Here is a 57,344-nt window from a genome sequence, read left to right as displayed (position 1 = left end):
CGCAGCCAGCAGCCCCTACCTGATCCAGACCGACCCGGCTTTCACCCAGTACTGGCAATGGCTGGGAAGCGACTACATGCTGCAAGGCATGGCTATCGACCCCGCTACCGCCCAGCAACGCCTGGGGGACGGCTACTACGAACAAAAGCTCATCCGCGACCAAGTGGCCCAGCTTACCGGCCGCCGCTTTTTGAATGGTTACGCCAGCGACGAGGCACAATACCGCGCGCTGATGGATAACGGCCTCACCTTTGCCCGTCAGTACGGCCTGCGCCCTGGCGTAGCGCTCTGCCCCGAGCAAATGGCGCGCTTGAGCAGCGACATCGTGTGGCTGGTGGCACAAACCGTCACCTTGCCCGATGGCAGCCAGAAAACCGCACTGGTGCCGCAGGTATACGTCAAGCTCAAGCCGGGCGACATCAGCGCCGATGGCGCGCTGTTGGCCGCAGACCGCCTGCAGCTCAAGCTGGCTGGCGACCTGACCAACCAGGGCCAGATTGCCGGGCGCCAATTACTCACCATCAGCGCCGACAACCTGCACAACCTGGGTGGCAAGCTGCAAGGGCAAGACATCGCGCTGCAAGCGCGTACCGACATCCACAACCTGGGCGGTGAGATGCGTGCCGGCAGCAGCCTGCAGCTGGCCGCCGGGCGCGATATTACCGTGAGCAGCACCACGCACAGCCAGCAGTACGGTAGCGGCGACAACCGCCTGCAGCAAACCACCGTCGAGCGCGTGGCGGGCCTGTATGTGGATGGTGGCGCCGGTGTGTTGCTGGCCAGCGCCGGGCGCGACCTTACCTTGGCCGGTGCCCAGCTGGCCAACAATGGCAGCGGCGCTACCGTGTTGCAGGCCGGGCGCGATGTCAATCTGGCCACCGTCAGCAGCGGCGAAAGCCGCGACGTACGCTGGAACGCTACCGACCGCTTGCACAGCAGCCAGCAGCAGGAAACCGGTAGCAGCATCCATACCGCTGGTGACCTTGCCATCGTAGCCCGGCAAGACCTGAACGCCCGTGCGGCCAACCTGGCCAGCGACAAGGGCGCCGTTGCCCTGCAAGCCGGGCGTGACCTTAAGCTGGTGAATGGCGAAAACACCCGCAATGAAGACTGGCAAACGCAGAGCAGCAAAAAAGGCCTGCTCAGCAGTAAAACCACCAATGAAAGCTACCAGCGGCAGCAAACCGACATCGTCAGCAGTAGCGTGTCCGGCCACAGCGTCAGCCTGCAGGCCGGCGGCAATATGGCCATCCAGGCCAGCCAGGTGGTGAGCGATCAGGCTACCCGCCTGCAAGCCGGCGGTAATATCGCCATTACCAGCGCCACCGCCAGCGATAGCTATAGCAGCCAGCGCGACGAGAAAAAATCCGGCCTGATGGGCAGTGGCGGGCTGGGCTTTACCATCGGCAAAGCCGCGCAAGGCAACGTCAATGGTGTCAGCACCACCCTGGCAGTGGGTAGCACCGTGGGCAGCGTGCAGGGCGATGTGGTGATACTGGCCGGCAAAGACCTGCAGCTCAAAGGCAGCGACGTCATCGCCGGGCAGGACATCACGATGGCCGCACAAAACGTGCGCATCGAGCACGCCGAGCATACGCAAACCCAGCAGACCTCCAGCTACAGCAAGCAAAGCGGCCTCACTGTAGCGCTCAGCGGTGGCGTGGTGGACGCCGCGCAAACCGCCGTCAGCGCCGCCCAGGCCGCAGGTAACAGCAACAACAGCCGCTTGGCCGCACTGCAAAGCGTCAAGGCCGGGCTGGCGGGCTACCAGGCGGTACAAACCGCGCAGCAGGGCGGTGGTAGCGGCGAGGTGGCCGACCCGTCTTTTGCGGGTGTGTCGGTATCGCTGGGCAGCCAGCGCAGCCAGAGCCAAAGCCAGACCAGCAGCAGCAACGCCAGCAGCAGCGAGCTTAACGCGGGGCGCAACGTACACATCATTGCCACCGGCGACGGCAGCAAAGGCGCCGACGGCGTTGCCCAGAGCGGCGACATATCGGTGACCGGCAGCAGCATCAAGGCGCAGAACGTCACGCTCGACGCCGCCCGCGACATCACCCTGCAGTCTGCGCACAACCGCAGCGACACCACCGGCAGCAACAGCAGTAGCGGCGCTGCCATTGGCGTTAGCGTTGGCGTGGGTAGCGGCAAAGCCGGTATCAGCGTATTTGCCAACGCCAACCGCGCCAGCGGCAAAGAAAACGGCGACACCGACAGCTACACCGAGACCAACATCACCGCCGGGCAAACCCTCACCCTGCGCAGCGGGCGCGACACCACCCTCACCGGCGCGCTGGCCAGCGGCGACACCATGGCGGCCAAGGTTGGCCGCAACCTTACCCTCACCAGCCAGCAAGACCAGGACCACTACGCCAGCCAGCAGCGCAGCATCAGCGCCGGCGGCAGCGTGGCCATCATCGGTACCGGTGGCGGCGTCAACGCCAGCCTCAGCCGCCAGCGCATCGACAGCCAGTACCAGAGCGTGGCCGAGCAAACCGGGCTGTACGCCGGGCAGGGCGGCTTTAATGTGCAAGTGGGCAGCCACACCCAGCTAGACGGCGCCGTCATCGCCAGCAGCGCCAGCCCCGAGCAAAACCGGCTCAGCACCGCCACCCTCGGCTGGCAAGACCTGCAAAACCGCGCCGAATACCGCGTAGAAAGCCAGAGCATCGGTGCCAGCAGCAGTGCCAGTGCCAGCGGCAACCTCGCCGCCAACGCGCTGGGCAACGCCAGCACCGTGCTGAACGGCGGCCACACCCAGGGCAGCGCCAGCAGCACCACCCTGGCCGCCATCAGCGCCGGCAGCCTCACCGTGCGCGACAGCGCCGCGCAGCAGCAAGACACCGCTACCCTGCGCCGCGACGCCAGCGGCACCGCCAACGGCCTCAGCCCCCTCTTCAACAAACAAGCCGAGCTCGACCGCCTGCAAGCCATCCAGCTCATCGGCGACATCGGCCAGCAAACCCTGCAGATCGCCAACACCCACAAACGTGCCGAGCTGAACGCCGCCACCGAGCGCGCCAAAGCCGACCCCGCCTACGCCAATAGTGCCGACTACCAGCAACTGCAAGCCACCTGGGGCAAAGGCGGCAGCGTGCAGCAAGCCGTCACCGCCGTCACCGCCGCGCTGCAAGGCCTGGCCGGGGGCGATGCCAGCGCTGCCATTGCCGGCGCCGCCGCCCCCTACCTGGCCACGCAGATCAAGCAGCTCACCACCGACCCCGCCACCGGCCAGGTCAACACTGCCGCCAATGCCATGGCCCACGCCCTGCTGGGTGCTACCCTGGCCGCCGCCAAGGGCGACAACGCCGTCGCCGGTGCCGCCGGCGCCGGCAGCGCCTCGCTGATCGCCGCCACGCTGGCGCAAAACCTGTACGGCAGCGACGCGGCCAACCTCACCGAAAGCCAGAAAGACACCGTCGCCGCCCTCACCACGCTGGCCGGCAGCCTGGCAGGCGGTATCGCCGGCGGCAACACCGCCTCGGCACTGTCGGGCGGGCAGGGAGCGAAGAATGAGGTGGAGAACAACTCGCTGAGCAAGCAACAGGCGGCCAACTGGGTAGAGCAGTTCCGTCGCCAGGCGGCCAGCTGGACACCGGCACAGCTGGAACAGACCATGAGCCAGTATCGCCAGGAGTCGGCAGAGCTCACCCGTGCTGCGGCCACCTGCCAAAGCAGCAGCGCCTGCCAGCAGCTAGCCGGGCAATTGAAAGCCAATAGTACCTGGCTGGAGATGATGGCGAACGCCTTCACGGGCAAAGACCCTCAGCGTGCCAGCCTTTACCGTCACGAAGCCAATGCGGCCCAGCAAGACTACCTGCAAGCGATTAACCGGATGGCTGATCATCAGCAAGGGCTGGGTTCAGGCTGGAATAGCGGGCAGAGTGCAGCCATGACGGTGCAGGGTATCGCGTCAGGCAAACCCTATGCCGATTATGAAATACAAAACCAGCAGCGCTTTGGTGTGATGGCTTCGTCGGTATTGCTGCCTGCTGCGGGTGGCTTGGTCGCTGGTAGTGCAGTGTCTCATAGCATGCTGACAGCCGGCGCGATCGGTGCGGGTTTTGATGCGGCGGGTCAGTACACCCTTAACTGTATGGCGGGTAACTGTAACCCTGGCGATGTTCGGCTGGCGCAGTCGCTGTTTGCCGGCAATACAGCGATGATAGCCGGGCCTTTGGTTGGGCCGGTGGCAGGGAAATTGCAAGCGATAGGAGTGGGGGCACTGCCCAGCACCATCGGTGTTGCGGGAACATTAGGTTTTGCAACGGCATTCACGAATACCAGTTTTAATAATATACATTTGGGGGAAGATAAGAATGCATTTATTGCAGGTTCATTGGGCGCGGTAGCCGGGGCCGCCGGTTCTGGTGCAAGTAGTCTTTTGCTCAAGCCCTCTACCGATGCGTGGCAGGCATGGCAGCAAAGCCTGTCGCCGTCATTGTCACGTTTGGTGCAAGCACCGCCGCCATCCGTTCCCCCTAAAACAGCTGCACAGGTCTTGGATGCAGTCATTTCCAACTCTCCTTCATTTGTCGATGTGCCTAATAATGATGCTAAGAAAGTGCCGTAGTGATGAAGAATAGAATAATTTATCTCCTTGATAAGGCTTTTACGATTTTTTTGATAGTTTTTTTTAAGTGGCTGTTATTTCCTTTTATGTGGATTTTTAGTAACTGTGTACAGCCGCTCAGGTTTCATAAGCTGTTAATTTGGCTTGCATTTCTTTGGGTTGGTAGTTTGCTTCCTGCTCACGGTCATGAGTGGTACGAGTATGTTGCTTGCAATTGGGGAGTGGGTAATTGCGGTCGCTACGCCCCACCCACTGCTGCTGAGATATGGTGGCGTCAGACGTATATGCGACCATTGCTAATCCTGGCGGCATTGGCATCGGCGAATTTTTATATTCAGCATATCAAACGAGAAATTCGCCTGCGTCGGCAGTTGGCTAATGATCCTGATATGGTTATTCCGTTGCCGTGGTGGAAACCCAAGTGGCTGGATAAGTACTTTTGGTGGTTGTGATCATGCTCGTGTTAGGTGAGGTAAGTGTCGAAGGTATGGCAGCAAAGTCTGTTACCGTCATTAATGGAGTCTATTTATGAGGCATCTGCAGCAGTTGCTGATGCGGATGGGTTATTTGAAAAAGTCATGCAAGTGCTTGCATAGACCGCTACGGTTTGTCTGCCACGGCGAATGCGTTGGCAGAGGGAGTGGCAGGCTTGCCTGCCAGGCTGATTGGCGGTCTGCAAAGTGACAACCCGGAAGTACAAGGCCGGGCGCTGACCGAGCTGTTGGCTGGCGGTGTGGGCGGGGCAAAAGTCATCGGCGAAGTCCGTGATGCCGCAGTTGCATTGAGGCTTTCACGTGCCGCCATAGAAGCCGATGCCATCAAAATTAAAGCCAGATTGGTTGAAGTTGCCATCCATAGGGACGACCATCGCTTTGACGCAGTGGCAGAGAAAATGGCCGAAGCCAAGGCGGCTGGCTGGAAAGATAAAAATGGCCACCCAATTTGGCCACCTGAAAATGGTAAGGTGCTAGGGACGGAAGAGCAGATAAAGTTGCCAATTGGTACAGAGCTTGACCGTTATGGCTTAATTGGGAGTAATACGGATTTCATTGCGCCGAAAGGTGTCCCCTATGCAAATCGCGCATTGCCATTAGGTAGTAACTCTAGACCTTTGGTGAAGCTGGTGGTGTTAAAGCCACTCCCCGTCGAGAAAAGTCTGGTCATGTCATGGTTTGGTGAGCCAGGCATGGGTGTTCAATATCAGACTACTGCAGGCGCATTGCGGATGACGGTAGGTGAGTTGATTGAGCATGGATATTTGAGGAGGGTTGATTGAAATGATTATGGATAAAATTAATGCTATTGGTGGCTATGATGTGAATAATTTTCGAAGAGGTTTCGATGGTGTGTCGGTTGAAAGGTATCTCGCTGTAGCTGCACAGTCGCTATTGCAAGCAGGGGTTGATTGCGAATTCAGAATTGGCAATCAAGTGTTTAATATGGGTGGTGGTGATTATGAAATTGGAACTTACTATGGGATTGATGTTCATTTCTCGGAGGGTATCGTGGTAATTTATGGTGCTCAGCGCGGGGGGAAATATGTGCTGTTGATTATGCCGTGCTGTGAAATTTCTAGAGCGGTTAAAATTTTTGTCAATTATGTCTCTGTGGGTGCGGTTGTTTTGGATTTGTCTGTCGCTACTTCCTGACTTGGGTGGGCTGTATTTTTCTCGGGTGTGCTTCTTGTGAGTCGTTCTGTGTTTTTTGATATTGAGAGGGTGCCTTGTGAAGACTATTGTTGTTCCAGGCTATGTTGCGGATGAATTCAATGCGCCAGTGAGGCATCCGAATTCACATGCCGATGCAGTCAGGAAGAGTATTGATCGTGTCTATAGATTAATAGATACGGCTTTTTGTTATGGATCCAAGGTCAATATTGAGCCGTATGGATTTGAATGGGTGGATGATAAATTTTACATTTATGCGTCAGAAAGAGGAAGTAAATCTGCGATGGCTATTTTCAAAAGTAGTCACTCTGCTGCGAAATACTTTGTATGGCTCGTTTCTGGTGGAAGTCGTTCCATTGACTGGTCTCTTTTCCCTGAGATGGAGCTGTAACTTCACGGCGCCGGCAGCGCCCCGCTCATCGCCGCCACCTTGGCGCAAAACCTGTACGGCAGCGACGCGGCCAACCTTACCGAAAGCCAGAAAGACACCGTGGCCGCACTCACCGCACTGGCCGGTAGCCTGACGGGTGGCTTGGCCGGCGGCAACGCCGCGTCGGCGCTGGCGGGCGGGCAGGGGGCGAAGAATGAGGTGGAGAACAACTCGCTCAACACCCGTGCCGCCGCCACCCTGATGCAAACGCTGCGCGCCTGCGCGGGCCGGTGTGATGTGGCGCAGCTTAGCCAGGACATCCAGCAACAAGAACAATACTGGGATAAGGTCGTGGCCGAGCGTTGCGGCGGCGCCGGTGCCAGCCTGGCGGTGTGTGCCAGCACGCTGAATGGCTTGCAGGAAAGCCTGTCCTTCATTTCCAGTGCGCTAGGCATGGCCAAGACCCCGCAGGAGCGGGCACTGCTACTGGCTACTTACAACGAGCAGGTACGCGACATCAACACGGCCACGGCACAGTTTGAGAAACTGGGCGCCTCGGCGAGCGTCATCGATGTGTTCATGACGCAAACGGCGCAGGTCCTGCCGGATCTGGCGTTGTCGGTTGGTGGTAACGGCCGCCCCGCGCTGGCGGTGAAACCGGCGGCGGGTGGGCAGAGCGCAGGTGGGTCGCCTGCTGTAGCCACGTCTGGCAAAGTGGACAAGGTAGAAGCGCTGTTTGGTCAGACTTTTGCCAGTATTCCCTTGTCGCACACTGCCGGCAGGCAGGATGGTGATTTGGGTGAAACGTTGGCGTTGCAGCTGCTAAACGAAAAAACCACGCTGAAGTTTCAGCCTTTGCAAAACGCCAGTGGCCACGGTTGTGATGGCTGTGCTGTGGCGATTCACGGCGATACCATCACCGTGGTGGTGATGGATGCCAAGTCGTCCCAGATGGGTGTTGGTGGAGCGAAGAATACGGCGGGGGATCCAGAGGCGAGGTTGTGGGGCTGGATAAATAATCCGTCCATATTTAGTATTCCAGAGAACAAGATTATGGTTCAAAAGATAAAAGATGCACTGAGTTCAGGTGCTTTTAAAGTGCAAGGGGTTACCGTAAAGGTTGGTGTGCCAGCGCCGGGCACCTCGGGTGTGGCAACATTTAAGGTGGAATCATGGCCAAAGTAAATGCTGAATGCGACCGTATGGGTGTTAGTTCTAAGTGGCCGTCAAGAGAGGCGATTGTAAAGAAAATTAGGAAACTGGAGGAGAGTTGGCAGCGCATGCCAAGAAGTTTGATGCAGATTGATATTGATTCAATCAGTGACTACGTTACCCGTACTGATGCACTCCTTGAGCGAGAAATTCCTAATAAAGTAAATGCCACTAAAAATACGGCTGAGAGCCTGGCTGGAGTGCAGCTTAGGACTACTCTAGCAACAGCACATTTGGATGATGCTTGGTTGGGTAAGCTTGCAGGATGGACTCGTTATTATGAAATTGGAGTTCGGCAATCATTTTTTTGGAGTTATTGGTTTGACAATATTTTGACGCCCCCTAGAAGTAACCGTAATTGGAGAAGTTTTGATCTGAAGACTTGTGCCGAGATGTTAGGGGTTCTTTCTATTCTCGGCTGGAAAGATGCAGTCATTTATCAGGGTTACCTCGCCCATGCTGCGCTGAATAACACCTATCAGCTGAAGCTGCAGTACGAAAACGAACACCGTCGGGCTCAGGCTTTCATGTTGCGGCTGTTTGCCAGCTGGGTGGGCGATGCCGACCATGCTTGGCCAGCCTACGCCTACGACGAACCAATCTACGAAGCCCTGCTGCAGTACTGGCGCACACCAGACCCGGCGGCGCTGGTGCCGTGCCTGCTGGCGGCCTGCGACCGCCATACCCACCAGGCCGGACGCGACACGCTGACCAAGTTCTATGACTTCAGCACCGAGTGGGACCTGGGGCGGGTGCCGGTGGAAATCCTGTTGTTGTTCCGGCTGCGCGAATGGGAAGGCCTGGCCAACCCGTTGCTGGACCACCCCTTGATGGCCGCGCCTTATCATCAGTTGCCCCCACCGCAACCCGTGCCACCACTGGACGAGTTGATGCAGGGTGTGGTGAAGCGTGCTAACGAGGATTGGCCAGGGGTTTACGAAGAGGTGTTATCGCTAGCGTCACTAAAAGCCCGTGCTACACAAAAGGGCTAACAATGACCTGAGGCAGGGCATGTACTGTGACGCTACGTGCACCCGGCCAGGGCTCAGCGTGTTTGCCAACGCCAACCGCGCCAGCGGCAAAGAAAACGGCGACACCGACAGCTACACCGAAACCAACATCGCCGCCGGGCAAGCCCTCACCCTGCGCTGCGCCGCTACCGGCACCGCCAACGGCCTGAGCCCCATCTTCAACAAACAAGCCGAGCTCGACCGCCTGCAAGCCATCCAGCTCATCGGCGACATCGGCCAGCAAACGCTGCAGATCGCCAACACCCACAAACGCGCCGAGCTGAACGCCGCCACCGAGCGCGCCAAAGCTGACCCGGCCTACGCCAACAGCGCCGACTACCGGCAGCTGCAAGCCACCTGGGGCAAAGGCGGCAGCGTGCAGCAAGCCGTTATCGTCGTTACCGCCGCGCTGCAAGGCCTGGCCGGGGGCGACGCCAGCGCTGCCGTGGCCGGTGCTGCCGCGCCTTACCTCGCCACCCAGATCAAGCAGCTCACCACCGACCCCGCCACCGGCCAGGTCAACACCGCCGCCAACGCCATGGCCCACGCGCTGCTGGGCGCTACCCTGGCCGCCGCCAAAGGCGACAACGCCGTCGCCGGTGCCGCCGGCGCCGGCAGCGCCCCGCTGATCGCCGCCACCTTGGCGCAAAACCTGTACGGTAGTGACGCGGCCAACCTCACCGAAAGCCAGAAAGACACCGTCGCTGCGCTCACCACACTGGCCGGCAGCCTGGCGGGTGGCATCGCCGGCGGCAACGCCGCGTCGGCGTTGGCGGGCGGGCAAGGGGCGAAGAATGAGGTGGAGAACAACTGGCTTCGGCCACAAGAAATCGAGCTGAAGAAAAAAGCCGAAAGGCAATGTGCGGATGGCAATAACAATGCCTGTACCGTTGTGCAGCTACTGCGCAAACTGGATACGCAGCGTGAGCAAGCAAATGACGGGACCCGTTACAAAGGCATGACTCAGGCGCTGACCGAGTTGCTGATGTCACCCGTTACCGCGCCGGTGGAATTGATTGCCAGCATCGACCGCTACGGTTTGTCTGCCACGGCGAATGCGTTGGCAGAGGGCCTGGCAGGCTTGCCTGCCAGGCTGATTGACGGTTTGCAAAGTGACAACCCGGAAGTACAAGGCCGGGCGCTGACCGAGCTGTTGGCTAGCGGTGTGGGCGGTGCAAAAGTCATCGGCGAAATCAAAAAGGCTACAGTTGCACTGGCAGTATCTCGCCAGTCACCGGCCATGGAGCTGGTGGCAGGGCAGCTGCCTGGTGGTCTTAAAACCGTTGCCAGCATGGGTGAGGCGCTAAGCGGACAGCCAGCCAAGGCGACGGCAGGTGGGTACATTAATGCTGCCAAAGTGTGCGAGGCCGGCTGTGCTATTACAGGCCTGAGCAAAAGCGAACAGGCTTTGGTGGCGAAGATTCAGACAGGGCAAGATTTGGGCGGACAACTGACCGAGCAGTTGCTGGCATCGGTAGCGACACGCACTGGTTCAATAGTGCTGCCTGGTGGAAAATACGGTGCCAACAAAGGCTTTGATCTGGTACTCCAGAACGCAAATGGCACCGTGACCGTGGTGATGGATGGCAAGCAGATGTCGCAGGCTGGGGCGTTCTCGCTTAGTGCCAACGCCGCCGGAGGCAATACGCAGAACTCTATGGCTTGGATAGAGGCTGTGCTTAGAAATCTGGAAAAATCCTCGCCGGCCTACAAGGCAGTTGAAGCAGCTATAGAAAATAACACGCTAGTGACCGCAGTCGGCGGTGTCAACCGAACCTCGGGTGAACTGGTGGTGCTGCCTGTTACCGTACCAGCAAAGTAAAGGAATCATGAACGTGCTATCACACTACACCTCTGAGCAAATCGCCTTTCTTCTAGAACGCAAAGAGCGCATTGATGATTGGGAATATATCGGCCAGGTTCCCCGTCAAGTGATCAAGATAGACAAGGGCGAGGGTAGTTTTAATGGTTGTGTAAGCAATTTGATCAGGCTACACGAAGAAATCGCCGATTATGCCTGGTTCGCCAACAAAGACCTGGCCACCTTCAAGCTGCACAGCTACGTGGTAGCCAAGTTGATGTACATCCGTGCCAAAGCGACCGGCGAAGAAGGTGTGATGCACGAAGCCGAGTATTTTTATGCGCTACTTAGCGACCATGAGCCGGTCATCCGCTGGATGCAGCAGCAGCCGCCTCATTCCAAGCTGTTCAAGCAACGCATGGTCAATCCTAACCAGAACGAGTACCGCTACTACCAGTTGACCCTGGCATTGAATGGACAATGGGATGAGTTGGGGAGCCGGGCCGATGTGTTCTTGCAAGACATCCCGGCCAAAATGAAAAAGTTTGCGCCGGACATGCGCTTTTACCGGGCGCTGGCGCAGCAAGACAAAGCTGGCATGGAGGATGCGCTGGCCGAGCTCACCAGCCCCAAAGTAGCCCGAGTACGCAATGAAGTATTCGAACTGGTGGTGGCCAGCAAATTTGTTTCACCCTTTGCCTGCCTGTATGCCAAGACCGCCGGCCGCCATGGCTTCAACTTGGACGTCGATACCGTTTTCATCCCCCAAGCATGGCTGCCCCATCGCCCGTTGCCGGCCTACCCCGACCCATACGATTTCATGCGCGCATGGGTGATTGCTTGATGTGATGGTCAATATCGGCTGGATTAGGGCCGCACAAAACGTGCGCATCGAGCACGCCGAGCACACGCAAACCCAGCAGACCTCCAGCTACAGCAAGCAAAGCGGCCTCACTGTAGCGCTCAGCGGCGGCGTGGTAGACGCCGCGCAAACCGCCGTCAGCGCCGCCCAGGCCGCGGGCAACAGCAACAACAGCAGGTTGGCCGCCCTGCAAGGCGTCAAGACCCCGCAGGAGCGGGCGCTACTGCTGGCCACTTACAACGAGCAAGTACGTGATATCAACACGGCCACGGCGCAGTTTGAGAAACTGGGCGCCTCGGCGAGCGTCATCGATGTGTTCATGACGCAAACGGCGCAAATTCTGCCGGATCTGGCGTTGTCGGTTGGTGGTAACGGCCGGCCCGCGCTGGCGGTGAAGCCGGTTGCTTCAGGCGGCGTAGTTTGCTGACGCCCAAGCCGCCGTATTTCTTCTTCCAGTCATAGAAAGCCGCTTCGGAGATGCCCATTTTGCGGCAGACCTCCCCAACTGTCGTACCCGACTCCGCTTGGCGCAAGGCGAAAGCGATCTGTTCTTCCGTGAACTTCGATTTTTTCATGACGAATTTCCAGCACGGATAGGGTTAAATTTGCCAGGAATGCCTACTTTTCACCGCTGCCGTTTTTCGGGAGGAGGGCAATCTTACGTGTTCGACCCTTGTCTGCTCGCTGGCCCCAAGCTTTCGCTATGCAGTGGTATGCCGCCAATCGAACCATTGGCTCAATTGGCAAACTGGGCCAAAGACAGTCCGGATTGTGCGATTGCAGCGGTGCCGGAGCGGCCACAGAGTGGGGTGTATTGCGCTGCGCCCGTTTAGGATGGCAGCGCAGCGCGCTGATTTCCGTGCATCCGGTGCAAACCGGCCTGAAAGTTTGCCGGCCGGCTATTTCACCGCGGCATTGCCGCCATCGGCATACAGCGCCGACCCTGCAACGAAGCTAGCCATCGGGCTGGCCAAGAATAGGATGGCTGCCGCAATTTCTGCTGGTTGCGCCAGCCGCTTCATTGCGTGCAGGTCGGCAGCCCATGCCTGTTGTGTCTCGTCGCCTGCCATGGCTGTTTGCGTGCCGCCAGGCAGCACTGCATTGGCGCGTATGCCCTGTGCCGCGTAATCGGCAGTAATGCCTTTGACCAGACCCATCAGCCCGGCCTTGGCTGCACCATAGGCAGCCATGCCGGGCAGACCGGCACTGCTACCGACAAAGCTGCTGGTAAACACCAGCGCGCCGCCGCCGCGCTGCAGCAGGGCTGGAATCTGTGCCCGAGCCGCCAGAAAGGCGGCGCCGAGGTTGCTTTGCAGTGTAATGTCCCATTCTTCGATTTGCAGCTCGGCTAGTGGCCGCATGGTGCCAGTACTGCCTGCGTTATTGACGGCAATGTCCAGGCCGCCAAAGTGTTGCAGAGCGGCGGCTACGCAACGCTGGTGGGTGTCGGCGCGGGTGACGTCGCCGGTTACTACGCAGGCACGACCGCCGTCAGCTTCGATGGCAGCCGCCAGTGCGTGCAGCGGGGCGGGCTGGCGGGCATTCAGCACCACGGCAGCACCGTGGGCGCTGAGTATGCGTGCGGTGGCGGCACCAATGCCGGCGGATGCGCCAGTGACGATGGCAACCTGATTTTGTAGCAGTTTCATGTGAGGCTCCTTGGTGTGGGACAGAGCCACTGTAGCGGCCAGCCAGGAGCCGGACAGCCCGATTCTTGCGCAGCTGCATGCAAACCGGAGGGCGGGTATGTACCAGGCATTTGGGTTGATGTTGGTGCGCAAGGTACCCGTTGGCTGTGGCAGTGTTCATCTGTGAATCCCTGAATGAGGCACTTGAGTGCACGCCTACCCGCCACAGCAGGGCGGGTGTCTGGGGGTATCACCATGCCCGTGGACACGATGGCAGGGTGCGCATTTGTATGGTGAGCTGCTACGTCGGCCGGAAAATAGGAACCTGTCTTGAATAGGCAAAATGCTATCCGGTACCGTAGCCGTATCCCGCATGGCGAGCGCCCGGAAGGGCAGGCCCGGTAAGCTTTCCGGGCCTGTATCTCGGCAAGAAAGCGTGCTGGCAGGCGCTAGGCTGCCTGGGGGCGGCAGGCTAACGTTAGGCCTGCTCCGGTAGCAATGCCCGAGCGGGTAACGCGGACGCCCGCACCTTTTGCCGTGCTTTCAAGCACAGGTGCGGGATGTTGTATGGTGATTATCGTACCGGCAAATCACCTGTGGCCCGGTAGCACGGCGTTGCTGCCTGCCATCCGGTTGCCACGGGGTCAGGGTTGGCCAAGGTAGGGCTGTAGCGCCAGGGTCAGGGCTGCGCTGCAGGACTCCAGCTCGGGCAGGTCTGCCATGGCGTCAGCCAGCCTGCCTTCGTTGGCAGCGGTTTCCATGCGGCGGCAGTGTGCGGCCAACTGCAGGGCGGCAATGGACAGGCAGCTGCCTTTCAGGGTGTGTGCGGCCATGATAATGGCCGGCAGATTGCCTTGTTGCACACCCTGGCGCAGGTCGGCCAGCCGTACCGGCATGTCATCGAGAAAAGCAGCCAGCAGCAGTGGCAGGAAATGCTCGTCGCCATCGCAGTTTTTCAGTGCCTGGGCGTACTGAAATACCGGGGTATTGTCCTGTTCGGGTGCGGGTGGTGGTGGCGTAGTGGCCGGCGTGTCGCCAAGCACGCGATGGATTTCTTCCAGCGTGCGGATGGCGTCTATAGGCTTGCTGATGTAGCCGTCCATGCCGGCTTGCAGGTAGCGCTCGCGGTCCCCGCTCATGGCATTGGCGGTTAGCGCAATGATGGGCAGGGGCGTCAGGCTGCCGGCCGCCTGCATGGCGCGAATGCGCTGGCAGGCTTCCAGGCCATCCATCACCGGCATTTGCATATCCATCAACACCAGGTCGAAGTGTGCAGCAGCCAGGGCATCCAGCGCCTCCTGGCCATTGCCGACTACCGTGACATGGTAGCCGCGGCGGTGCAGGATGGTAACGGCCAGTTTCTGGTTTACCGGGTTGTCCTCTGCCAGCAGAATGTTCAGGCTATGCCCCAGCTCGCGCACGGTATGGCGCGTCACCAGCTCGGGGGGGGCGGTGGCGTCGCTCTGGTTGTGCAGCAGCTTGATGGTGGTGAGCAGCTCTTCCTGGGATACCGGTTTGGTGAGGTAGCCGCGTATGCCCAGTGCCTGGCAGCGTTTTGCGTCGCCACGTTCTCCGGAAGAGGTCAGCATGATGACGGTAGCGCTGCGGCGCTCTTCCTGGATTTGCTGTGCAACCTCAAAGCCTGACATGCCGGGCATATGGCCATCCAGCAAAATAAGCGGGTAGTGCTGGTGCGCGAGTAGCTCAAGCGCCTCGAAGCCATCGGCTGCCAGGGTTGGCCGCATCGACCAGTTTTTCAGCATGGCTTCCAGCCAGCTGCGGTTGGTGGGATTGTCATCTACTACCAGCACAGGCATGTCGGCCAACTCGCTTGGTGCGGTCTGCAAGGGCTGCTCGGCGGCAAGCTGCACGGGTATGCTGAACTGGAAGTCCGATCCGGTGCCCGGGGTGCTGTGTACGCTGATGTGGCCACCCAGCAGACGTACCAGTTTCTGGGTGATGGATAGCCCCAGGCCGGTGCCGCCGTAACGGCGGGTGGTGCTATTGTCGGCCTGGGCGAAGGCGTCAAAGATGAGTTGCTGCTTTTCCTGCGGGATACCGATGCCCGTGTCTCGTACCGAGACGTTCAACAGCAGGCAGCCGTCGGCTTGGATGTCACCGCTTACGGTCAGTACCACTTCGCCGCGGTGGGTAAATTTGATGGCGTTGCCGATGAGATTATTCAGTATCTGCCGCAGCCGGGACGGGTCGGAAATGACCCGGTCCGGCAGCGCCGGGCAAACGCGACAGATCACTTCGAGTTGCTGCTTGCTGGCGCGCAGGGCGAAGGGGTAGACCGTCTGGGTGACCAGGTCGCGCAGCGAGAAAGTGACCGCTTCGAGGGTCATTTTGCCGGCTTCTACTTTGGAAAAGTCCAGAATGTCATTGATGATGGTCAGTAGCGAGTCGGCCGATGACTTGACCAGCTCCAGGTATTCGCGCTGCTCCGTACTGAGCTCGGTATCCAGCGTCAGCTCGGTCATGCCGATGACGCCATTCATCGGGGTGCGGATTTCATGGCTCATATTGGCCAGAAATGCGCTTTTGGCTTCGTTGGCCGCCTCGGCCTGGGCCAAGGCCTGGTCCAGCTCCTTGCTAAGCTGTTCGGCTTCTTCGCGACGCTTTTCGCTGTGTGACAAGTTACGGTAGGCCATGGCAGCCATCAGGCTGGCTACCAGCATCAGGATGGCCGCGGTGGCCGCTACCGTGGTGTTGATGCTTTGCAGGCTGCGGTTACTCTCGTTGGCCTGCTCGGTGAGGCGGCTGTTGGCGCCGATGGTGAGCTCGCGTACATTTTCGACAATAGCGTTCAGGTCTTGCACCAGATCGCTAGCAGTGCGCTGGGTAAAGTAGCCATCACCGGCTGCCAGCTTTTTGTCGGTAGCGGCCACCAGCCGGGTAAGGGCTGCCATGTGGGTGTTGTACCATTGCCCGTTCTTGAATAGCAGGCTGTAGCGGTATTCGCTCAGCAGGGTAATGCGTGACACCAGAATGTCGTAACGCAGCTGCAGCTCGTCCAGGTCCTTCAGCTGGCCAGTAGCAACGGCTACTTTTGCCGCCCCCAGGGTGCGATAGTAATCGATACCCAGCTGCGAGTAGACCCAGACGATGTTGTCTTCGCCCTGCTCGGCGAAGTGCTGCATTTCGGATTGCTGCCGGTGATAAAGCATGCCCACTACCAGCAGGGCTGCGGCCATGAGGATGCCGAGCAGCCATAGCTGGTTGCTGACGCGGCGGTTTGCGTGGCGTAGGGGCACCTGTGTTACTCCGGCAGCCGCGCGGGCTTATTCCACACGGATGCGGTTCACCTGCCACACGCAGCGCGAGTAGATGTCTTTGGTGCGCAGTTCAGGTTTCTTGTCAAAAGGGTACATGATGAATAGCGGGCCTTTGTCGCGTACATTCAATACTTTACCGTCAATTTTGCGCGCCAGGATCACATCGTGTTTTTCCAGGTCGGCCAGCGGGATTTCTGCTGCGTAATCATTCAGTGCCACCACGTACAGCTTTTTGCCCTTTGCGCCGGCAGCTTTCAGTACGTCGCGAAACAGTGGCCCTTCAAAGGTTTGTGCGGTCTTGTACCACGGGGTTTCAACCGTCATCTTCTGTTGGGGCAGCTTGTCCAGCATGGCGGCGTCAAACTGCGCATCGTTACCGGCATTTTTGTCGGCGATCAGGCCTGATACGGTGAGGATGGGGCGGCCGGATGGTTTGTCCAGCGCCAGGGCGCTGGCTGAGGACACAACCAGCACCGCGGCCAGCAAAGTACGTGCAAACTTCAACATGCTTGTGCTCCTTGGTTTTTAATAAGCACTTCATTATGAACTGTTACTACTAAATTTCATCCTTTTAGTGCAAAGACAAGCGCTGTAGGATGGATAAGAATCTATAAATATCATAGCTGGATTGTTGACAATGCACTGTAGCGGCATAGGATGCAACTGTGGCAATTTTCGATAGAACATTTAACGGACAGCAAGGTTTGCCATGAGAATGACTGTGTTGATTGTTGACGACAATCCGGCCAACCTGATGGTGTTGCGCCATTTGGTCAGCCGTATAGAGCACTGTGAGCCACTGACCATGCAGGACGCCAATGCCGCCCTTGCATGGTGCAGAGGCAATACGCCCGACCTTATCCTGACTGATTACATGATGCCCGGCATGGATGGCTTGCAGCTGATTCATGCGCTGCGTGCCATGCCGCATATCCATGACATACCCGTCATCATGGTGACCACCAGTGATATGAAGGACGTGCGGCAGCGCGCACTGGAAGGCGGCTCCACCGATTTTCTGACCAAGCCGCTGGACCCGCCGGAAACCCGTGCCCGCATCCAGAATTTGTTGAAACTGCGCCGTGCCCAGCGTCAGTTGCGGGAGGTAGCCGCACAAGACCTGGTGATCCGCCTGTCGCACATTGCCGAATCACGTGACCCGGAAACCGGTCGCCATATCGAGCGTATGGCCTACTATGCCCGCATTATTGCCACCGGCTTGCAGCTGGGGCCCGAGATAGAAGAGCGCATTTTTCTGGCAGCCCCGATGCACGACATTGGCAAGGTCGCTATCCCGGACCATATTCTGCTCAAGCCAGGCAAGCTTACCCCGGAAGAGTTCGACGTGATGAAAACCCACCCGGCAAGGGGGGCAGAATTTTTACAGGATAGCGAGCTGCCTTTGTTATGCATGGCCCACGATATCGCACTGGGCCACCATGAAAAATTTGATGGCACGGGCTACCCGCAAGGCCTGTGTGGCGAGGCCATACCGTTGGCCGCACGCATTGTGGCGGTGGCCGACGTGTTTGATGCGCTGACCTCGGCGCGCCCATACAAGGCCGCATGGGATGTAGAACGGGCGCTGGCGTTTATGGAAAGCCAGCGCGGCCTGCATTTTGACCCCAAAGTGCTGGATGCTTTTCTGGCCAACTTGGCGCAGGTGCTGGATATCCAGGCGCGCTTGCGTGACGAGCCGGTCTCCTCGGCTTGAGTGGGCCACTGCGGGGCTGCAGCCACCTGTTCCAGGGTGGTTTTTTTTATGGGCGCCAATCGAGCTTGCGCCTGCAATATGCCTGCGAAGCAGTACGCTTGGCTGCTTAATAATCTAAAAGAATAAAGAATTCGTATTATATTATTTTTTGTATCCAATCGATCGCTATAGACTGCGCCCATATTTATCAAAACCTGCTGCTGCAACGCTAGCGGGGCTAGGGCAAGGCATGATCGAAGTACAAAGCATCAGCAAACACTACCAGCACGGCGGCAAGAGCATAGCCGCGCTGGATAACGTCAGCCTGCAGATTGCCAGTGGCGAGATCTACGGCATTATCGGTCGCTCCGGTGCCGGCAAAAGCACGCTGATCCGCTGCCTGAATCTGCTGGAGCGGCCGGACAGCGGCCACGTCAGCCTGCACGGCGAGGACATTACCCGCCTGGACGAGCGTGCGCTGCAGCAGCGTCGCCAGCGCATCGGCATGGTATTCCAGCACTTTAATCTGCTGCGTTCGCGCACCGTCGCGGCCAACGTGCGCTTTCCGCTGGAGCTGGCTGGCGGCCAGAGCCCGGCGCAGATGGACGCCCGCGTTGACGAGCTGCTGGCGCTGGTTGGCCTGCAAGACCACAAACACAAGCGACCGTCGCAGCTGTCTGGCGGCCAGAAACAGCGCGTCGGCATTGCCCGTGCGCTGGCCAATCACCCCGACCTGTTACTGTGCGACGAAGCCACCAGCGCACTGGACCCGGAAACCACCGACGCCATCCTGGCGCTGCTGGCTGACATCAACCGTCAGCTGGGCCTGACCATCGTACTGATCACCCACGACATGCGTGTCATCCGCCAGCTGTGCGACAGCGTGGCAGTGCTGGATCACGGCCGCGTGGTGGAGCAGGGCAAGGTGCTGGACGTATTCCTGGCGCCGCAGCACGCGGTAACGCAAAGCCTGCTGGCAGAGACCGGCATGGGACAGGGCGCCCTGCAAGGCATCTGGCGTCAGCGTGTGGCCACGCCGGTGATCAAGCTCACCTTTGTGGGTGAGCCGACGCTGCAGCCGGTGCTGGACAAGGTTGGCCGCGAGGTCGGCCTGCGCGTCAACCTGCTGTCCGGCACATTGTCGGAAATCAAGGACACCCCGTTTGGCCAGCTGCTGGCCGGCGTGGTGGCATCGGATGTAGACGTGTCGGCGCTGCCGGCCATCTTTGCCCGCGAGGGTGTGCGTTGCGAGGTGCTGTAAATGCTGGATCTTGACTGGAATCTGCTACTGGAAATCGACTGGGTCGAAATCGGTGGGGCCACACTGGATACGCTCACCATGCTGGGTGTGTCGATGCTGTTTACCGTGCTGGCCGGTTTGCCGCTGGGCGTGCTGTTGTTCATTTCGGCACCGGGCCAGCTACGTGCCCGCCCGCGCCTGTACGCCGTGCTGTCGTTCCTGGTAAACGTGCTGCGCTCGCTGCCGTTTGTGATTCTGCTGATCGTGCTGATGCCGTTCACCCTGTTGCTGGTGGGTACCTCCATCGGCGTGGCCGGCGCCATCGTGCCGCTGGTGGTGGGTGCGGTACCGTTCTTTGCCCGCCTGGTGGAAAACGTGCTGCGTGAAGTAGACCGTGGCGTGATCGAAGCCAGCCAGTCCATGGGCGCGCGCCTGTCGCACATCGTATTCAAAGTGCTGCTGCCGGAGTCGCTGCCGGGCCTGATCGGCGCGGCCACCGTTACCGCCGTGGCGCTGGTGGGCTACACCGCCATGTCCGGCGTGATCGGTGGTGGTGGCCTGGGCGACCTGGCCATCCGCTATGGCTACCAGCGTTTCCAGACCGAAATCATGATCGTCACCGTGGTACTGCTGCTGGCGCTGGTGCAAGGCCTGCAGTCGGCCGGTGACAGCCTGGTGCGCCGCTGTCGCTTCGACTAAGACACCTCCCCGTTAATCATGCTGTGCCCCGTATGCCCGCGCCGATCTGGCCGGGCAGGGGGAAGACTTTCTCTCAAAAAGGAAAAACCATGACCCGCATCAGCAAACTGGCCGCCACTGTCAGCCTCGCCGCCATCGCCTTTGCCGCCCAGGCAGAAAACGTAAAACTGACCGTGGCTGCTTCGCCAGTGCCCCACGCCGAGATCCTGGAAGCGCTGAAACCCGCGCTGGCCAAGCAGGGCGTAGACCTGGAAGTGAAAGTGTTCAACGACTACGTGCTGCCCAACACCCAGGTGCAGGAAAAACAGCTGGACGCCAACTTCTTCCAGCACATCCCGTATCTGGACAAGTTCAACAAAGACCGCGGCACCACCCTGGTGGTAGCCAGCAAGCCGGTACACATCGAGCCATTTGCTGCCTACTCGGCCAAATTCAAAAAAGTAGCCGACCTGCCTAAGGGCGCTACCGTGGCGATTCCGAACGACCCGACCAACGCAGGCCGCGCGTTGCTGCTGCTGGATCAGGGCGGCGTGATCAAGCTGAAAGACCGCAAGAACCTGTACCCCACCAAGAAAGACATTGCGGCCAACCCGAAAGACCTGAAGCTGAAAGAACTGGAAGCCGCTACCCTGCCGCGCGTGCTGAACCAGGTAGACCTGGCGCTGATCAACGCCAACTACGCACTGGAAGCCAAGCTGAACCCGAAAAAAGACGGTCTGTTTGCTGAAACTACCTCGCCATACGCCAACCTGCTGGTGGCGCGCAAGGACAACGTGAACAGCCCGGCCATCAAGAAACTGGCCGCCGCGCTGAACAGCCCGGAAACCAAGAAGTTCATCGAAAGCAAGTACCAGGGTGCTGTGGTACCGGCATTCTGATATGAGCACTGACCGATGGCCTGTCTGCTGTCGGTCGTGGGCGTAACAAGCAGCAAGGGTCTGTCGAGTGCGGCAGACCCTTGTGCTATGTCAGGCCTCGTCTTGCATCAGGAAGTAGCAGCCCTTGCCACGCCGTTTGGCCTCGTACATGGCCTGATCGGCGCTTGCGATGATCGCTTCGGCCGATTGTCTGGCGGCATCGCTTACAAGATGGATGCCGATGCTGGCTCCGACGCGAGCGTGGTGGCCAGCCAGATGGTAGGGCTGTGACAGTTTGCGCAGCAGCTTGGCGGCGATGTCACCAGCCTGTTGGCTTGCCATGATGCCGGGTAGTAGCAGTACGAACTCATCACCGGCCAGCCTGGCGACGCCATCACTGCTGCGCACGCACTGGCGTAGCCGTTCTGCAATTTGCCGCAGCAGCATATCGCCAGCGTCGTGGCCCAGGTTGTCATTGATGGCTTTGAAACCATCGATGTCGATGAAGAGGACAGCAATGCTGCCCCCTTGTTGCTGCAGGGCCTCGTATAAACCCTTGCGGTTTAGCAGGCCGGTTAGCAGGTCGCGCCGTGTTTCCTGTTCCAGCGCCTGCTCGGTCAGTTTGCGGCGCGTAATGTCGTGCAAGAAAATACTAAGGTAGTACTGGCCATCCACCGAGTGGGGGTAGGTACAGACCTCGACCGTCAGCTCGTGACCAAAGCGGTTTTGCAGTGTCCACTCCTGGCTGTGCACAATGCGCCCTGGCTGTATGGTCAGCGAGTTGTGCAGGTGCAGCAGGCTGAAGTTCTGCGGATGCTGGTACAGGAAGCGTGCCAGCGGCTTGCCCAGCACTTCTTCGCTATGCCAGCCCAGCATGCTGGCTGCGGCGTGGTTCCAGCTGACTACTGCGGTTTGCTCGTCCAGGCAGATGTAGGCGGCGCTGGCGTTTTCCAGTACAGCCACTTGCTGCAGGTGGCGCTCCCACAGTGATTTTTCTACTTGCGACTGCAGCGAAATGATAGTTTGCAGGCCATTATTCAGGGCCTGCAGCTCCTGCACCTGTTGTTGTAGCAAGTCCAGCGGTGCGTATAGCGGCTCAGGCAGGGTAAAGCCGTGCAGCGTCAGGCAGACCACTTCCAGCCCGTCGCTACAGCGGTGATGGCGTGCCTGTACGGCGTCGGTTGACAGGCTCATGCCCAGCGCTGAAAAGAGCTGATGCAATGCTGGCGAGGCCGAAGCGGGCAGGGCCAGCGGGGTGCTGTGGCAATCGCCTGGTAGTGGTCCGTGACTAAAGTGGACCGGCAAGTGCTGTCCGGCAAACAGCACGCCATGGGTATCAAATACCGCGACAGGCATATCGGCCTTGCCGATGGCAGCGCTGATGCTGCCTATCAGTTCCTTGATGCCATTCATATCAACATCCGGTTTGCGTGTTTGGTAAGAGAACCCGGGCGCGCTTCTGGCGGCGTGCAGTCCTGGGGTTCGGCTGACAAATTTCTCTCTTGCCGAGCACAGCGGGCCGAACATAGCGGATACATTGTCGGACAGTCAAACCGCGCGGCCAGGGGTATGCCAATGTCGCGCTGCATTGCAGCATGTCAAGCCGGTACAATGCCAATTGAATGCAATAAAATGTCTTGTTTGCTTGTTTTTTTCTGGCTGAATGCTGCCGCTTGCAGAAATGGCGCCATTTTGTTTGTTGGTGGCTATTTATCTTTAAAATAAGAGCTTGATTTTTTGCATGAGCAATCAAATTGAATTGAATGTTTGAAATCGATACCAATTGATCTGGTGCGGTCATTTTGTAGGTAGGTAACGCCGCCGGCGCCCGCGCTGTTGTCTTGGCATGGTCGCTAGGCCCGGCCTGCGGGTACGGCCTGGCAGCAATGAAAATACGGCCCGGCTGGCATGGTTAAACGGGCTGGGTTTCATGAAAGGCACCTAGTTTGTGGTATGGTGGGAATGCACAAATTTTCAGGACGGCGCAATGGCGGCTGGTACTCGATGGCACGGTAGTAAAGGCTGTCAGCTATCAATGCGGATATCAGCGAGCCGGCCGCCAAAGGTGGCGGTATTGCGAGGTCTTTCAAAATAAGGGTTTAAAGCCAACATGCTATTAATGATTGATAACTACGATTCCTTTACCTACAACCTGGTGCAGTACTTTGGCGAGCTGGGGCAAGAGGTAAGGGTTTTCCGTAATGATGAAATCACGCTGCAGGAAATCGAAACGCTGAATCCGCAGTACCTGGTGCTGTCGCCGGGGCCTTGCACGCCGAACGAGGCGGGTATTTCGGTGCCGGCCATCCACCACTTTGCCGGCAAGCTGCCCATCATGGGCGTGTGTCTGGGGCACCAGAGTATCGGCCAGGCGTTTGGCGGCAAGATCATTCACGCCAAGCAATTGATGCATGGCAAGGTGTCGCCTGTATCGCACCATAATGTGGGCATGTTCCGGGATCTGCCGAACCCGGTAACGTGTACCCGCTACCATTCGCTGGTGATCGAGCGCGAAACGCTGCCGGACTGTCTGGAAATCACCGCCTGGACCGAAGACGGCGAGATCATGGGTGTGCGTCACAAAACGCTGCCGATCGAGGGCGTGCAGTTCCACCCCGAGTCCATCCTGACCGAGCACGGCCACCAGATGCTGCAGAATTTCCTTACCGAATTCGCCTGAGCCGTTTACGACCTATTGCCGGAGAGAATGCATGATCACACCGCAGGCCGCGCTGAACCGCCTGATCGACCAGAACGAACTGTTTCACGACGAAATGCTGGACCTGATGCGCCAGATCATGCGTGGCGAAGTCCCGCCATCACTGATTGCCGCCATCCTGATCGGCTTGCGCGTCAAGACCGAGAGTGTGCTGGAAATTGCGGCTGCAGCGCAGGTGATGCGCGAGTTCGCCACGCCGGTGCCGGTAAGCCAGCGTGACCACCTGGTGGATACCTGTGGCACCGGTGGCGACAAGAGCCATACTTTCAATATTTCCACCACCGCCGCTTTTGTCAGCGCGGCCGCCGGCGCCCGTGTGGCCAAGCATGGCGGGCGCTCGGTATCGTCCAGCTCCGGCAGTGCCGACGTGCTGGAAGCGCTAGGCGTCAATCTGGCGCTGGACGCGGCCGGTGTGGCGCGCTGTATCGACCAGATCGGTGTGGGTTTCATGTTTGCGCCCAACCACCATACGGCGATGAAGTACGTGGCACCGGTGCGCAAGGAGCTGGGCGTACGCACCATCTTCAATATCCTGGGCCCGCTGACCAACCCGGCCGGCGCACCCAACCAGGTGATGGGGGTGTTCCACCCCGACCTGGTAGGTATCCAGGCGCGGGTACTGCGCCAGCTGGGCAGCGAGCACGTGATGATCGTGCACGGCAGTGATGGCCTGGATGAAATTACCTTGTCCGGCGATACCTATGTGGCGGAGCTGAAAGACGGCGTGATTCTGGACTACACGCTGAACCCGGCCGACTTTGGTCTGGCGCCGGCGCCGCTAGCGGCTATCCGTGCCGAGAGTGCCGAGGCATCCCGGCAGTTTCTGCTGGGCGTGCTGGCCGGCGAGCACGGCCCGGCGCGCGATATCGTGCTGCTGAATGCCGGCGCAGCCATCTATACCGCGGGTGTGGCGGCTACCCTGGCCGATGGCGTGCTGGCTGCCGCTGCTGTCATCGATAGCGGCGCAGCGCGTGCCAAGCTCGACGCGCTGGTGACGCTCAGCCAGAATATCGGCTAATGCCATCCGCAAGCGGCGGTCCGGTGCTTGCGGCCAACCCTCTTCCTTGATGCCATTACTTTCATGACAATCGCTCAATCCATTTTCAAAGCTTACGATATCCGTGGCGTAGTCGGTGACACACTCACGGCCGACGCTGCCTTCCTGATTGGTCGCGCCATTGGCAGTGAAGCACGCCTGCGCAATGTATCCGCTATCTGTATCGGCCGCGATGGCCGCCTGTCCGGCCCGGAGCTGTCCGGCCGCCTGTCTGATGGTATCCGCGCTGCCGGTGTGGACGTAATCGACGTTGGCCGCGTGGCCACGCCGATGCTGTACTTTGCCGCTTACCAGCTGGAGACCTTCTCTGGCGTGATGGTAACCGGTAGCCACAACCCGCCGGACTACAACGGCTTCAAGATGATGCTGGACGGCGACACGCTGGCCGGCGACTGGATCCAGACCCTGTACCAGCGTATCGTGAATAACGATTTCGCCGAAGGCGAGGGCACTTACCGTACGCACGATATTGCCGAGGCCTACCACCAGCGCATCATCGGCGACATCAAGCTGGCGCGCCCGATGAAGGTGATTGTGGACTGCGGCAACGGTGTGCCGGGCGACTTTGCCCCGCGCCTGTTCAAAGACCTGGGTTGCGAGGTTCACGAGCTGTTCTGCGAAGTAGACGGCCACTTCCCCAATCATCACCCGGACCCGGCCAAGCCGGAGAATCTGCAAGACGTGATCCGCGCCCTGCAGCAAACCGACGCGGAAATCGGCCTGGCATTTGATGGCGATGGTGACCGCCTGGGCGTGGTGACCAAAGACGGCAACATCATCTGGCCAGACCGCCAGCTGATGCTGTTTGCCCAGGACGTACTCAGCCGCCAGCCCGGCGCCAAGATCATCTACGACGTGAAGTGCACCCGTTTGCTGGCCCCGGCCATCCAGGCTGCCGGTGGCGTGCCGATGATCAACCGCACCGGCCACAGCTTCATGAAAGCCGCCCTCAAGGCCAACCCCGATGCCGGCATGGCGGGTGAAATGTCCGGCCACGTGTTCTTCAAGGAGCGTTGGTACGGTTTTGACGATGGCCTGTATACCGGCGCGCGCCTGCTGGAGATTCTGTCCAAGGTGGCCGACCCGTCCGCGGTGCTGAATGCGCTGCCTAACGCGCTGTCCACCCCCGAGCTGAACCTGAAGACCGCCGAGGGCGAAAACCATAGCCTGATCGCCAAGCTGCAGGAAACGGCCCGGTTTGACGGCGCGCAGGACATCATCACCATCGATGGCCTGCGGGTAGAGTACGCCGACGGCTTTGGCCTGATGCGTGCTTCCAATACCACGCCGGTGATCGTGTTGCGCTTCGAAGCCGACAACGAAGCGGCGCTGACGCGCATCCAGAACGATTTCCGTCGTGTTCTGGCGCAGGAAACCAGCGCAACACTGCCGTTCTAGGCGATAATCGCGGCCTAGCCGCGATTGCCCCCGGGCATGCATGAACAAGACCAAAGGTTGGCTGCGGCCAACCTTTTATCATGGGTGGTGCCAGCTAGGCACTGCCGAACAGAAAGGACACCCGATGTACGCTGAAGCCGCCAGTACTTTCCACACCGTACGCGACCTGCTGCGCTTTGCCGTGTCGCGTTTTAATGAAGCCGAGCTGACTTATGGCCATGGCACCAGCAACGCCTACGACGAAGCGGCCTACCTGATTCTGTCTACGTTGCAGCTGCCTATCCAGCAGCTGGAGCCGTATCTGGATGCCCGCTTGCTGCCGTCGGAAGTGCAAGACGTAGTTGGCCGCATCCAGCGCCGCGCCGAAGAGCGCGTGCCGGTGGCCTACCTGACCAACGAAGCCTGGCAGGGCGAATTCAATTTCTACGTGGATGAGCGCGTGATCGTGCCGCGCAGCTTCATCTACGAGCTGATGGGCGAGCCGCTGGCACCGTGGATCGAGCACCCGGAGCTGGTTCACCGTGCACTGGACCTGTGTACCGGTTCCGGCTGCCTGGCTATCCAGCTGGCGCACCACTACCCGGATGCCGAGATCGATGCGGTGGATATTTCGCTGGACGCACTGGAAGTGGCCAGCATCAATATCCAGAATTACGGCCTGGAAGAGCGTATCCAGCTGATCCACAGCGACCTGGTGGAAGGTCTGGAAGAGCCGTACGACCTGATCATCTCCAACCCGCCTTATGTGGATGCGCCGTCGGTAGAAGCGCTGCCGCAGGAATACCTGCACGAGCCGGAGCTGGCGCTGGGTTCGGGTGAGGATGGTCTGGATGCTACCCACGTGATTCTGCAAAACGCGGCGCGACTGCTGACCCCGGGCGGCGTGCTGCTGGTCGAGATCGGCCATAACCGCGACGTGCTGGAGGCCTCCTACCCGAGCCTGCCGTTCATGTGGATGGAAACGCAAAGCGGTGATGGCTTTGTGTTCTTGCTGACACGTGAAGACCTGGTGGCTGCCGGCATGGGCGACCCGATGAACGACGACGACTTTGCTGACGACGACTTCTAAGCTGCCCGCAAGGTTGGCCGCAAAACAAAAACCCCGCTACGCGTAGCGGGGTTTTGCATGGTGCCGTGGCGGCTTATTGCTTCCACACCGGTTTGGGTGGCGTGCCGTCCGAGGTGGTCAGGATCTCATAGCCGGTAGCGGTCACCAGAATGGTGTGCTCCCACTGCGCGGACAGGCTACGGTCTTTGGTGACCACGGTCCAGCCGTCGGCCAGCAGGCGCAGGTGGCGTTTGCCCTGGTTGATCATCGGCTCGATGGTGAAAATCATGCCTTCCTTGATTTCCAGGCCGGTGCCAGGCTGGCCGTAGTGCAGTACCTGCGGCTCTTCGTGGAATTTGGTGCCAATGCCGTGGCCACAGAACTCGTGTACCACGCTATAGCCGGCCGCTTCGGCGTGGCGCTGGATGGCGTAGCCGATATCGCCCAGGTGGGCGCCCGGTTTTACCTTCTCGATGCCTTTCCACATGCACTCGTAGGTGACCTTGCACAGGCGGCGGGCAAATTCACTGACTTCGCCCACGTAGTACATGCGGCTGTTGTCGCCGTGGTAGCCATCCTTGATCACAGTGATGTCCAGGTTCACGATGTCGCCTTTTTTCAGCGGCTTGTTATCGGGAATGCCATGGCAAATCACGTGGTTGATCGAGGTGCAGATGGATTTCGGATAAGGGTTGGTGCCATCCGGTGCGTAGTTCAGCGGTGCCGGAATCGTATCCTGTACATTCACCATGTAGTCATGGCAGAGCTTGTCCAGCTCTTCGGTGGTCACGCCCGGTTTAACAAACGGGGTAATGTAGTCCAGCACTTCGGCAGCCAGGCGGCCGGCGATGCGCATTTTTTCGATGTCTTGCTGGTTTTTGATAACAATGGACATTGCTGGGGTGGGGTCATTTGATGTGTCAACGCAGTATGTTAGCAAATCCTGCCGCTAAACGGGTGCTGCTGTGCGCGCGGTAATAAAAAGCGGGCACCGAAGTGCCCGCTGGTGATATGGATCGAAACAAGCTGGATTAGAAGGTGTAACGAATGCCGGCGCCGAAGGCTTGCGGGTCGTTGCCCTTGGTCAGGCTGGCAGCGCTGGTGCCCAGGCCGGTGTCGTATACCGGGTTGCCCAGGTTGGCGTTCTGCGATTTTTCGTTCTTGATCTTGGTAGCGTAGGCGTACAGCTGGGTTTGCTTGTAGATGTCGTACGTTGCGCCGATCACCCACTGCTTGGCTTTGTAGTCGCTGTCATTGCCGCTACGGGTGTTTTTCAGGGCGCCCAGGGTGCTGTACGACGCGCGCAGGGTAGTTTTGCCGATAGTCTGGCCCAGTGTCAGCGTGGTAGCGGTCTGTTTCGGGTCTTTGCCAGTGGCGTAGTCCATCTTGGCCTGTTCGATGCCAGCGCCAATGAAGGTGCCGCCTGGCAGGGTGTAGCTGGCGACCAGTTTGGTGTAAACGGTGCTGTTCAGCTCTTTTGCAGTGTTGCCGCTGTCGTTCTTGCTGCCTTGGCGGTCATAGCCGGCGGCCACTTGCAGGGCTTCTGCCTTGTATTTGCCAGCCAGCGAGAAGCGGTCGTTTTTCTGGCGGGTGCCGTTGGCAGCCAGGGTGCGGGCTTCGTCAAAGCCATAAGATGCGCCCAGGTCAAAGCCGGACAGGTTTGGCGACAGGTAGTGCACGCTGTTTTTCAGACGTGCTTCGCCGCGCGAGAAGGTGTTGCTGCTGCCGTGGCTGCTGGCAGTGGTGTTGGACATGGCGTCCAGGCCGATGTCGGTCAGCGCTTTGTAAGCCGAGTCTTTCTGGCCCAGTTCGAATTTACCGAAGTTGCCACCGATGCCTACGAAGGAGTTGCGGCTGGCCAGCGTGGCGGTCTCGCCCTTGTCATTGGTGCCGGTCTGGTCGAAGCCACGCAGGCTGGTCTCGATCTGGCCGTATACGGTAACGTCGTCTTCTACTTTGGTCGAACCTTTTACGCCCAAGCGGGAGCTTTGGTCGGTCACGCGGCCGGTGGACGGTACGTCTTTCTTGAAGTCGCCATTGCCCGATGCTTTAACCGATTCAACACCTGCGCTCAGGAAGCCGTACCAGGTGATTTCGGCGTGGGCGGCGAAAGAGGTAAGGGAGAGAGTAACCAGGCTGGCAAGCAGTTTCTTTTGCATTTGATGCTCCGTTTTCCCGTGTGTCGGGTGTTTTTTGAAAACGGGGCAATTGTGCTGGTCAAATGTTGCACTGCAATGAGTGTGCTGTGACAGCCTGATTAATGTTCAGTTAATCTGAATCAATCAGGCCAGAAACTGGTTGGGGTAGACTTCGTCGATCAAGGTGCGGCAGTCCACAATACGCAGATCGTTGTCTTTGGCGAAGTCCATCAGGAAGCGATAAACCGCGGGCTGGATTTTTTCCAGCTTTTTGTCCACCGCTACGCAGCGGACATTGTCCAGCATCATGGGGCGCACGAACTGGTGGTAGGCCAGTTTCTGATCGTCGCCGAACGACGCCAGAATACCGGCCAGGCGCTCGGCCCAGTCACTGGGGCGGAAGGTACGGCCTTCAGATGTGAGGCCTTGTATTACGATTTCATACGGGTTGCAGATCATGGCTTAACCGGGGCGCTTGTTCTTGTGGGTGTGGTCTCAGCCCGCCGCCTGTTTTATCGAATAAGGCATGTATTGCCTGGCAGGTCATTCGGGTTGACCCTAATTCTAGCCTAAAAACGATTTCACATCACGTTTTAGCCATATTGTTGCGGCGGCGGTTTTCCCCAATGTCAAAGCCGGCGGAAAGCTGGCAGTGATGCCAGCAGGCGTTTGCCGTATTGCTGGCGCACAATGCGGTTGTCCAGGATGGTCACGCGGCCATAGTCGCTTTCGGTGCGGATCAGGCGGCCTACGGCCTGTACCAGCTTGATCGACGCCTCCGGCACGGTTAGCTCGATAAACGGGTTGCCACCGCGCTTTTCGATCCAGCGCGACAGGGTGCGGCCAACCGGGTCGTCCGGCATGGCAAACGGCAGCTTGGCAATAATCACGTGCACGCAAGCTTCGCCCGGCAGGTCCAGCCCTTCCGAGAACGAATCCAGGCCGAACAGCACGCTGGGGCGCTGTTCTTTCAGTGCGGCGTAGTGGTTGGCCAGCAGCACCGCCTTGGGCAGCTCGCCCTGCATTTGCACGCACTGGCGCAGCTCGGCGGGGATGCCTTCGGCCACTTCCTGCATCTGGCGGCGCGAGGTAAACAACACCAGCGTACCCAGCGGCTGGGACAGGTCTACCAGGCGCGGTAGCCAGTCGATGATTTCGCGCGTATGCGCAGCCGGGTCTTTGGGCGTGGCGTGTAGCGGCGGCAGATAGAGTTCGCCTTGTTCACTGAAATTGAATGGCGAATCCAGCGCCACGCATTGCACATCGGGCAGCCATTTCAGGCCGGTCTGCGATAGCAACAAGTCGAAATTGCCCAGCGAGCGTAGCGTGGCCGAGGTCAGCAGGGCGCCGGACGCGCGCCGCCACAGGTTGGCCGCCAGGCTACCGGCAGCGCTTACGGGTGATGCAGAGAAAATGTAGTCGCCCTTGCCGTCGGCGCGGCGGGTCACCCATTTGGCGATTGGCGGCGCGTTTTCGTCCGGCTCGCGCTCGTACAGGTCCCACAGTGCCACCAGCGGCTCGACCTTGCCGACAAAAAAACCGGCGTCGGCGTTCAGCTTGTCCAGCAGCACAGCGTCTTGCTGTTTGTCCTTGCGCAGCGCGCCGATGGCGTCGGCCATACCGGTAAGGTTCTTGTACAGTGCACGCGCCGACAGGGCCATGTTGGCCGCAGGAATCTTCATGTGCTCTGGCAGCACGCCGTCCTCCACCAGCCAGCTGGGTTCCAGGTTGTCGCTATTGGCCTCCAGCTCGGTCACGCCCTGCAGCAGCCACAGCCATTCGGTGAGGCTTTCCATGCAGGCGCCAGCGGCATCCATGGCGTTGGCGCACAGCTCGGGCTTGTCGATCAGGGTTTGCACACGCGTAGCCAGCGCCGGTACTTTGTCCAGCCAGGCCATGGCCTGCGCCAGGCTGTGCTCGGCAGCAAACTGGTTAACCGCTTTTTTGGCCAGGTGGTGTGCTTCGTCGATGCAGTACAGGCTTTGTTCCGGCGCGGGCAGAATCACGCCGCCGCCCATGGACACATCGGCCAGCATCAGGTCGTGGTTGGCCACCACTACGTCGACGTTTTCCAGCGTGTCGCGCGCCAGATAGAACGGGCACTCGGCGCGGTTGGGGCAGCCGGCCTTCAGGCAACCGTGGCGGTCGTTGGTGACGCGGCGCCACAGGTCGTCCGGGATGTTTTCTGCCCAGGTGTCGCGGTCGCCATTCCAGCGGCGGTAGTAAAACTCGTCAGCCAGCTCGCGCAGGGCGTCGATCTCTGCCTGTTCGGGTTTGCGCTCCCACAGCGCCATGCTCGGGTCCATGGCCAGCAGCTCGCCCTGGGCGGTGTCGGCTGTCAATTGGTACAGGCGGTAGGGGCACAGGTAGCGGCCGCGGCCTTTGGCTAGCGCAAAGGTCAGCGGCAGGCCGCTTTTTTCTATGACAAAGGGCAAGTCACGGTTCACCAGCTGCTCTTGCAGGGCAATGGTGGCACTGGTGACCACCAGTTTCTTGCCGCGTGACTTGGCCATCACGCCGCCGGCCAGCAAATAGGCCAGGCTTTTGCCGACACCGGTAGGGCCCTCGACTACCACGATACTGTCACCACTATTGTCTTCCGGCGCTTGTTCGCTATCGGCGGGCGGCATGCTGCAGCGGCCAAAGGCGTTGGCGATTTCGGCCAGCATGCGGCGCTGTGCCGCGCGCGGGCGGAAGCCGGGCAGGTTTTCGGAGATGGCACGATAGTGGTCGCGCAGCAGGTTTTTTTCGATGTCGGTCAGCATGGGCGGCATTGTAGCGGATTGGCGCCCCCCCTGCTGCCAAGGCGACATCGACCATGCGGTTTTGCGCCTGCAGCATGACATTGTGGCCGCGCTGTGCTTACGATAGCGTCAAACAAAGCCGTACCAAGCTGCGGCCATAACAGTACGACAGACATCATAAAAACACGCTGTATCCAGAGGAGAGCACCGATGAATCCGGTGAGCAGAGTATTAGTGGTAAGCGATGATGCTGCCTGGCAGGCCGACGTACTGGCCGAGCTGGCTGCGGTAGCAGGCAAGATGGCGAATCCGTTTGGCCTTTGTTTTGAAGGGGTTGGCCGCAGTAGTGACGCACTGGCGCGCGCCGGTAGTGATGGCGAAGTGCAGATAGTGCTGGTAGACAAGGGGCTGAAAGAGAAAGGCACCACCCAGCCTGCGGTACAGCTGGCCAACCAGATAAACCGCCTGCGCCCCGAGCTGTCGCTGTACATCCTGCTGCAGGATGACGACGAGAAAGTGGTCATGGAAGAGCTGGCCAGCCATGCCATTGATGGCTATTTCTATCGTGACGAGCGCGATTTCAACGGCTGGTTCCGCATCCTGGCCGCCGAAATGGGCGAGAAGGCCGCCACGCCGTTCTACGACAAGCTCAAGCAGTACGTGCGCATGGCCAAGGATTCGTGGCACACGCCAGGCCACGCCGGTGGCGACTCGCTGAAAGGCAGCCCGTGGGTGGGGGATTTCTACGATTTTGTCGGCGAAGAAATGCTGCGCGCCGACCTGTCGGTATCGGTGCCGATGCTGGACTCGCTGCTGCACCCCACCGGCGTGATCGCCGAGGCACAAACCTTGGCCGCCAAGGCCTTTGGCGCCAAAAAAACCTACTTTGCCACCAATGGCACCTCCACCTCGAACAAGGTCATCTTCCAGACCTTGCTGGCGCCGGGCGACAAGCTGCTGCTGGATCGCAACTGCCACAAGTCGGTGCACCACGGTGTGATTCTGTCCGGCGCGCAGCCGGTGTACCTGGATTCGTCGGTGAACCGCCAATACGGCATTTTCGGCCCGGTGCCCAAACAGGTGATTTTCGACGCCATTGCGGCCAACCCTGACGCGCGCGTGCTGATTCTGACCAGCTGCACCTACGACGGCCTGCGCTACGACCTGAAACCCATTATCGAGGCGGCGCACACCGCCGGCATCAAGGTGATCGTGGATGAAGCCTGGTACGGCCACGCCCGTTTCCACCATGCTTTCCGCCCCACCGCGCTGGAGTCCGGTGCGGATTACGTCACCCAGAGTACGCACAAGATCCTGTCGGCCTTTTCGCAGGCCAGCATGATCCACGTGAACGACCCCACGTTCGACGAGCATCTGTTCCGCGAAAACTTCAATATGCACACCTCCACCAGCCCGCAGTACAACCTGATTGCCAGCCTGGACGTGGCGCGCAAACAGGCGGTGACCGAGGGCTTCCGCCTGCTGGACCGTGCCTTGAAGCTGGCGCAGGAGCTGCGGCAAAAGATCAACTCCACCGGTGCCTTCCGCGTGCTGGAGCTGGACGACCTGCTGCCGGAGTCGGTTAGCGGCGACGGCGTGCAGCTGGACCCCACCAAGCTGACGGTGGACATTTCGCAAAGCGGCTACTCCGCCGACGAGCTGCAGCGCGCGCTGTTCGAGCGCTTCAATATCCAGATCGAAAAATCCACCTTCAATACCATCACGCTGCTACTGACGGTGGGTACCACGCGCAGCAAGATGTCGCGCCTGTTTGACGCGTTGTTACGCCTGGCCAAAGAGCAGCGCCCGCCACGGGTGCTGGGAAAAATGCCGGAAATCCCCGGCTTTTCCCGGCTGGCCTGCCTGCCGCGCGACGCGTTTTACGAGGCGGGCGAGCGCCTGCCCTTGCTGGACGATGACGGGCTGCCGAACCCGGCGCTTACCGGCCGCGTGTGTTGCGACCAGATCGTGCCCTATCCGCCGGGTATCCCGGTACTGGTGCCGGGCCAGGTAATCGAAGCCAATATCGTGGCCTATATGGCGCGGCTGCTGAAAACGCAAAAGAGCATAGAAATGCACGGCCTGGCCGAGGAGGGGGGCGAGTTCTGCGTGCGGGTGCTGCGGAATGACGAGCTGACTGGCTTGCCAAGCCGCGCCTGGTTCAACTGACCTTATGGCCAGCGAGTAGCGTTTTGTTAAACAGCTGCACCGCTTCGCTAAAAGCCTGAAAAAATGCCGGTGCGCCGCAAGTGCTTGATCTTGCAGCGTATCGGCGTTTTTATTGCCGGATGGCAGCCACTTGAAACCGGCTTGGGCTTGTCACCAATGTGGATTTCGTATACATATAACCATGTCGCAATTTTGTAAATCATGAATTCATCATGAACAATATTGCGTTGATCAACCCGATGACAGATGGTTTGCGTGTAGTAATGTGCCGCCGCGCATGAAAACGCCACGTTTTCACAGCGCCGTGGCATTAATTTTTTTCGGAACCCGATATGAAGCAGCCCAAACACTTTCTCCAGTTCACAGACCTTTCCGCCGCGGAGTACCAACACATCTTCGAGCGCGCCCAGGTACTGAAGCGACGACAGGTGTCCGGCGAGCTGTACCGCCCACTGGTGGGCCGGGTCATGACCATGATCTTCGAAAAGAACTCCACGCGTACCCGCGTATCGTTTGAAGCCGGCATGTCGCAGCTGGGTGGCCACGCCATGTTCCTGGACGGCAAGAGCTCGCAGATCGGCCGTGGCGAGCCGGTAGAAGATACGGCACGTGTGCTGTCGCGCATGGCGGACATCATCATGATCCGCACCTTCGAGCAGAACATGGTGGAAAGGTTGGCCGCATTTTCCCGCGTGCCGGTGATCAATGGCCTGACCAACGAATACCACCCGTGCCAGATTCTGGCCGACATCCTGACCTATATCGAACACCGTGGCAGTATCGCCGGCAAAACCGTGGCCTGGATTGGCGATGGCAACAATATGGCGCGTACCTGGCTGCAGGCGGCCAAGCTGCTGGGCTTCAAACTCAAGGTGGCCACGCCGGTAGGTTACGAGCTGCAGGTGCTGGATGGCCAGCATTACGACAGTGACTGTTTCGAAGCCTTCCACAACCCGGCCTCCGCCGTGGCCGGTGCCGACCTGGTGACCACCGACGTGTTTACCAGCATGGGCTTTGAAGGCGAGGCTGAAGCGCGCCGCGATGCCTTTGAAGGTTATATGGTGAGTGCCGACCTGATGAAGCTGGCCAAGCCGGATGCGCTGTTCATGCACTGCCTGCCGGCGCACCGTGGCGAAGAAGTGGCGGCCGAGGTGATCGACGGCCCGCAAAGCGTGGTATGGGACGAGGCAGAAAACCGCATGCACGCCCAGAAAGCCCTGATTGAATACCTGATGCTGGGTCGTGTACACGACTGACCCGGCTTGTAGACTGAGAGAGAAGACGATGGCAGACATCAATAAAGTGGTATTGGCCTATTCCGGTGGCCTGGATACTTCGGTGATCCTGAAGTGGTTGCAAGACACCTATCAATGCGAAGTGGTGACCTTCACCGCCGACCTGGGCCAGGGCGAAGAGCTGGAGCCGGCACGCCAGAAGGCGCTGCAGTTCGGCATCAAGCAGGAAAACATCTTCATCGATGACCTGCGCGAAGAGTTTGTACGCGACTTCGTGTTCCCGATGTTCCGTGCCAACACCATTTACGAAGGCGAGTACCTGCTGGGTACCTCCATCGCCCGCCCGCTGATCGCCAAGCGCCAGATCGAAATCGCCAACCTCACCGGTGCCGACGCGGTATCGCACGGTGCCACCGGCAAGGGTAACGACCAGGTACGTTTCGAGCTGGGTTACTACGGCCTGAAACCGGATGTAAAAGTGATTGCCCCATGGCGCGAGTGGGATCTGCTGTCCCGCGAAAAACTGCTGGCCTACGCCGAGAAAAACGGCATTCCGGTGGACATGAAGCACAAAAACGGTGGCGCGCCATATTCCATGGACGCCAACCTGCTGCACATTTCCTTCGAAGGCCGTCATCTGGAAAACCCGTCCGCCGAGGCCGAAGAAGCCATGTGGCGCTGGACCGTGTCGCCAGAGGCAGCACCGGATGAAGCCGAATACCTGGATGTAGAGTTCGAAAAAGGCGATATCGTGGCGCTGAATGGCGTACGCCTGGCAGCGCATGAAGTGCTGGCCAAGCTGAACGAGCTGGGTGGCAAGCACGGTATCGGCCGTCTGGACCTGGTGGAAAACCGCTACGTGGGCATGAAGTCCCGCGGCTGCTACGAAACCCCGGGCGGCACCATCATCCTGAAGGCACACCGCGCCATCGAGTCCATCACCCTGGACCGCGAAGTGGCCCACCTGAAGGACGACCTGATGCCACGCTACGCCAGCCTGATCTACAACGGCTACTGGTGGGCACCGGAGCGCAAGGCCCTGCAAACCCTGATCGACTACACCCAGCAAACCGTGAACGGCTGGGTACGCCTGAAGCTGTACAAGGGCAATGTGATCGTGGTGAGCCGCGACTCCAAAACCAACTCGCTGTTCGATATGAACATCGCTACCTTCGACGACGACGGCGGTGCCTACAACCAGGCCGACGCTGGCGGCTTCATCAAGCTGAACGCGCTGCGCATGCGCATCGCCGGCCGCCTGAAGTAAGCGGTTACAACGAAGTGATACAGCCAGGCCGCACCCCATGGGGTGCGGTTTTTTATTACCGCTTCTATAATGGCGGCCAACCTTTTAGCGCAAAGACATCATGAGCGAAGAACAATTTACCAACTGGTCCATGGGCATCCTGCTGACCGGTCTGATCATTTTCATGGGTTTCATCATTTACGATCTGGGCAAAAAATCCAATGCCGGCAAAACCGGCATGATTGCGCTGTTCATCGTGCTGGGCTTCGGTGTGGTGGGCTTTGTGTTCAAGAACGTGCTGGTGGAGTTCATCCTGCTCAAATGAGCACCACATCAACCATCAGCGAAGGTGCGCTGGCCAGCTGGGATGCCGCGCGCGGCTTCGGCTTTATCCGCCAGGCGGATGGTAGCCGCCTGTTTGCGCACGCCAGCGTGTTTGCCGGTGGCGCGCTGCCGCAGCCGGGCGACACCGTGCAATACCGCCGTGGCTCTGGCCGCGACGGCCGCCCGCAGGCTAGCTGGGCGCAGGTCAAAACTGCACCGCTGGATAGCGCACGGTGCAAAGGTGTGCTGCAGCATTGGGATGACGCGCGCGGTTTCGGTTTTATTGATGCAGAAGATGGCCAGTCGCTGTTCGTGCACGTGTCGGCTTTTCCCGTATCGCCCAGGCGCCCGCTGCCCGGGGACGAGGTGTATTACAAGGCGGGCCATAACGAACAGGGCAAACCGGTAGCGGTATGGGCCAGCTATGCCACTTTGCCTGGCCTGCACGTGCTGGCCAGCCTCAAGCCGGGCCGCCGCCCGCGGCCGTGGCCCGCGCTGGTGATGGTGTTGATGTTGGCCGCACTGTGGCTGGTGGGCAGGGTGGCCAGCTGGGTGCCGGCGGCTTATGGTCTGCTAAGCATTTTGCTGTTTCTGGCTTATGGCCGCGACAAGTACGCGGCACAGCGCCAGAAGTGGCGCACGCCGGAAAGCACCTTGCATATGCTGGCTGTGCTGGGTGGCTGGCCGGGGGCGGCGCTGGCACAGTATGTGTTCAACCATAAATCCACTAAACCCGCGTTTCGTCGCTACTACTGGCTGAGTGTGGCATTGAATGTGGCAGGCCTTGCCTGGCTTGCGGGCCATGGCCTGCTGACTGCGGCCAACTTCGGCTAGAATACGCGCCATAACACGAAAGGAAGGGCGATATGCCATCGTTTGACATTGTGTCCGAAGTGGACAAAATCGAAGTACGCAACGCGGTAGACCAATCCAACAAGGAAGTGTCCACCCGCTATGACTTCAAGGGTAGCGATGCCCGTATCGAAACCGGCGACAAGACGCTGACCCTGTTCGCCGACAGCGAGTTTCAGCTGGACCAGGTAAACGATATTCTGGTGGCCAAGCTGGCCAAGCGCGGCGTGGACGTGCGCTGCATGGAATACGGCAAGCTGGAAAAGGTGAGCGGCAACAAGGTGAAGAAGGTGTTGACGGTAAAGGAAGGCCTGGAAACCGACCTGGCCAAGAAAATCGTCAAGCTCATCAAGGACAGCAAGCTGAAGGTACAGGCCAGCATCCAGGGTGAGGCCGTACGCGTGTCTGGCGCCAAGCGTGACATGCTGCAGGACGTGATTGCCCTGATGCGCAAGGAAATTGCCGGCGATATGGAAAACGGCTTCCCGCTGCAGTTCAACAACTTCCGCGATTGATGCGCTAGCCGGCTACGTTGCGTAAACGTTGGCCGCCAGTGCGGGACAAGGCCGCTGCTGATGCAGCGGCCTTGTCTATTGATAACAAAGCCTGCTAGCCGCGCCAGCAGGCTTTGTTTTGTAAGCAGTAAGGCTGTGGATGCCAAAGTCGGTCTGGCGCGGCCCGGCTTTGCCGGGTCCGTTAGCACCGGGTGTCGGGCTGTATTCGCAGCCGCAAGGCCGCTGCTGATGCAGCGGCCTTGCGCTTTGTGGTGCTTAGCGGTCCAGGTCGGCCGCGCTGTGGCGTTCGGCCAGCTGTTCGCCTTCGTCACCCCAGGTGCGGTTCACGCGGCGGCCGCGTTGTACGGCCGGGCGCTCGGCGATTTCGCGTGCCCAGCGTTGTACGTGCGGGTAGTCGTCTACCTGCAGGAACTCGGCCGCGCCGTACAGCTGGCCCAGCACCAGTGCGCCGTACCACGGCCATACCGCGATATCGGCAATGCTGTAGCTGCTGCCGCCCAGGTAAGGGCTTTCTGCCAGGCGGCGGTTCAGCACGTCCAGCTGGCGCTTGGCTTCCATGCTGAAACGGTCGATGGCGTATTCGATTTTTACCGGCGCGTACTGGTAGAAGTGGCCGAACCCCCCGCCCAGGTAGGGTGCGCTACCCATTTGCCAGAATAGCCAGTTCATTGTTTCGGTGCGGCCAGCGATGTCTTGCGGCAGCAGCGCGCCGAACTTTTCGGCCAGATACAGCAGGATGGACCCGGACTCGAACACGCGCACCGGCTGCTCGCCGCTGTGGTCCAGCAGCGCCGGGATCTTGCTATTGGGGTTCACGCCGACAAAACCGCTGCCGAACTGGTCGCCCTGCTGGATGCGGATCAGCCAGGCATCGTACTCGGCGCCGCGCTTGCCCAGTGCCAGCAGCTCTTCCAGCAGGATGGTGACCTTCACGCCATTGGGGGTGGCCAGCGAGTACAGCTGCAGCGGATGCTCGCCGCGTGGCAGTGGCTGTTCGTGCGTGGGGCCGGCGATCGGTCGGTTGATATTGGCAAACTGGCCGCCATTGGCCTGTTTCCACTCCCAGATGCGTGGCGGGGTGTACTGTGTGGTGGCTTCGCTCATGAAACGCTCCGTGTCTGGCTGCGCGGGGCAGCATAAGGTTGGCCGCGCGCGCACGGCATAGGCTCTAGATGGGGCGTTCCGTACCGGATTAAAGCCCGGCCAGGGGCCGCAGGGCAGAACACACTGTACAGCGGCGGCAGGCTAGACAGCCTGCGGTGCCAGCACCACGCAGTTGCGCCCCTGGCGCTTGGCCTGGTACATCGCTTCGTCGGCGCGGTGTAGCAAGCCATCCGGGTTTTCCGGTGCTAGCCAGCCGGCTACGCCGATGCTGGTAGTCAGTGACAGGGTGGCGCCGGCGTACTGCAGCGGCTGGGCCTCGATGGCTTGCCGTAGCCGCCCGGCAATATGTTCTGCCTCTTGCTGGGTGGCGTTGGGCAGCATGATGGCAAACTCTTCGCCGCCCATGCGGCCCAGAATGTCGCCCTCGCGCAAGCAATCCTGCGCTACCTGCACCACGTGGCGCAGCGCATCGTCGCCGCGCTGGTGGCCCCAGGTGTCATTAATGCGCTTGAAGTGGTCCAGGTCGATCAGTAGCACCGATACCGGGAAGGCGAGCCTGTGCGCATAAAGCGTGGCTTTTTCCAGCATGGACATGAAGGCGCGCCGGTTGTAGGCGCCGGTAAGCGGGTCGCGGTCGGCCATCTGCTTTAGCGCCAGCGTTACCTGCTCGTTGGCTAGCATCACCACGCAAAAGCCAAGCAGCACCAGCGCGACAATCGCCTCGATCACCACCAGGTGGGACACCACCAGCATTTGCGCGCTATCAAACAGGCCTTTGTTGCCAATGTGGAATAGCCAGGGCCGCAGCAGCAAAAACACACCGTGGCTACCGCAGCACAGTGCGTACAGATAGCGCGCGGGGTAGTGCGCGATGCCCCCGCGCGCCATGGTGCGTGCACTGAGCAGGAACAGCAGGCCCAGCACGGTGCTGAGCGTCAGGAAGCGCAAGCCCTGGTTTGGCTGTACCAGGGTGAAGTACAAGCCGCTCAGCAAGAGCATGGCCACGGTGCACAGGCCCGCCGAGTGCGGCAGACGGCGCAGGTTCAGGTAGCGGCGGCAGGCCGCCAGGTTAAGCCAGGCCAGCAGGAAGGTAGATAGCTGGGTAAAAACCACCGACAGCCATTCTGGTGCGTAGTCGCGCAGCAGCAGGTTCAGGCAAATGGGCAGGCCACAGGCAAATGCCAGCGTCCAGGCCTTCAGGCCGGCAATACGCGGGTTCATTCGCCAGGCGGCCAGCAGCATCAGCGTCATGATGAACATGAGTATGGCGGCAACGGCAACAAGCGTGGGGCTGTGCAAAGAAGTCATATCCAGGTGAAAGGGGGCGGCAACACTTGCGGTTTGCAGGGGGCATTATATGCGGGCACGGTATCGCTGTGGAAATCTATAGAAATACATAATTGCCATACATACCAACGGCTTATGCTTTGTGCATTTGTGCCATGCCCGCACGCGTTGCGCTAATGGTATCGGCCCCATCGCCCGCGGGTGCCGCATCCGCCTGTGGTGCTTCGGCCGTTGCGGCGGGCAAGCAGCCGCACTGCCTGTGCACGTCCGCCGCTGCCGCAAGCGCGCAGATCCGGCGCTAATTGGCCAGGTCAAACACCAGTACTTCAGCCTGCTGCCCGTGGCTGAAACTCAGCTGGCTTTCCGCTGCCACTTTCAGTGCATCCCCGCCATGCAGCTGCTCACCGTTCACCTGCAGTGCGCCGCTGATCAGGTGTACATAAGCCTTGCGTTGCGGGTCTAGCGTCAGCGTGGCCTGCTCCGGGCCGTCAAACAGGCCGGCGTACAGGCTGGCATCGGCGTGTACCTGCACGGCGTGATCACCGCCTTGCGGGCTGGCGATTAGGCAGAGTCGGCCGCGTTTGCTGGCGGGCGGGATGGCTTTCTGTTCGTAACCGGGTGCCATGCCACTGCGATGCGGGTAGAGCCATATCTGCAGAAAATGTGTGGTAGCGCTGCGCTCGTGGTTGAACTCGCTATGCAGCACGCCGGTGCCGGCGCTCATGCGCTGTACTTCGCCCGGGTGGATGGTGCTGCGGTTCCCCAGGCTGTCTTCGTGCGCCAGCGCCCCTGCCAGCACATAGCTGATGATTTCCATGTCGCGGTGCGGGTGGCGGCCAAAGCCTTCGCCAGCGGCTACGCGGTCGTCATTGATGACGCGCAGGTTTCCCCAGCCCATATGCGCGGGGTCGTGATAGCCGGCAAAGGAAAAACTGTGGTAGCTCTCCAGCCAGCCGTGATGGGCATGGCCGCGCTCGGCGGCCGGGCGTTTGATCAGCATGATGTCTCCTTGTTCGGGAACCATATTGTGACGCATTGCGCGCACGGCTACCGCGAAGAAAGCTGACGGGCTGTTTCGGTTTTTTTGAAGCGCCGCCGGCGGCATCAAGCCGGTTTGGGTACCCTGGTGCGGCGCAGCAGCCGGCTGTGGTCGATGATATCGGCCGCGCGGGCGCGTAGTTGGCCGCAGCCGCCGTCCACGTCTTGCCCGGCAGAGTCGCGCACCTTGGTGAGCACGCCATGGCTGTGCAGATAGCGGCGCATGTCGGCTACGGCACCGGCTGGCGGGCGCTGGTAGTGGTCGCCTTCCACACTGTTGTACGGAATCAGGTTCAGCAGGCCAAAGCGGCCTTTCAGCAGGCGGATGATGCCGTCCATTTCCTGCTGGCTATCATTTACGCCGGCCAGCAGTGTCCACTGGTACTGGATGGGGTAGCCCACCTGGTGCGCATAGGCGTCGCCCAGCGCCACTAGCTCGGCGGGCTCATAACGCGGTGCGCGCGGCAGCAGGCGTGCACGCAGGGCGCTATCGGTTGTGTGCAGCGATAACGCCAGTGCCGGTTTGACCTGCATCTGCGGCAGGCGCTCGAATACCCGCGGATCGCCCACGGTAGACAGCACCAGGTTCTTGTGGCCGATATTGCCGTCGCTGCCCAGCCAGTGAATGGCCTCCAGCACATTGTCCAGATTATGGGCCGGCTCGCCCATACCCATGAATACCACCTTCTTTACCGGGCGCAGCCGCCGCGCCAGCACCACTTGCGCCACGATTTCGGCGCTGCCCAGCTGGCGCAGCAGGCCGCTCTTGCCGGTCATGCAAAACGTGCAACCCACGGCACAGCCCACCTGGCTGGACACGCACAGCCCGTCGCGGGGCAATAGCACGCTTTCCACGCTTTGGCCGTCTGCCAGCGCTACCAGCAAGCGCAGCGAGCCATCGGCGCCGGGGTGTTGTGACTCGATACGCGCCAGCGCTTCGAGCTGCGCGCCAATGGCCGGCAGGCCCTCGCGCACCGGCAGCGGGAAGTAGTGTTCGCTTTTCTGGTGGCGCGTGCCGCTATCCAGCGGCAAGCCCTTCAGCCAAGCACGGTTGATACGGCCAATGTGGCAGGGGCGCGCGCCAATGGCGGCCAACATCTGGTGCAAGTCCTGGATACGCATGGGTAATTCGGTATGACGGTGGGCGCGGGCCCGCAGCATTGATAAAGGCGCACAGGGTACAGCAAGGTGCCGTAGTGGTGCAGGGGCTTTTGTGGCGTCTGCTGGCGTGTGGCGGCGGAGAGGGGGCGTGCTCAACTGCCAATCATGGTTTTGTCATTTGATCTGCATCAAATCTTGGAATGAATGGCGTTATTACAATTTATTCGGTTAAAAAATAAAAAACCATATTAAACACATTGCTTTCAATATGGCCAATAATAAACAAATAGAAATTACACCTTAAATTATATTTGCAAGGCAAGCCGGCCGCACCGCTTGCCCAGCGCTTTGCCCGCCCGCCCCTGGCTATATCGCAGCAGGTGCCGGTTTGTCCGGACAGGCGCAGGGCGTGCAGTACTGACCAGCTGTAACCCCGCCAGAGGAGGCCCTATGTGTTACCCGGATAAAAAGCGCCTGGCTGTATTGAACGACTACAAGACCGTGCGCAATGTGTCTGTGCTATGCCAGAAGCACGGTATATCGCGTGGCACATTCTACAAATGGCTGCAGGGTAGCCAAGCCGGGCAGCCCGCCCCACAGCGCAAGCAGCTGCATTCCCCCGAGCACCTGCTTGCCATTGACACGCTGCTGCGGCAACGCTGGTGCTGCAGCTAGCGCACTAACGAGATGGCCACGCCGGTGCGTGCCGGCGATATATTGCTATTGGACAAACTTGCTAGCGGTCTATTTTGCAAATGACAGGGTACTTGCTATACCGGACATAGACGGAAACACCCCTTTGGCACCCATGGTTTCTACAGGAGAAACTGGCCATGCGAAATAACCTGCCGGTAACAGACAAAGAACTGCTGCTAGACGCGAAACGCCCCATCGTTACCAAAACCGACCTGAAGGGCCAGATTGTCTACGCCAACCGCGCATTCATTGAAATCAGCGGGTTTACCGAGGCAGAGCTACTGGGCCAGCCGCACAACATCGTGCGCCACCCGGACATGCCCGCAGAAGCCTTTGACGACATGTGGCAAACCATACAAGCCGGCCACCCATGGCGCGGCCTGGTAAAGAACCGCAGCAAAGACGGGGATTTTTACTGGGTGGATGCCTACGCCACCCCGATATGCGAGCATGGCCAGATTACCGGCTATATGTCAGTACGCAATAGCCCGGACCGCCAGCAGGTAGCCGCTGCCGAAAAGCTGTACGCCGGCATACGCAGTGGGCAAGCCGTCATGCCGCGCACCCGCTACGACCCGGGGCTCAGCCTGAACCGCTTGCTGCTGGCGGTGGTGCTGCCCACGGTCATCGCCCTGCTGTCCGAGCTACTGCTGCCAGACCATTTTCATATGGCAGTGAACATGCTGGCCACTGTCTGGCTGGTAGCCGGGGCGCTTGCCCTGCGCCACCAGATTGCGGCGCCGCTGAGAGATATTCACCAAGGTGTACAGCAGCTTACCGAGGGTAATTTTTCCCAGCCCTTTGTGCGTACCGGCTGTACCGAGATGCGGGTGATGGCCGAGGCGCTGGAGACCATGCGCATCAACACCCGTGTCATCATTGCCGACGTTGTTGGCGGCGCGGGTGATGTTGGCCGCATTGCGGCATCGGTACACGAAGAAGCCACCACGCTGCAGAGCCGTGGTGAAGAAGCGCTGGAAGGCATCAGCCGCGTTGCGGCCGCCCTGGAGCAACTATCGGTATCGGTCAGCGAAATTTCCCACGCCACCCGCACCGGTGCCGGCCATGCCGAAGAAGCCCGCCACCTGACGGTAGAGGGTGAGCAAGCCATGCAGCAAACCGAGCACGCCACCCGCCGTGCCATGAAGGAATTCAACGCGACCTGCGACGCGATCAGCATCCTGCAGCAATCTACCCAGGACATCGGCTCGGTGGCGCTGGTGATCAAGGAAATTGCCAACCAGACCAACCTGCTGGCCTTGAACGCAGCGATCGAAGCCGCCAGGGCGGGGGAGGCTGGTCGTGGTTTTGCCGTCGTCGCCGACGAGGTGCGCAGCCTGGCAGAGCGCACGGCGGGCAATACCAAAGAAATCGAACAATCCATCAATGTACTGCTGCAACGTACCGGAGAGGTAACCCACCATATTGAGGATGCCCTGGCCCAAGTGTCTCAGGTAGAGCATGCCGTACAGGTAGCCAGCCATAGCCTGGATGCCATCCGCCAAGCCAGCCAGGGGGTATCATCGGCGTCGCAAACCGTGGCAGACATGCTGCAGCAGCAATCGTCCACATCGAGTGAAGTGGCGCTGAATATGGAAGCCATGAACGTGCTGACCGAGCAGAACAGCCAGAATATCGGCATGACACACCGCTATGCCGGGCAGCTGCACGCCACAGCCAGCGACCTGCGGCGGCTGGTAGGGCATTTTGAGCGCCACCTGTAACTGCCGGCCCGGCCGGGTGTGTGGCTACCTGGCCAGCAGCCTGGCACCTGGCCCGGGCAGGGTTGGCCGCATGCCCGCCTAGGCCTGCACGCCTGGCCGCGCACGGCCCCGGCGGTTGATCCACAGCGACGCCATGATCACAGCACCACCCAGTGCCAGGCGCGGCAGGTCGGCGTCGCGGTTCCAGATCAGCACGTTTACCAGTAGGCCGGCCGGCACGTGCAGCTCGTTCATGATGGCCAGCGTACCGGCGCTCACCTTTGTGCTGCCTTTTACCCACCAGTACATGCCCAGCGCCGTGGCAAACACCCCCATGTAAACCAGTACCCCCCACTGCAGCGCCGTATGCGGCAGCCGTTGCATATCACCAAACAGCAGGAAAGACGGCAGCGCCAGCAGCAGCGCACCCAGAAAGAAATGGCCAAAGTAGTGGTGCAGCGGCTGGCTTACCGGGTACTGCTGCAGCAAGCGGCGGCACAGCACCTGGCCGGCGGCAAAGGTAAAGTTGGCCAGCTGCAGCAGCAAGAAGCCGGTCAGGTATTCGCCTTCCAGCGGCTGGAAACGGATGATCACCCCGCCACCTACCGCTACGGCAGCGGCCAGCAGCGCCCAGGGGTTGAAGCGGCGTGCCAGCGCATCGTCAAACAGCGTGACATACAGTGGCGTCAGCACGGTAAACAGCAGCACCTCCGGCACGGTCAATACCTGAAAGCTGCGGTACAGGCACAGGTAAGTCACGCCAAACTGCAGCGCCCCGGCCAGCCAGAAGCCGCCCAGCAGCCGTGCAGGCAGGCCGCGCCACACGGTAAACGGTAAAAACAGCGCGGCAGCAATCAGCACGCGCAGCAGTACGGCAAAATCACTGTCCACTTGCCCGGCCAGGTACTGGCCGATCAGGCTAAAAGAAAATGCCCACAGGGCGGTAACAATCAATAGATAAGGCATGGCAACTCGCAACAAAAGCGGGGGGTGGATGATAGGCCGCTGCCGCCTGCCACGCCAGTGCCCTGCGGCCAACCTTGCCTTTAGCTCGCTGTGCCTGATGGTTTTTCTTTTAATGCAAATTGCATCGATTATACTGATGGCTCAGTGGGTTCAATCAAAAGAGGCGGCAATGCTAAACCTTATGTCATCGAATTTTGCCCTGGGTCTACGCCCTTCGCGCAGCCAGGACCAGCCCTTTATCCAGCAAGTATTCAGCAGCGCCCGGCCGGATTTGCAATATATCGATGGGGAAACCGACCTGATCGAGTCGATTATCCAGCTGCAGCAAGAAGTGCTGCTGCGCGGTGCCGAGCAAGCGCACCCGGGAGCCATGCATTTCATCATCGAACAGGATGGCCAGCCCATTGGTGTCACCCTGGTCGATTTTGGCGAGCAGGCCGTGCATATCATCTTTTTGGCGATGCTACCGGCGCTGCGTGGCATGGGCTATGGCAAACAGGTTTTGCAGCACCTGCAACAGGCTGCCTGGCAGGTGCGCGCCCCGCTCACCGTGGTGGTATGGAAAAGCAATGTAGCGGCTCGCCAGCTATATTTGTCGCTGGGCTTTATGGTGGCAGAGCAGAGTGAAATGGCCGACAAGCTGGTATGGCACCCACAGCAAGACCCGGCACAGCCGCGCCAGGCTGCCGCGCTACCAGCCTGAACGCGGGCCCGCTGTTGGCAGCGGGCCCGCCAGATAACACCCTGCCTATCTGTGCCAAGAAAGGCTAATTGAATGGCAGCTGAAAGTAAGCCCAGGCCGGGTCGCGCCCGGCGGCTGCCACGCGGCCAACCCAGACTTCATCCAGCGTAATGTCGCTACCACCAGCCGCTGCCGGCAGCCGCAACTGGCCCTGCAGGTCGCCTATGGGGGCCGGCTCCGGCATGGCCAGCTCCACCACGAACGGGCTGCGCGCGCTGCCCGGCAGCTGAGCCTGAGGGCGCAGGCGAATTGCCTGGATATGCAAGGTAATCCCCGTGGCAAACTGCTCGTTACACATCAGGCAAGGCTGCCCGAGCAAGGGCATGAAATCCTGGGCTTGAATGTTCGCCAGCATAGTCATCTTTCCATAGAAAATGCCCCGGCATGGCACCGCACGGGGCAAGGGGCAGGTTATGGGCGTACCGGATACAGGCCGTTAATAGCGATACAGAAGTTCAACGCCAGGAAGGGGTTCAGCACCGATACCGGTGCGTTGCCACCAGTCAGGTCGGTATTGCCGGTGGCAGACAGGCCCTGCACCGATACCGGGTTATTCAGTGCAGTACTCCAGACCGTGGCCAGGCCGGTGCCGGCGCCGGAAGCCCCCAGATAAGGATTGCTGGCACTTGGGGCAGAGGCGGGCACGGCCGGGGTAGGTGTGCCAGCCGCATGAAATGTTACCGCCATGGATGTCGCCGTGTGCGAGTGCGCAGGCATATTGGCCACGCTTAGCGCCACATTCTGGGCACCACCAAACTGGCCGGGGTTGTAGGCTGGCAGGTTAGAAGCAGGCTGCGCCGGGCCGGTACCGATAGGCATGCGGCCAGTCAGATTGGGCAGCTTGAAGTTTTGCGATGCGGTGCCGCCATACAGGGTGCCCAACAGTGAGTACAGCGCCTGATACTGGCTCACCTGGTAGGTTTGACCTTGGCAGAGAGCCCAGTCTTGCGGGGCATAGTTAAAACCATACATGGTGATGGTTCCCATATAAGCATCCATTTGCGCTCCTTTTTCAATGGCTGGTACAGACATGTCGGCCATCACGAAATGTGATTGGCATAAGTTGTTGTAGGCCATTTCACGTGCATTTCAATATAGAAAATGCATTTTGCAATTTAATATCAATAAATTTTGCTTGGAGTGGAGCAGATGCGGAGCTTAAAGGCCGTAGCGGGTCAAACCTGCCGGTCTGCCTGAAAAGCAGCGCTGCCCTTATCAGGCGGTTGGGGTAAAGACACCAGCCATGTCGTACCGATTGGCAATTGGCTGCCGCGCGTACGGTGCAGGCCAAAAAAAGCCCTCCGCAAGGGAGGGCTGTGTGGGTACCGGCCAGCGGCAATCAGTGCTGGTGGCCGTGTTCGCCGTGTACGTGCTGGTGGGCAATTTCTTCGGCCGTGGCCGCGCGCACGTCTACCACCTTGATGGCGAAGCGCAGGGTTTTGCCGCACAGCGGGTGGTTACCGTCCAGCAGCACGGTAGGGCCTTTGATTTTGGTCACAAAATAGTAGCGCGGCTCGCCATCCGGGCCGGTGCGCTGGATCTGGCCGCCAACCTTCACGCCAGGCGGGAAATCCACCTTGGCCATGGTGGTGACCAGCGCTTCGTCACGCTCGCCAAACGCGTCGGCAGGGCTCAGTTCCAGCGTGGTCTGGTAGCCGGCTTCCTGGCCTTCCAGCGCTGCTTCCAGCTTGGCAAACAGGTTGTCGTAGTCGCCGTGCAGGTAAGAAACCGGCTTCTTGCCGTCGTCGTAGATATTGCCCTGGCTGTCGGTAACTTTCATGCGCAGGGTAACGGCGGTGTCTTTGGTAATGTTCATGGCAGGTGAGGGCAGAAAAAAATGAGGGTGGAAGGGTGGCAGCTAGCCGTGGGCGTGTCAACTGCCGGCGGGGCGGCGGTGGCTGGCGAACGTGCTGGCCGGGCTTGGCAAGCCGCAGGAAGGTTGGCCGCAATCAGGGCATCAGCATCTGGTTGACAGGTGTTTCCATGGAAACTAACATGCAGAAAGTTTCCGGAGAAACCTAATGGATAAGCCAGACAACCCGCTCACCCCCTCGCCGCTGGAAGACCACCTGGGCTTCTGGTTGCGTTTTGTTTCCAACCACGTTTCCGGTCGCTTCCGGCAGCTGCTGGAAGCGCAGGGGGTTACCGTTACCGAATGGGTAGCCCTGCGCACGCTGTGGGCGCAAGCCGACACCACGCACGCCGAGCTGATCCAGGCGCTGGGCATGACCAAGGGCGCCGCGTCGAAAGTGGTTTCCCGCCTGCAGGAAAAAGGCCTGGCCGAGCGCCAGCTGGCCGATGGCCGTGCCCGTGAGCAAAGCCTGCGCCTGACGGATGCGGGCAAAACGCTGGTTCCGGCGCTGGCCGCGTTGGCCGACACCAACGACGCCCACTTCTTTGGCCACCTGCCTGCTGCCGAACGCGAAGCGCTGGCCATGCTGATGAAAGCGCTGGTACAGCACCACCAGCTAAAAGACCTTCCCACCGACTGACCTCACCGCACACGCCAGGAAAACCCATCATGAACGACACCGTGCACACCCGCATCCGCAGCACCTTTGACGCCTCCAACCAGGGCACCATTCATTTTGGCCAGGTTATCGGCCAGCTGATCGAGGCCGGCGTGGAGTCCTACCACGTGGACTACCGCAGCGGGCGCACCACCTATTACCTGCCGGATGGCAGCACCGCCGACTTCAGCTTCGGGCGCCCGGCACACGGTATAGCCGATACCTTTGACATCGCCGCCATCCGCGCCGCCATTGTCGGTGCACAGCAGGGGCGGGTGATGTACCCCGAGTTCAAGCAGCTGTCGCAGCAAGCCGGCTGCGCCGCCTACACTGTATGGATCGCCGGCCGCCACGTGGTGTATCTGGGGCGCAAGGGTGAAACGCACGTAGAACGTTTCCCCGACTAAGGCCCGCAGCGCCACGCCATTGTCTGCTAATGGTGCCCCGGATTGTTTCTGCCGGATAGCGAGCAGTATTCGCACAGCCGCCGAGGGCGACAGCAACAAGTTGGCCGCATGCTGCCGGCGATGCGGCCAAGCTTTGACAGCGGGCTGTGCCTGCGCGCGCCCGCACATCACACCGTGCGGCCGCCAGCGTAAGCCCACCCCACACCCACCCCGTCAGGCCGCGTGTTCAAAGCCCTGCAGCACGTTCACGGCATTGATGCCGATTTCGTCCACCATATAGCCGCCTTCCATTACAAACAGCGTCGGCACGCCCACCGCGGCAATGGCGGCGCCGATGCGGCTGAAATCGCCCGTACCCAGGCGGAAGTGGCTGATCGGGTCGCCTTCGTAGGTATCCACCCCCAGCGACACCACCAGCAGGTCGGGCCGGTATTGGCGCAGTTGGCCGCAGGCGTGCTGCAGCGCCTCGCCGTAGCCATCCCACGCCGTGCCGTGCGGCAGCGGGTAGTTCAGGTTAAAGCCCAGGCCGGCGCCACGGCCGGTTTCGTCGCGGTGGCCGGAAAAATACGGGTAGGAGCGGCGCGGGTCGCCGTGCAGCGACACAAACAGCACGTCGCTACGGTCGTAAAAGATGCTCTGCGTGCCGTTGCCGTGGTGAAAATCCACATCCAGCACCGCCACGCGCCGGCTGCCGTTGTCCAGGCTCCACTGCGCGGCAATGGCGGCGTTATTCAGGTAGCAATAGCCGCCCATATACTCGGCGGCGGCGTGGTGGCCGGGCGGGCGGCACAGGGCAAAGGCGCTGTGCAGGCCGCCGTGCAGCAGGCTGGCGCCGGTTAGCGCCAGGTTGGCGCTGCTGCTTACGGCCTGCCAGGTGCCGGCGGTAATGGCCACGCCGGCGTCCATGGCATAAAAGCCCAGCTTGCCGTCGATATGCTCCGGCTCGATGTCGCTACGCAAATCGCGCACCGGCCACACTAACGGCAGCGCATCGTGGCTATGGCCCAGCGCCTGCCACTCGCCCCACGCTTGCTGCAAAAAGCGCACATAACGCGCGCTGTGCACGCGGGCGTAGTGTTGCGGCCCGAAAGCCTGCGGAGGCACGATATCGCCCAGCCCTACCTGCAGGCTGCGCGCCAGCACGATTTCGGCGCGCTGCGGCATTTCAAAACACGGCGATACCTTGCCGTCTTTCAGTTCGCTGGCGTGATGCAGTTGGTGGTCTGGGCTGTAGACGGTCAGCATGGCGGGCGCTCTTGTCAGAAAGGGATGCCAGATAGTCTACGGCGCACCGCTGGCAAAAATTTTGCTTTTCTTGCTATTGTTGGCCAGCATCCGGAAAAGAAAACGGCTAGAAAAGCAAATATGAAAAAAGAAAACCCCACCGCAGCGCTGGACGATACCGACCTGGCCATACTGCGCCATGTACAGCAGGACGGCGCACTGTCTACCCCTCAGCTGGCCGAGCGCCTGGCCCTTAGCGTGACGCCGTGCTGGCGCCGCCTCAAACGGCTGCAGGACGACGGCTATATCCGCGGCTACCAGGCCAACCTGGACCGCCGCCGCCTGGGCCTGGACGTGTTTGCCTATGTCAGCCTGAGCTTTGCCAGCGTAGGCAACCCGCAGCCCGCCGCATTCGAAGCCCTGGTACGCGACCACGCCCAGGTGCTGACATGCCACAAAGTCACCGGCAACGCCGACTACATGCTGCTGGTGGTGGCCAGCAACCTGGACCACTACAGCCAGTTTGTAGAGTGGCTGCGCGCCATCCCCGGCATACACACCATTCACTCCAACCTGGCGCTGAAAGAAGTGAAAGCAGACTACCGCCTGCCGCTGTGAAACACGCCCGCATAGGCCAGCGGCACATCCGGGAATGGCGCAGCGCCGGCAAACAGGTAGCGGGCGAGGCTGAATGCAAAAAGGTTGGCCGCATACCGGGTAAGGGGTGTGCGGCCAACCTTTTATGGTGACGTTGTTCCCAGGATGCGGCTGCGCCTTATCCGGGCTACGAGCTGGATGGCAACACCATGCAGTTTGTGCCGCTGGAGAGTAATCAGCTGGTGAATGCGACTTGATTGCCAGGTACATCAGCCATGTAAAAAGGCCCTGCGATGCAGGGCCTTTTTCAATTGCAGGGCCTTTGTGCCATTAAACCTCGTCATGAGGATGGCCGTGAATCAGCACCGAGTTGGCATTCTGACCCGTAGCCCGGATAAGCCAAAGACGCATCCGTGGACTCGCCAACGTTGGCCGCAAAGCAAAATGTGAGCGGAGGAGATGGCCTCAATGTGTCGCGTGATTGATTCTTGTAAGGTGAGCAAATCCCCGGATGCGGCCAGGCTTATCCGGCTACGGGTAAAGAAAAACCCGGAACGATGTCCGGGCTATTACTATGGGGTTATGAAGAAATCTTTCGATAGATATCATCCAGCATTGAATTGATAGAAATATAATCTTCTATCGATGCCATATCCAGCAGGGAGAAGATATCTTCATCGTATAAAGGAACTATTAGTCCTCGCCCATCTAAAAATGTATCCTTGCAGCGTTTTTCAAATAGAGATTTGTTGGTGCACTTCCTGGCAAGAATAAACCCAACCCAGCCTCTATTTGGTGAAAATCTTCCGGCCAGTTGATCTAGCTCTGGATTTTTTGGGTCTGATGAGTAATTTTTGCATTCAAATGATATTTCAACCGCATTGAGGTGCGGTGATTTTAATGCCCGATAGAAAAAACCATCTTTTGCATTGTTGAGAAACGTGATGTCGATTCTTTTTCGGCCGTCATGTATTTCTCTTTCTAGTTTTGGGTTGACTAAGTTTTTTCCAAAAATAAACAATAGAGCGCATAGCATGGCGTCTTGATATGCATATGCCTCAGATTTTCCTTCTTCGATTGATTTTATTATATTTTTTAATTCAGAGGCGGTTTTGGTTATGTCGAAATCATCTCCTTGTGTTGAAGCAATCTCAAAATCCGTGGGGGCCTTGCTGAATTTTATATCGTCCCTGTATCGTTCAATTACCGCTGGATATTTTTTTGTAAACTCAAAAAGAAATTCTTTTGTTAGCGGGTATTCTTCCTTTAGGCTTTTTTTGGTTACTTTTGGGGTGCCATCCTTTAAGAGCTTAACAAGAGAGCTATGTATGTTTATGTGATGCTCTTGTAGGAAGTTTAAAACAAAATGTTGGTAATACTCTTGGTGATTTACTGACATTGTCCAACAAACAATTGTTTTCGGAACGAGAATTATCTTTTCACCGTTTGCAACTGGTAGCTGAGTAAAGCATTGTGCCCATTTTTCATTCTGAGTGTCCCAATAAAACCCAGAGGGCACATTTTGCATTTCAATTGCATAATTTTTGCATTGATTTTGAGTGTATTCAATTAATTGGTGCCGTATTAAGTTTGTCGTTAGGTCGGATATTTTGTCGTGTCCAACCCCGTCAATCATTAATTCCAGCTCTGAAATACTGGACAGTATTCCAGATTTTACGGCCTCGCTGCTCTTTAATTTTTCATGAAGGAGTTTTGCTTGAAATCCTCCTATTCCTTTTCCATTGGATTTTCCACTGGAAAGGCCGAGGTGGGTTTCTCTTGGTTCTGAAAGATGGGAAAGCAACTCCCATGATTTGGCAGTGTCGTTATGTTTTATGGATTCAATTAGGGATAGAAAATAAGATTGAACATTTTCCGCACATTCTTGATGCCATATGGATTCGTTGTTTATTAGTGCATACGGATCAATAAAAAGCGGAATGTCTGTATCCAGCGGGATGTCGACAAAATCTAGCTCGGACTGAGATTTGTTGATATTAAAATAAACGCTAAATTTCATGTAGCCCCCCTGTCATATCTATTGTGTCAAAAAAAGCATGCCGCAGCATGCTTTTGATTTGCTCATGTCAGAGAAGCCAAAGTGTGAAATTGCGCTTTCCGTAAATTCAATTAGTTAGCCGGTGGTGATCATTTATTTTTTGGATACTTTTTTAGTCAAACAATGAAAATTCGCTATTTTTTAGCCAAAGAATGAAATATCCATCTGACTATTCATGTGGTGTCACAAGCAAGCCAGCGGGTAGGGCAACTCTTGTTGCTTGCGGCCATCAGAGATGGCTACCAGTGGCTGCCTGTACTTGCAGTAGGCAATGACATTGTTTTATTGTGTGCCAGTGGCTAGCCCATTCAGCAACGAAGGGCTGAGTATTGCTATAAAAACACTTGTAATGAATGGTTGCAAATGAATGCAGAAATGAAACTACTATTTGAAGTTCTTGGGAAAATGGAACCAGTTGGTCCTAACGAAACAACTTCAGTACTAGAGGAACGGTTTGCAAAGTTCTCACGGCTAGTCAAAAAATTGGCTGCAGCGCTTTTCATATTGCTATTGGCTTTGGCTGGCTGGAAGATCGCAGGGGGAGATCTTTCTCCATTCTTCATAGATGTGGCAAGGATTGTTGGTTTTGGCTCAATGGTTTCTGCTATATTTTTTGTCTTTATAGATATATTGCCAATTTTTCTATTAATGCTTAATTTTAGAAATGATGCAATGAGGCGCTTTTTGATAGAAGTAGAGTTTGATATGGGGAAGGCCCTGGAGTTAAGAAAGTTCTCTTCTGAACATCTACGGCTGGCGCAGCAAATATTTGAAACTAAGATTGCGAGAATTCAGGCAAGATTAATGATGTTTTTAGGCGGCCCAGATAAAATAGCGATTATGTCTCTGGCAACCATGGGTTGGGCTGCGTGGAATGAATTTCCAAACGTAGAGAGCTCGATTGCATACAATGCTTTGTATTTTGGGGTCGCATTTTTTGGAGGCTTGTCAATTGGTGGGGTGATGCTTAGTGTGGTAATGCAACGCTACGCATACTACGTAGAGCTAATAAAATTTGCACTATCTCCAGATTTTTCCACTATCAATGCTCATTGTTTTTATGGTGTGCCGATACCAAGCTTGGGGTGGAAAGCGAAAAAATGGATTGGGAAATACATGTCACATATTAAATTTTAATTATCAAAAAATAAAATCGGACACCAAGTCTGCTTGAGTGAGCAGCTTGATGTCCGATTTTTATGTATTTATGTTTTCTGATTCAGTAATATTGCTAGGGGTGAAAAGAGCTTGCTTGCCACCTTATATAGCCGTTTCTTAGTGCTCTGGCGTCTGCAAGCGCATGGTGACGTGGTAAATCCTGCTCGAACGAATCTTCATATGCTTCCTTAAAGCTTTTGTCTGAAACTATGTCATGACCGATCAGCAAATTTTCGCTCAGATTCGCCGGAAGCTCAGCGAGTAAGTCGCCTTGTAACGCATCAGTCAACAACTCCCAATCTGATGGGTAGTCAAAGACCAGCGTTACTGGCTCTTCAAGCGCGGCAAACCACTCCCGCAAACGGAAACTCAGATGCGCTGAACTGCATCTCGCTCCAGGTATGCGGTTGAGCAAGGGAAGCACTTCTATCACCACAAAGCTACTGCAGTCTTCGCGGCGATAATCATTACGCTCGGCATAAAACTCCCGCCCATCTTCAGTCACTAGCCCGATACTGATTAAATCGATCTGAACGAAGTCGGTGAATTCTGTATCAAGAAATACCAGCATCGGATATCCCTCCCATTGTATTGGCGACAGCGTTCATTCTTGCGGTCGCAGAGCTCTTGAGCAGTTCTGCCGCTTCACGGCGAAAGAAGATTCGAGGCGGTTTTCCATCTAGCATAATGACCTCCACCTGCAGGCAACCGCTCGTCGCCTCGCGCTTGATGGTTTTCGGATTGAGCTGGCTGATTGCGGCCAGCTCCTTCAGTGTGAGCGTTGACTGCCTGAACTGTATTGCACTCAACAGCTTTGCCTTGCTGAATACTGGATAGACCCCATTCGTCTCAGCTAGGAGTAATCCCGGAATGCGCAACAAGTGCCGCAAGCTTTGCCCGTGCGCTTTGGCCACATCGGAGGCTTGCTCGTGATTAAGCCAGTCATCGTTAGAAATGTACTGTGCTTTGTAGTGCTCGACCTCCTGACGGTCGAACACCGGCTGTGACAACATTGGATCCTGCAGTAGTGGTGTCAGCAACCCGCTGTCACATAGCTTATCTATGTGCCTGGGCGGCAGTCCAAGCAGACTGCAAGTCTCCCTGAGCGTCAGCTTCGTGGCATCAGTACTACTTACTTTCTGCTTGTGACCACGGCCACAGCGACTCTGGTAGCTCTGTGCGGTGGCAACCTGACCTAAAACAGCAGGGGTGATGTCAGCCCGTAGGAAAACATAAACCAATCCGCCGTCGATCGTCGGTCCATGCACGGGTTGGATACCGATGCTGATCAACCGGTCTGCTAGGTTGGTAGCGTTGCAGGCGAGCATCTTGGCAAGCTCTCTGACAAACACGTACTTCTGATGAAACAGCGCTAAATCTTGTGTTTGAATGCGTACTGATCGCCGTGGGAGTGTTTGATGCGGTATCAGCCCCAGTTTGACGACCTGGTAGATCGCATCGGTATAGATACCTAACTGCTGAGCGGCTTCTTTAACCGACACCGTGCCATCATGTCGCGGTGGCTCGATGGGCTTCTCTAGTACCAAGCTCGGCAACCCCACCCGGTGATCGTAAGCCAGCACGCAAGTTTGTCCCGACTTGATGGTCGTGATGAGCTCCAGTCGAGTGGCATGGTCGATGCCAAATCTTGAGAAAGACACGCCTGCAGTGTTTGTTCTCCCATCCTGGGTAGGGATGAGCAGCCGCTGGAATGCAACCAGACTGTCTCCATCAATGGCAACGCATCGCTTTCCAGGGAAAGGTGCCGTGTGTGCGATGGGTGCTTGTTGGAGTAAGCCTTTGTTCAGCAATGTGCGCACGACATGATTCGAGACATTGAGTGTGTTGGCCACCCCTGCAATCGTAATGGCAGGATAGCCGGCCCCCTCGGCGATTGGCTTGGTGAGCTGAGCATTTAGCCAACGCTCGACAAGCTCGAATAGCTGCTGATCCAGCTTCGCTTCTAAAACAGTGCCCTGCAATGCTGGCAGCGCAGCAAACCTGGGGCCGAATCCGGGATAGTTGGCATAACGCCTATCCAAACTTGCCCGCACTGCTGATTCAAAACCCTTTCCCTGTGCGAGGTCTACCAGATTGATCTGGCTGATCTTGGCATGAACATCCGGGATCGGGGCTGCCAAGAGGGTCGCTAGATTGGCTTCAGGGCAGTTTTCACTGAGATATAAGTAGGTGTCCAGTCCCGGACGATTACGCACCTGCTTTTTGAATAGTTCGGGATGTGATTTCTGCCACTGTTTCATCGCCAGCAATGGTGTCTGATGCGCCAGCATCCTTTGCGGTAGATGCTGGTTGTACAACAAGACATAACGCAGCAGCGTCGCCGCCAGATCTTGCCCAGACTCAAAGCGGTGCGTGGCCAGCACCTCACTGATACGCCCGTTGAAGCGCTCTACCATGCC

The 57,344-nt window shown here is 58.7% G+C and carries 50 protein-coding genes and 4 pseudogenes (1 of these 54 running past the window's edge); 33 read left to right on the top strand and 21 right to left on the bottom strand.

Going from position 1 to position 57,344, the window contains the following annotated elements:
* The 10 genes from PQU95_RS10150 to PQU95_RS10105 form a co-directional block, all read left to right on the top strand.
* On the top strand, positions 1-4,570 hold the 3' end of the coding sequence (locus PQU95_RS10150) for a hemagglutinin repeat-containing protein (RefSeq protein WP_272751887.1). It extends 4,676 nt beyond the left edge of the window; 4,570 of the gene's 9,246 nt are visible here — the last part of the coding sequence; the start codon falls outside the window, past its left edge; it ends in the stop codon at positions 4,568-4,570.
* Complete coding sequence (locus PQU95_RS10145) at positions 4,570-5,022, top strand: hypothetical protein (RefSeq protein ID WP_272751886.1); 453 nt, start codon at positions 4,570-4,572, stop codon at positions 5,020-5,022. Before PQU95_RS10150 ends, PQU95_RS10145 begins: the two co-directional genes overlap by 1 nt.
* 197 nt (positions 5,023-5,219) lie before the next feature.
* A complete protein-coding gene (locus tag PQU95_RS10140; RefSeq protein WP_272751885.1) occupies positions 5,220-5,846 on the top strand; it encodes a TNT domain-containing protein in 627 nt (208 codons plus the stop codon).
* Between the two features lie 7 nt (positions 5,847-5,853).
* Complete coding sequence (locus tag PQU95_RS10135; RefSeq protein WP_272751884.1) at positions 5,854-6,219, top strand: hypothetical protein; 366 nt, start codon at positions 5,854-5,856, stop codon at positions 6,217-6,219.
* Between the two features lie 76 nt (positions 6,220-6,295).
* The gene (locus PQU95_RS10130; RefSeq protein WP_272751883.1) at positions 6,296-6,628 is read left to right on the top strand and encodes a hypothetical protein; all 333 of its coding nucleotides are present in this window, start codon (positions 6,296-6,298) and stop codon (positions 6,626-6,628) included.
* Between the two features lie 39 nt (positions 6,629-6,667).
* Positions 6,668-7,792, top strand: coding sequence for a VENN motif pre-toxin domain-containing protein (locus PQU95_RS10125; protein ID WP_272751882.1), 1,125 nt, complete (start codon positions 6,668-6,670; stop codon positions 7,790-7,792).
* Positions 7,780-8,811, top strand: a complete 1,032-nt coding sequence (locus PQU95_RS10120) for a hypothetical protein (RefSeq protein WP_272751881.1) — start codon at positions 7,780-7,782, stop codon at positions 8,809-8,811. The genes PQU95_RS10125 and PQU95_RS10120 overlap by 13 nt, the downstream gene beginning before the upstream one ends.
* A gap of 19 nt (positions 8,812-8,830) precedes the next feature.
* Complete coding sequence (locus PQU95_RS10115) at positions 8,831-10,651, top strand: VENN motif pre-toxin domain-containing protein (protein ID WP_272751880.1); 1,821 nt, start codon at positions 8,831-8,833, stop codon at positions 10,649-10,651.
* A 7-nt stretch (positions 10,652-10,658) separates the two neighbouring features.
* On the top strand, positions 10,659-11,474 hold the full coding sequence (locus PQU95_RS10110; RefSeq protein ID WP_272751879.1) for an Imm49 family immunity protein: 816 nt from the start codon (positions 10,659-10,661) through the stop codon (positions 11,472-11,474).
* A gap of 1 nt (position 11,475) precedes the next feature.
* Positions 11,476-11,919 (top strand): hypothetical protein, encoded by a 444-nt coding sequence (locus PQU95_RS10105; protein ID WP_272751878.1) that lies wholly within the window; start codon positions 11,476-11,478, stop codon positions 11,917-11,919.
* On the opposite strand, the pseudogene PQU95_RS10100 reads toward PQU95_RS10105, so the two are convergent.
* The 4 genes and pseudogenes from PQU95_RS10100 to PQU95_RS10085 form a co-directional block, all read right to left on the bottom strand.
* Positions 11,894-12,067, bottom strand: a pseudogene (locus PQU95_RS10100) (transposase); the annotation flags it as partial. The gene PQU95_RS10105 and the pseudogene PQU95_RS10100 sit on opposite strands and share 26 nt — an antisense overlap.
* Before the next feature lie 324 nt (positions 12,068-12,391).
* Positions 12,392-13,141 carry an SDR family oxidoreductase gene (locus PQU95_RS10095; protein ID WP_272751877.1) on the bottom strand — a complete coding sequence of 250 codons (750 nt, stop codon included), beginning with the start codon at positions 13,139-13,141 and terminating at the stop codon, positions 12,392-12,394.
* Positions 13,142-13,764: 623 nt separating this feature from the next.
* The gene (locus PQU95_RS10090) at positions 13,765-16,377 is read right to left on the bottom strand and encodes a hybrid sensor histidine kinase/response regulator (RefSeq protein ID WP_272751876.1); all 2,613 of its coding nucleotides are present in this window, start codon (positions 16,375-16,377) and stop codon (positions 13,765-13,767) included.
* 27 nt (positions 16,378-16,404) lie between these two features.
* Positions 16,405-16,905: a putative pterin-binding protein gene (locus PQU95_RS10085; protein WP_272751875.1), complete on the bottom strand. Its 501-nt coding sequence runs from the start codon at positions 16,903-16,905 to the stop codon at positions 16,405-16,407.
* 208 nt (positions 16,906-17,113) lie between these two features.
* Between PQU95_RS10085 and PQU95_RS10080 the strand changes: the two genes are divergently transcribed.
* From PQU95_RS10080 to PQU95_RS10065, 5 genes and pseudogenes are all read left to right on the top strand, one after another.
* Positions 17,114-18,112 (top strand): HD domain-containing phosphohydrolase, encoded by a 999-nt coding sequence (locus PQU95_RS10080; RefSeq protein WP_272751874.1) that lies wholly within the window; start codon positions 17,114-17,116, stop codon positions 18,110-18,112.
* Between the two features lie 229 nt (positions 18,113-18,341).
* A pseudogene (locus PQU95_RS10075) lies at positions 18,342-19,073 on the top strand (methionine ABC transporter ATP-binding protein); the annotation flags it as partial.
* 6 nt (positions 19,074-19,079) lie between these two features.
* The gene (locus tag PQU95_RS18580) at positions 19,080-19,352 is read left to right on the top strand and encodes an NIL domain-containing protein (RefSeq protein WP_441374936.1); all 273 of its coding nucleotides are present in this window, start codon (positions 19,080-19,082) and stop codon (positions 19,350-19,352) included.
* On the top strand, positions 19,353-20,030 hold the full coding sequence (locus tag PQU95_RS10070) for a methionine ABC transporter permease (protein WP_272751872.1): 678 nt from the start codon (positions 19,353-19,355) through the stop codon (positions 20,028-20,030). It begins immediately after the preceding gene.
* Positions 20,031-20,119: 89 nt separating this feature from the next.
* On the top strand, positions 20,120-20,908 hold the full coding sequence (locus PQU95_RS10065; protein WP_272751871.1) for a MetQ/NlpA family ABC transporter substrate-binding protein: 789 nt from the start codon (positions 20,120-20,122) through the stop codon (positions 20,906-20,908).
* 90 nt (positions 20,909-20,998) lie between these two features.
* Here PQU95_RS10065 and PQU95_RS10060 read toward each other — a convergent pair whose 3' ends face one another.
* Positions 20,999-22,081, bottom strand: coding sequence for a sensor domain-containing diguanylate cyclase (locus tag PQU95_RS10060; RefSeq protein WP_272751870.1), 1,083 nt, complete (start codon positions 22,079-22,081; stop codon positions 20,999-21,001).
* Positions 22,082-22,171: 90 nt separating this feature from the next.
* Here PQU95_RS10060 and PQU95_RS10055 point away from each other — a divergent pair, with 90 nt between their 5' ends.
* The 5 genes from PQU95_RS10055 (at position 22,172) to prmB (ending at position 27,130) form a co-directional block, all read left to right on the top strand.
* Positions 22,172-22,612, top strand: coding sequence for a hypothetical protein (locus PQU95_RS10055; RefSeq protein WP_272751869.1), 441 nt, complete (start codon positions 22,172-22,174; stop codon positions 22,610-22,612).
* A 385-nt stretch (positions 22,613-22,997) separates the two neighbouring features.
* Positions 22,998-23,567 carry an aminodeoxychorismate/anthranilate synthase component II gene (gene pabA, locus PQU95_RS10050; RefSeq protein ID WP_272751868.1) on the top strand — a complete coding sequence of 190 codons (570 nt, stop codon included), beginning with the start codon at positions 22,998-23,000 and terminating at the stop codon, positions 23,565-23,567.
* A 31-nt stretch (positions 23,568-23,598) separates the two neighbouring features.
* The gene (gene trpD, locus PQU95_RS10045) at positions 23,599-24,624 is read left to right on the top strand and encodes an anthranilate phosphoribosyltransferase (protein ID WP_272751867.1); all 1,026 of its coding nucleotides are present in this window, start codon (positions 23,599-23,601) and stop codon (positions 24,622-24,624) included.
* A 63-nt stretch (positions 24,625-24,687) separates the two neighbouring features.
* On the top strand, positions 24,688-26,061 hold the full coding sequence (locus PQU95_RS10040; protein ID WP_272751866.1) for a phosphomannomutase/phosphoglucomutase: 1,374 nt from the start codon (positions 24,688-24,690) through the stop codon (positions 26,059-26,061).
* 124 nt (positions 26,062-26,185) lie between these two features.
* Positions 26,186-27,130, top strand: coding sequence for a 50S ribosomal protein L3 N(5)-glutamine methyltransferase (gene prmB, locus PQU95_RS10035; RefSeq protein WP_272751865.1), 945 nt, complete (start codon positions 26,186-26,188; stop codon positions 27,128-27,130).
* A gap of 73 nt (positions 27,131-27,203) precedes the next feature.
* On the opposite strand, the gene map is transcribed toward prmB, so the two are convergent.
* The 4 genes and pseudogenes from map to dinG all read right to left on the bottom strand — a co-directional run bounded on the left by map (position 27,204) and on the right by dinG (position 32,012).
* Entirely contained in the window at positions 27,204-28,004 is an 801-nt protein-coding gene (gene map / locus PQU95_RS10030; protein WP_272751864.1) for a type I methionyl aminopeptidase, read from the bottom strand.
* A gap of 136 nt (positions 28,005-28,140) precedes the next feature.
* Positions 28,141-29,268 carry a porin gene (locus PQU95_RS10025; protein WP_272751863.1) on the bottom strand — a complete coding sequence of 376 codons (1,128 nt, stop codon included), beginning with the start codon at positions 29,266-29,268 and terminating at the stop codon, positions 28,141-28,143.
* A gap of 150 nt (positions 29,269-29,418) precedes the next feature.
* Positions 29,419-29,706: pseudogene (locus PQU95_RS10020) on the bottom strand (DUF3579 domain-containing protein); the annotation flags it as partial.
* A gap of 170 nt (positions 29,707-29,876) precedes the next feature.
* Positions 29,877-32,012, bottom strand: a complete 2,136-nt coding sequence (gene dinG / locus PQU95_RS10015) for an ATP-dependent DNA helicase DinG (protein WP_272751862.1) — start codon at positions 32,010-32,012, stop codon at positions 29,877-29,879.
* A gap of 189 nt (positions 32,013-32,201) precedes the next feature.
* Here dinG and PQU95_RS10010 point away from each other — a divergent pair, with 189 nt between their 5' ends.
* The 6 genes from PQU95_RS10010 to PQU95_RS09985 all read left to right on the top strand — a co-directional run bounded on the left by PQU95_RS10010 (position 32,202) and on the right by PQU95_RS09985 (position 38,332).
* Positions 32,202-34,160 (top strand): aminotransferase class I/II-fold pyridoxal phosphate-dependent enzyme, encoded by a 1,959-nt coding sequence (locus PQU95_RS10010; protein WP_272751861.1) that lies wholly within the window; start codon positions 32,202-32,204, stop codon positions 34,158-34,160.
* 332 nt (positions 34,161-34,492) lie between these two features.
* Positions 34,493-35,416 carry an ornithine carbamoyltransferase gene (gene argF, locus PQU95_RS10005; RefSeq protein ID WP_272751860.1) on the top strand — a complete coding sequence of 308 codons (924 nt, stop codon included), beginning with the start codon at positions 34,493-34,495 and terminating at the stop codon, positions 35,414-35,416.
* 28 nt (positions 35,417-35,444) lie between these two features.
* On the top strand, positions 35,445-36,662 hold the full coding sequence (locus tag PQU95_RS10000; protein ID WP_272751859.1) for an argininosuccinate synthase: 1,218 nt from the start codon (positions 35,445-35,447) through the stop codon (positions 36,660-36,662).
* Between the two features lie 100 nt (positions 36,663-36,762).
* Positions 36,763-36,966: a DUF2788 domain-containing protein gene (locus PQU95_RS09995; RefSeq protein WP_272751858.1), complete on the top strand. Its 204-nt coding sequence runs from the start codon at positions 36,763-36,765 to the stop codon at positions 36,964-36,966.
* Positions 36,963-37,799, top strand: coding sequence for a DUF1294 domain-containing protein (locus PQU95_RS09990; RefSeq protein ID WP_272751857.1), 837 nt, complete (start codon positions 36,963-36,965; stop codon positions 37,797-37,799). The genes PQU95_RS09995 and PQU95_RS09990 overlap by 4 nt, the downstream gene beginning before the upstream one ends.
* A gap of 32 nt (positions 37,800-37,831) precedes the next feature.
* On the top strand, positions 37,832-38,332 hold the full coding sequence (locus tag PQU95_RS09985; protein ID WP_017509798.1) for a YajQ family cyclic di-GMP-binding protein: 501 nt from the start codon (positions 37,832-37,834) through the stop codon (positions 38,330-38,332).
* Positions 38,333-38,587: 255 nt separating this feature from the next.
* Here PQU95_RS09985 and yghU read toward each other — a convergent pair whose 3' ends face one another.
* The 4 genes from yghU to PQU95_RS09965 form a co-directional block, all read right to left on the bottom strand.
* Positions 38,588-39,436 carry a glutathione-dependent disulfide-bond oxidoreductase gene (gene yghU, locus PQU95_RS09980; RefSeq protein ID WP_272751856.1) on the bottom strand — a complete coding sequence of 283 codons (849 nt, stop codon included), beginning with the start codon at positions 39,434-39,436 and terminating at the stop codon, positions 38,588-38,590.
* Between the two features lie 141 nt (positions 39,437-39,577).
* Positions 39,578-40,744: a GGDEF domain-containing protein gene (locus tag PQU95_RS09975; RefSeq protein ID WP_272751855.1), complete on the bottom strand. Its 1,167-nt coding sequence runs from the start codon at positions 40,742-40,744 to the stop codon at positions 39,578-39,580.
* A gap of 277 nt (positions 40,745-41,021) precedes the next feature.
* Positions 41,022-41,723, bottom strand: coding sequence for a pirin family protein (locus PQU95_RS09970; protein WP_272751854.1), 702 nt, complete (start codon positions 41,721-41,723; stop codon positions 41,022-41,024).
* Between the two features lie 104 nt (positions 41,724-41,827).
* A complete protein-coding gene (locus tag PQU95_RS09965; RefSeq protein WP_272751853.1) occupies positions 41,828-42,883 on the bottom strand; it encodes an RNA methyltransferase in 1,056 nt (351 codons plus the stop codon).
* A gap of 429 nt (positions 42,884-43,312) precedes the next feature.
* On the opposite strand from PQU95_RS09965, the gene PQU95_RS09960 reads away from it, so the two are divergent.
* Together PQU95_RS09960 and PQU95_RS09955 are read left to right on the top strand one after the other, a co-directional pair.
* A complete protein-coding gene (locus PQU95_RS09960; RefSeq protein WP_272751852.1) occupies positions 43,313-43,537 on the top strand; it encodes a helix-turn-helix domain-containing protein in 225 nt (74 codons plus the stop codon).
* Positions 43,538-43,695: 158 nt separating this feature from the next.
* Complete coding sequence (locus PQU95_RS09955) at positions 43,696-45,282, top strand: methyl-accepting chemotaxis protein (RefSeq protein WP_272751851.1); 1,587 nt, start codon at positions 43,696-43,698, stop codon at positions 45,280-45,282.
* A gap of 78 nt (positions 45,283-45,360) precedes the next feature.
* Here the strand turns inward: PQU95_RS09955 and PQU95_RS09950 are convergent, their stop codons facing one another.
* Complete coding sequence (locus PQU95_RS09950) at positions 45,361-46,227, bottom strand: carboxylate/amino acid/amine transporter (RefSeq protein ID WP_272751850.1); 867 nt, start codon at positions 46,225-46,227, stop codon at positions 45,361-45,363.
* A 169-nt stretch (positions 46,228-46,396) separates the two neighbouring features.
* Here PQU95_RS09950 and PQU95_RS09945 point away from each other — a divergent pair, with 169 nt between their 5' ends.
* On the top strand, positions 46,397-46,930 hold the full coding sequence (locus PQU95_RS09945; protein ID WP_272751849.1) for a GNAT family N-acetyltransferase: 534 nt from the start codon (positions 46,397-46,399) through the stop codon (positions 46,928-46,930).
* Positions 46,931-46,994: 64 nt separating this feature from the next.
* Here the strand turns inward: PQU95_RS09945 and PQU95_RS09940 are convergent, their stop codons facing one another.
* The 3 genes from PQU95_RS09940 to PQU95_RS09930 all read right to left on the bottom strand — a co-directional run bounded on the left by PQU95_RS09940 (position 46,995) and on the right by PQU95_RS09930 (position 48,785).
* A complete protein-coding gene (locus PQU95_RS09940; protein ID WP_272751848.1) occupies positions 46,995-47,324 on the bottom strand; it encodes a hypothetical protein in 330 nt (109 codons plus the stop codon).
* Positions 47,325-47,380: 56 nt separating this feature from the next.
* Entirely contained in the window at positions 47,381-47,968 is a 588-nt protein-coding gene (locus tag PQU95_RS09935; protein WP_272751847.1) for a phage tail protein, read from the bottom strand.
* 340 nt (positions 47,969-48,308) lie between these two features.
* A complete protein-coding gene (locus tag PQU95_RS09930) occupies positions 48,309-48,785 on the bottom strand; it encodes an FKBP-type peptidyl-prolyl cis-trans isomerase (protein ID WP_227303428.1) in 477 nt (158 codons plus the stop codon).
* Positions 48,786-48,990: 205 nt separating this feature from the next.
* On the opposite strand from PQU95_RS09930, the gene PQU95_RS09925 reads away from it, so the two are divergent.
* Both PQU95_RS09925 and PQU95_RS09920 read left to right on the top strand, forming a co-directional pair.
* A complete protein-coding gene (locus PQU95_RS09925) occupies positions 48,991-49,461 on the top strand; it encodes a MarR family winged helix-turn-helix transcriptional regulator (protein WP_272751846.1) in 471 nt (156 codons plus the stop codon).
* A 29-nt stretch (positions 49,462-49,490) separates the two neighbouring features.
* Entirely contained in the window at positions 49,491-49,886 is a 396-nt protein-coding gene (locus PQU95_RS09920; RefSeq protein ID WP_272751845.1) for a DUF1398 domain-containing protein, read from the top strand.
* A 213-nt stretch (positions 49,887-50,099) separates the two neighbouring features.
* Here the strand turns inward: PQU95_RS09920 and PQU95_RS09915 are convergent, their stop codons facing one another.
* Positions 50,100-51,131: a histone deacetylase family protein gene (locus tag PQU95_RS09915; protein ID WP_272751844.1), complete on the bottom strand. Its 1,032-nt coding sequence runs from the start codon at positions 51,129-51,131 to the stop codon at positions 50,100-50,102.
* A 120-nt stretch (positions 51,132-51,251) separates the two neighbouring features.
* Between PQU95_RS09915 and PQU95_RS09910 the strand changes: the two genes are divergently transcribed.
* Positions 51,252-51,728 (top strand): Lrp/AsnC family transcriptional regulator, encoded by a 477-nt coding sequence (locus PQU95_RS09910; RefSeq protein ID WP_227303442.1) that lies wholly within the window; start codon positions 51,252-51,254, stop codon positions 51,726-51,728.
* Positions 51,729-52,287: 559 nt separating this feature from the next.
* Here the strand turns inward: PQU95_RS09910 and PQU95_RS09905 are convergent.
* The gene (locus PQU95_RS09905) at positions 52,288-53,727 is read right to left on the bottom strand and encodes a DUF8370 family protein (RefSeq protein WP_272751843.1); all 1,440 of its coding nucleotides are present in this window, start codon (positions 53,725-53,727) and stop codon (positions 52,288-52,290) included.
* A 414-nt stretch (positions 53,728-54,141) separates the two neighbouring features.
* Between PQU95_RS09905 and PQU95_RS09900 the strand changes: the two genes are divergently transcribed.
* Complete coding sequence (locus PQU95_RS09900) at positions 54,142-54,903, top strand: YuaM family protein (protein ID WP_272751842.1); 762 nt, start codon at positions 54,142-54,144, stop codon at positions 54,901-54,903.
* 94 nt (positions 54,904-54,997) lie between these two features.
* On the opposite strand, the gene PQU95_RS09895 is transcribed toward PQU95_RS09900, so the two are convergent.
* Both PQU95_RS09895 and PQU95_RS09890 read right to left on the bottom strand, forming a co-directional pair.
* Positions 54,998-55,495 carry a 3'-5' exoribonuclease gene (locus PQU95_RS09895; protein WP_272751841.1) on the bottom strand — a complete coding sequence of 166 codons (498 nt, stop codon included), beginning with the start codon at positions 55,493-55,495 and terminating at the stop codon, positions 54,998-55,000.
* Positions 55,496-57,116: 1,621 nt separating this feature from the next.
* Positions 57,117-57,344: pseudogene (locus PQU95_RS09890) on the bottom strand (IS481 family transposase); the annotation flags it as partial.

The sequence above is a fragment of the Vogesella aquatica genome (assembly GCF_028548455.1).
Lineage (GTDB): Bacteria > Pseudomonadota > Gammaproteobacteria > Burkholderiales > Chromobacteriaceae > Vogesella > Vogesella aquatica.
The sequence above is the reverse complement of the archived record's forward strand: the minus strand, read 5'-3'. Positions and strand labels throughout refer to the sequence as shown.

Excerpts from the sequence above, each read along its gene's own strand:
- PQU95_RS10085 (WP_272751875.1), bottom strand. The coding sequence starts at position 16,905 with ATGTTGAAGTTTGCACGTACTTTGCTGGCCGCGGTGCTGGTTGTGTCC.
- PQU95_RS09965 (WP_272751853.1), bottom strand. The coding sequence starts at position 42,883 with ATGCGTATCCAGGACTTGCACCAGATGTTGGCCGCCATTGGCGCGCGC.
- PQU95_RS10135 (WP_272751884.1), top strand. The coding sequence starts at position 5,854 with ATGGATAAAATTAATGCTATTGGTGGCTATGATGTGAATAATTTTCGA.
- PQU95_RS10110 (WP_272751879.1), top strand. The coding sequence starts at position 10,659 with ATGAACGTGCTATCACACTACACCTCTGAGCAAATCGCCTTTCTTCTA.
- PQU95_RS09950 (WP_272751850.1), bottom strand. The coding sequence starts at position 46,227 with ATGCCTTATCTATTGATTGTTACCGCCCTGTGGGCATTTTCTTTTAGC.
- yghU (WP_272751856.1), bottom strand. The coding sequence starts at position 39,436 with ATGAGCGAAGCCACCACACAGTACACCCCGCCACGCATCTGGGAGTGG.
- PQU95_RS10070 (WP_272751872.1), top strand. The coding sequence starts at position 19,353 with ATGCTGGATCTTGACTGGAATCTGCTACTGGAAATCGACTGGGTCGAA.
- PQU95_RS09910 (WP_227303442.1), top strand. The coding sequence starts at position 51,252 with ATGAAAAAAGAAAACCCCACCGCAGCGCTGGACGATACCGACCTGGCC.
- PQU95_RS10060 (WP_272751870.1), bottom strand. The coding sequence starts at position 22,081 with ATGAGCCTGTCAACCGACGCCGTACAGGCACGCCATCACCGCTGTAGC.
- PQU95_RS09925 (WP_272751846.1), top strand. The coding sequence starts at position 48,991 with ATGGATAAGCCAGACAACCCGCTCACCCCCTCGCCGCTGGAAGACCAC.
- PQU95_RS09955 (WP_272751851.1), top strand. The coding sequence starts at position 43,696 with ATGCGAAATAACCTGCCGGTAACAGACAAAGAACTGCTGCTAGACGCG.
- PQU95_RS09975 (WP_272751855.1), bottom strand. The coding sequence starts at position 40,744 with ATGACTTCTTTGCACAGCCCCACGCTTGTTGCCGTTGCCGCCATACTC.
- PQU95_RS09915 (WP_272751844.1), bottom strand. The coding sequence starts at position 51,131 with ATGCTGACCGTCTACAGCCCAGACCACCAACTGCATCACGCCAGCGAA.
- PQU95_RS09945 (WP_272751849.1), top strand. The coding sequence starts at position 46,397 with ATGCTAAACCTTATGTCATCGAATTTTGCCCTGGGTCTACGCCCTTCG.
- PQU95_RS10120 (WP_272751881.1), top strand. The coding sequence starts at position 7,780 with ATGGCCAAAGTAAATGCTGAATGCGACCGTATGGGTGTTAGTTCTAAG.
- PQU95_RS18580 (WP_441374936.1), top strand. The coding sequence starts at position 19,080 with ATGGGACAGGGCGCCCTGCAAGGCATCTGGCGTCAGCGTGTGGCCACG.
- PQU95_RS09940 (WP_272751848.1), bottom strand. The coding sequence starts at position 47,324 with ATGCTGGCGAACATTCAAGCCCAGGATTTCATGCCCTTGCTCGGGCAG.
- PQU95_RS10040 (WP_272751866.1), top strand. The coding sequence starts at position 24,688 with ATGACAATCGCTCAATCCATTTTCAAAGCTTACGATATCCGTGGCGTA.
- PQU95_RS09930 (WP_227303428.1), bottom strand. The coding sequence starts at position 48,785 with ATGAACATTACCAAAGACACCGCCGTTACCCTGCGCATGAAAGTTACC.
- PQU95_RS10000 (WP_272751859.1), top strand. The coding sequence starts at position 35,445 with ATGGCAGACATCAATAAAGTGGTATTGGCCTATTCCGGTGGCCTGGAT.
- PQU95_RS09990 (WP_272751857.1), top strand. The coding sequence starts at position 36,963 with ATGAGCACCACATCAACCATCAGCGAAGGTGCGCTGGCCAGCTGGGAT.
- PQU95_RS09895 (WP_272751841.1), bottom strand. The coding sequence starts at position 55,495 with ATGCTGGTATTTCTTGATACAGAATTCACCGACTTCGTTCAGATCGAT.
- PQU95_RS10010 (WP_272751861.1), top strand. The coding sequence starts at position 32,202 with ATGAATCCGGTGAGCAGAGTATTAGTGGTAAGCGATGATGCTGCCTGG.
- argF (WP_272751860.1), top strand. The coding sequence starts at position 34,493 with ATGAAGCAGCCCAAACACTTTCTCCAGTTCACAGACCTTTCCGCCGCG.
- PQU95_RS09960 (WP_272751852.1), top strand. The coding sequence starts at position 43,313 with ATGTGTTACCCGGATAAAAAGCGCCTGGCTGTATTGAACGACTACAAG.
- pabA (WP_272751868.1), top strand. The coding sequence starts at position 22,998 with ATGCTATTAATGATTGATAACTACGATTCCTTTACCTACAACCTGGTG.
- trpD (WP_272751867.1), top strand. The coding sequence starts at position 23,599 with ATGATCACACCGCAGGCCGCGCTGAACCGCCTGATCGACCAGAACGAA.
- PQU95_RS09970 (WP_272751854.1), bottom strand. The coding sequence starts at position 41,723 with ATGCTGATCAAACGCCCGGCCGCCGAGCGCGGCCATGCCCATCACGGC.
- PQU95_RS10115 (WP_272751880.1), top strand. The coding sequence starts at position 8,831 with ATGTACTGTGACGCTACGTGCACCCGGCCAGGGCTCAGCGTGTTTGCC.
- PQU95_RS09900 (WP_272751842.1), top strand. The coding sequence starts at position 54,142 with ATGAAACTACTATTTGAAGTTCTTGGGAAAATGGAACCAGTTGGTCCT.
- PQU95_RS10065 (WP_272751871.1), top strand. The coding sequence starts at position 20,120 with ATGACCCGCATCAGCAAACTGGCCGCCACTGTCAGCCTCGCCGCCATC.
- PQU95_RS09935 (WP_272751847.1), bottom strand. The coding sequence starts at position 47,968 with ATGGATGCTTATATGGGAACCATCACCATGTATGGTTTTAACTATGCC.
- PQU95_RS10025 (WP_272751863.1), bottom strand. The coding sequence starts at position 29,268 with ATGCAAAAGAAACTGCTTGCCAGCCTGGTTACTCTCTCCCTTACCTCT.
- PQU95_RS09905 (WP_272751843.1), bottom strand. The coding sequence starts at position 53,727 with ATGAAATTTAGCGTTTATTTTAATATCAACAAATCTCAGTCCGAGCTA.
- PQU95_RS09995 (WP_272751858.1), top strand. The coding sequence starts at position 36,763 with ATGAGCGAAGAACAATTTACCAACTGGTCCATGGGCATCCTGCTGACC.
- PQU95_RS10095 (WP_272751877.1), bottom strand. The coding sequence starts at position 13,141 with ATGAAACTGCTACAAAATCAGGTTGCCATCGTCACTGGCGCATCCGCC.
- dinG (WP_272751862.1), bottom strand. The coding sequence starts at position 32,012 with ATGCTGACCGACATCGAAAAAAACCTGCTGCGCGACCACTATCGTGCC.
- PQU95_RS09985 (WP_017509798.1), top strand. The coding sequence starts at position 37,832 with ATGCCATCGTTTGACATTGTGTCCGAAGTGGACAAAATCGAAGTACGC.
- prmB (WP_272751865.1), top strand. The coding sequence starts at position 26,186 with ATGTACGCTGAAGCCGCCAGTACTTTCCACACCGTACGCGACCTGCTG.
- PQU95_RS10080 (WP_272751874.1), top strand. The coding sequence starts at position 17,114 with ATGACTGTGTTGATTGTTGACGACAATCCGGCCAACCTGATGGTGTTG.
- map (WP_272751864.1), bottom strand. The coding sequence starts at position 28,004 with ATGTCCATTGTTATCAAAAACCAGCAAGACATCGAAAAAATGCGCATC.
- PQU95_RS09920 (WP_272751845.1), top strand. The coding sequence starts at position 49,491 with ATGAACGACACCGTGCACACCCGCATCCGCAGCACCTTTGACGCCTCC.